The sequence below is a fragment of the Pseudomonas sp. genome (genome assembly GCF_040514055.1).
Lineage (GTDB): Bacteria > Pseudomonadota > Gammaproteobacteria > Pseudomonadales > Pseudomonadaceae > Aquipseudomonas.
Window position 1 is genome coordinate 55,181 of the sequence record NZ_JBEVDL010000059.1, and the last position, 53,367, is coordinate 108,547.

A 53,367-nucleotide genomic window follows, 5' to 3' on the forward strand; every position below is an offset into this window, starting at 1 on the left:
GCCCGCCTGGAACGCTGGCGCCAAGGACCGACCGGGCGCAGCGCCCTGCTCGAGTTCCTCTCGTTTGGCTCTTTCAACAAGGCCCTCAAACCGACCCGCACCGCGTTCGACTGGTTGAGCCGGGACCCGGCGGAAGTCGACAAGTACGTGCAGGATCCGCTGTGCGGCTTTCGTTGCACCAATCAGCTGTGGCTCGACCTGCTGGGCGGCCTGCAGCAGATCACCCCGGTGCAACAGCTGGCGCAAATCGACACCGCGTTACCCCTGCTGGTGATCGGCGGCAGCTGTGACCCGGTCAGTGATGGCAAACGTCTTGAAGACCTGGCCTCGGCACTGCGCCAGGCCGGCAACCGCAGCGTCGAACTAAAGGTGTACCCCGACGCCCGCCACGAGCTGCTCAACGAGAGCAATCGCGAGCAGGTGACCCTCGATCTGATCCATTGGCTGGATGCCCAGCTGGCCCACAGCCGGCAGTGCCCAGCCCCCGCCCAGGAGCGCCCATGAGCCAGAGCACCAACACTCCCTACGACGACCTCGTCGTCGGCCAGACCGCCCAGTACAGCAAGACCGTGGAGGAACGCGATATCCAGTTGTTCGCCGCCGTCTCGGGCGACCATAACCCGGTGCACCTGGACGCCGAATACGCCGCCGGCACCCTGTTCAAGGAGCGCATCGCCCACGGCATGTTCAGCGGCGCCCTGATCAGCGCCGCGGTGGCCTGCGAGCTCCCGGGACCGGGCACTATCTACCTCGGTCAGACCATGCGCTTCACCCTGCCGGTGAAGCTCGGCGACACCCTGACCGTGCGCCTGGAAATCCTGGAAAAACTGCCGAAGTACCGCGTGCGCATCGCCACCCGGGTCTTCAACCAGCGCGACGAGCTGGTGGTCGACGGCGAGGCGGAAATCCTCGCCCCGCGCAAGCTGCAAACGGTCGAGCTGACCGAACTGCCCCCTATCCGGATCGGCTAAGCGCCGCAGTCGGCGCCGCCTCGCGGCGCCAGATCCCGGCGACTCAGGGCGCGGCCGGTTCCTCGACCCGCACGCTGGCGGTCATGCCGGCACTGAGCACCAGTCCCGCGGGAAGCGGATCCAGGCGAATGCGCACCGGAATGCGCTGGGCCAGCCGCACCCAGTTGAAGGTCGGCTCGACATCGGCCAACAGCTGCCCGTCCGGGCTGGCATTGCGGTCGGTGATACCACGACTGATGCTTTCCACCTGGCCACGCAAGGGTTCGCCCTGGCTCATCAGCCAGACCTGTACTGGCGCCCCCGGCTGAATGCGCGGCAGCTTGGTTTCCTCGAAATACGCCTGGATATAAAACGAACGGTCATCCACCAGCGCCATCACCGCCTGGCCGGCAGTGACGTAGTTACCCTCGGCCAGGCGCAGGTTGGTGATATAGCCGCCACGCGGGGCCCGCACTTCGCTGCGGGCCAGATTCAGCTCGGCCAGCTTGACCTGGGCCTGGGCCTCACGGAATTCGCCACGGGCGATAGCGGCGTTGATCTGGGCGTTTTCCTGCAGCTCGGCGCTGATGGCCTGGGGCCCCAGGTGCGCGCGGCGCGCGGCCTCGTGCTCACGCAGGCGCAGCTGCTGTTGGCGCGTCGCGGCCACCGCCTGGGCCCGCTCCAGGGCGGCCTGGTAGCGCGCCCGGTCGACGCTCAGGAGCAGGTCGCCGGCCTGCACCGACTGGTTATCCTGCACCTTCAGCGCCAGCACCCAGCCGGACACGTCCGGGGCGATGCTCACCACCTCGGCGCGTACCCGCGCGTCGCGGGTCCAGGGCGACTGCAGGTAGTACTGCCACAACCAGTGGCCGGCCAGCAGCGCCAGTACCAGTAGGCCCAGGGTGATCGTCAGCCGAACGGTCAAGCGCATAAATCTCTCCTTCAGATGGACAGGCTGTAGACCAGAGCGGCCAGCACGCAGATATACAGCGCGCAATCGAACAGGGCCGGGTGCCAGATCCAGCGGGTCAGGCCGGTCCGCTGCAGGCCCAGGCGCAGCAGCCCGGTCACCAGCAACGCCAGTACGGCATACAGCAGCAGCGGGCTGAGCAGCACGCCGCCCAACGCCCATTCACGCAATGCCATGGGGGTTCTCCTGGGCGGCGCACCAGTGCCGCCAGCTGTGATTCAACTGCAACAGCGCCGCTTCGGCCAACCGCCAGCGGGCCGTGACCGGCAGAACCCGCAGGCACTCGAGCAGCGCCTCGACGGGCGCCTGCAGGGCCTCGCTCCGGGCCGTCCCAGGGCCTGCCGCCAGCACCGGACGCAGCTGTCGCCAGAAGCGCACCTGCGCCTCGTGCAATGGCGCCGGGGCTTCGGCCAGGCAGACCCGTAGGTGCAGCAGCTCATCGCCCAGGTCCAGGCTGGCGAGACCATCGTCCCAGCGGCTGCGGGTCTCGCTCGGCAGTCGCGGGTAATGCCGTGCCAGCTGCAACAGGCGATCGGCGATGCGCCCGCCAAACCAGGTTTCGGCCCCGGCCAACGGCCGCGAAGTCAGCCGGCGAAGGTCCTCCAGGGTGGCGCGCAGCAAGCGCCGCGCATGCCAGCCCGGGTGATGCAGCACCACCAGACGCAGCGCCAGCACCGCACAGCCCACCCCGATCAACAGGGCCAGCGCCTGGTTGAAAAACAGCGCGACGTCGTAGTGCACGGCCTGCTGTGGCGCGCACAGGACGATGAAATGCAGGCAAAAGGAGGTGGCGGTGGCCGTCAGCGCCGGCTGGGCCATGGCCAGGCTGCCGAGGAACAGCGGCACCCCCAGGCCCAGGCAGAGCAGGACGAAGCCACTCCACTGCGGCAACAGCAACTGCCCCACCAGGAACGCCACCGGCAGCGCATAGAGGATCCCGCGCAAAAAGCTGAGACCGATCCGATCGGCATTGTCGCGGCTGGCGAACAGGCTGCTGACCACGCTGGCCAGCAGCAGCGCGGAGCCCGCCGACGGCCAGGCACTGTAGCGCCAGAACAGCGCCAGTACGCCGAAGGTCAGGGTGCTGCGCGTGCCGTAGACCAACGCGGTCTGCAGGTCGCGGTGCCAGGACAAGGAGGCCGGCGCAGCGACGGGCGCGCGGCCCAGACGCACCGCCTGCAGGGCCTGCTCGGCCTGCAGGTACTGGTGCAACAGCAGCGCCAACCGCTCCAGGCAAAACGACCAGGCGGGCGCACCCGCGGGGTCTTGAGCCGCCTGGCGCAGGCGCGTGCGCAAGGCTTGCACCGCCTCGGACGACACCCCGGTCAGGGCCGCGCGCACTTCCTCCAGCCAGGGCGCCAAGGCCATTACCTCGGTACTGGACAGGTGCTCACGCTGGCGCGCCACGCCACGCGCCAGGCGCAACAGCCCGAGCAGGTCGGCGGTGAGCTGGCGCAACGCGCCCGACCGCTGGCGGCCCTGCTCGCCTTCGAACAAGGCATGTTCCCGCTGGACCTCGACAGCCAGCAGCCGCCCGAGCACCTCGAGCAGTCCTGCTCGGCCGGCAGGCGCCGCACCCAGCGCGGCCTGCACCGCGGCCAGCCCGGCGCGCCAGGCGAGTTGGGCCTGGGCCGCCAGTTGCCGCTGCACCGGCTGCGGCCACAGCAGGGCACTGCTGGCCGTGGCGCAGAGAATGCCAAGGGAAATTTCCGTGCAGCGCGCCACCGCCTGGTCGAACACACTCAGGGGTTGCGCCAGCGCCGGCAGGCCGATGATCGCCACCGTGTAGCCAGCCAGCACAAAGGCATAGGCCCAGGCGCTGCGCCAGAGGGTCGAGGCCGCGGTGCACAGCCCCAGCCACAGCGCCACGCTGAGCAAAAACAGCTCTGGTGCCTGGGCGAACAGGCCCATCAACAGGACGGCCATCAGGGTGCCCACCAGGGTTCCCAGCAGCCGGGCCAGGCCCTTCTGCAACACCATCCCGGACAGCGGCTGGGCGATGATAAAGGCTGTCATCAATGCCCACTGGGGCTGCTCCAACCCCAGGCGCAACGCCAACCAGAGCGCCAAGCCAGCCCCCAATAGGGTCTTGACGGCGAACTGCACGGCGCTGAGGTCGGGGGCGAATACTGCCTGCAAGGTGGCGCGCACGGATAAACCCGGTGAAACAGAAAGAGGGAAAAGCAGCGACTTAACATTCAAGCTAATAATTAGCCAGCTAATGATAAAGCATCGATCTCCCGTGCGCTACCAGCTCAGGACGCCAGGAAACGCCGCAAACAACGGTCCTCGTCTTCCCGGGTCTGGCAGTGGTAGGTCTGGCCGATCATGCTGCGCAGAGTCTCGCCATCCGGCCCCACGGCCTGTTCGGCCAGGCCCAGGTCGACCGCCTGTAGCTGTTCGTCGCGCAGCCCGCCGCGCGGCATGGGATTGATGCTCCAGATGTCTTCGAGACTGACCACCTGCCCGTTGGACAGGCGGATGCGCGCGAGCATCAGGGTCAACTGGATGGTGTCCACGCCGCGCTGCAGCGCGGCGAACAGCTGCGGGTCGATGCGCACATCGAGGATCGGCTTGCGCTTGAAGAAGGTCAGGTCACAGGGTTGGCCGGTCCTGGACAACTGGACGACCTGTTGCCCGAGCAGCCCCATTCTCGAACCGAACTCCTGCCTGACCTGCTCTCTCGAGTCGTCCATCGGACACGCTCCATGTTGCAACGGGTGGGTGCAGCTCGGAACCCGCCCCTCCATGAGCAGACTCCTTTGGCGAACACCACGGGTGGAGCGCCAGAGGGCGACTCGCAGCGCCCATCATACCCGCCGGATTTCTTTGGCGTCAGAATATTGCCATAGGCCCGGTGTGATCGCCTGGGAGCAGTATCGACCGTTGCCATGCGCCCCGGCAAGCTAGCCCTTAGGACAGGCCAAGCCAGACGGGTTGGGGGCGAAGAAACGCCCAAAAAAATGGGCAACCGAAGTTGCCCAAATGCCTTGCGTGCTCGTGCCAGCGCCGCCCGGCGGCGCGCGACTTGCTCCCTCAAACAGGCCGGTCAGCCCTGCTTGCGTTTGTGCGAGTCTTTCCAGATGAAATAGGTAAAGCCCCCGAAAAAAGCGAACATCAGGCAGACGGTGCCGACTCCGGCGAGTACCACGGTATCGATGAACATGCCTGACTCCTTTTTGCGATCCGGTAGGGAATGGCGCCAAGGTAGCCGGGGGCCGGCTGGCCTATATTGACCGGGATCAATAACCACCGCGGGGCCGCGGCAAAGGGTGGAGTTCCCTGATCCAGGTCAATTAACGAGGGGGTTGCTCAGGACTTCTTCGGCTTCTTGCCTTTGGATTTTTTGCTCGGCTTGGCCAATGGCAGCGCCTGCTCGAACGCCTCGCGCACCTGGTTCAGGCGTTTGTCCTTGAGGTCGTGAACGCGCTTGTCGCGTTCGGCCGCGAAATCGATCAACTTGTCGTCGTCACTCATGATTGCCCACTACGCAGAAAACGGAAGGTCAGGTTCAGACGCGGCGCGCAGTGCTTGCGGGTTCTGGCCACCTGGTGTTGCCAATGATGCTGGGTCGCGCCGGCCATGACCAGCAAAGATCCATGGGTCAGCGCCACTGAATGCTCGATCCGGCTGACACCCTTGCGGCGCAGGTCGAACCGCCGCTCACCGCCCAGGCTCACCGAGGCGATCAGCGGATTGCGCCCCAGGATCGCCTCGTCGTCGCTGTGCCAGCCCATGGCATCCTGGCCGTCCCGGTAGAGGTTGAGCAGCACCCCGTTGAGCCGCTGCCCGGCTGTCGCCTCCACCCGCTGGCGAATCCCGTTCAGCAGGGGCGTCCAGGGCAAGGGGGCATGACTGATACCGGAATAGCGGTAGTGGCAACCGGCATCGCCATACCAAGCCAACAGTCGCGGCACCGGATGGCGGCGGCCATACAGCCGCACCTCCGGCTGCTGCCAGGCCGTATCGGCCAGCAACTGCGCCAGCCAGTCATCGGCCAGGGCGGCGTCGACCCAGCCGGGCACCAGGCGCAACTCGGTATCGGGCAAGGACAAACAGGCATCGGCGAACAGCTGCATGGGCGTCTCAGGGCGGCGGCAGGCCGCCAGCGCGACCAGAGGGGTGGATTCTAAACCAGCCATCGCGGCCGCGGCTCACCTACCCTAGGCAAAACGCTTCGCTGAAGCCTGCAGGTCAGGCGGGGCGCTTTGGTAGGGCGGGTGGAACCCGCGCGTTTTTGCGCAGTTTCGGCTCTGTCTCGTGGGCCTAGGCGCCCAACGGTCAGTTGCAAACCCAGCCAGCCCCCGTCACACCTCGACATCCACCCAGAGCCCCTGACGCGGCAGCTCCTCGAGCAGGGCTTCGTCGCCCTTGTCCACCTCGCCCTCGGCCAGTGCCTCGGCGCTGTAGCCACGGCGTCGCTGACGCCGGCGCTGCTCATCGCGCCATTGCTCGACGGCGTCCTGGGGATGGCGCTTGTCCAGGGCCACGGCGCTTTCATTGGCCCCCGGCTGGGGCGGCGCCACCGGGGGAATGTCCGGCGTGGGCTTGATCACATCCTGCTGCACCGTCACTGGTGCCAGGCTGTGGGGAATGGGCAGTAACATGGTGGGTATCCCTCCTACCCGGGATGTCGGCCGCCGCCGGCCAGGCTTTAGCCCTGTCATCGGGTCGACCCGCCGTGCAGCAGGCAGGCTCGCTACACTTTCGACCCATATCGGCACAACTAGTGTCATCGCACCTTTGGCCTGGACGCCAGGTTCCGTTACCATAGTCGGCTTTTTCACCGCGGGAGACAGGCATGGCGCAGTACGAACCGGGGCAACGCTGGATCAGTGACAGCGAAGCGGAGTTGGGTCTGGGGACCGTTCTGGTACAGGACGGACGCATGCTCACCATGCTCTACCCGGCCACCGGCGAAACCCGCCAATACGCCACGCGCAACGCGCCGCTGACCCGGGTGCGGTTCTCCCCGGGTGACGAGATCACCCACTTCGAAGGGTGGAAACTCACGGTCCAGGAAGTCGACGACGTCGACGGCCTGCTGATCTATCACGGCCTGAACGCCCAGCACCAGGCGGTGACGCTGCCGGAAACCCAACTGTCCAACTTTATCCAGTTTCGCTTGGCCAGCGACCGCCTGTTCGCCGGCCAGATCGACCCGCTGCCCTGGTTCGCCCTGCGCTACCACACCCTCGAACACAGCAGCCGCTTGCTGCAATCCTCGCTCTGGGGCCTGGGCGGCGCTCGCGCGCAGCCCATCCCGCACCAACTGCATATCGCCCGCGAAGTGGCCGACCGCATCGCCCCACGGGTGCTGCTGGCGGACGAAGTGGGTCTGGGCAAAACCATCGAGGCCGGCCTGGTGATCCACCGCCAGCTGCTTTCCGGCCGCGCCAACCGGGTGCTGATCCTGGTCCCGGAAAACCTCCAGCACCAATGGCTGGTGGAGATGCGCCGGCGCTTCAACCTGGAAGTCGCCCTGTTCGATGCCGAGCGTTTTATCGAAAGTGATGCCGGCAACCCGTTCGAGGATGCCCAGCTGGCGCTGGTCGCGCTGGAGTGGCTGTGCGAGGACGACAAGGCCCAGGGCGCGCTGTTCGCCGCCGACTGGGACCTGCTGGTGGTCGACGAAGCCCATCACCTGGTCTGGCACCCCGAGCAGGTCAGCCCCCAGTACGCGCTGGTCGAGCAACTGGCCGAAGTGATTCCCGGCGTACTGCTGCTGACCGCCACCCCTGAACAACTGGGCCAGGACAGCCACTTCGCGCGCCTGCGCCTGCTCGACCCGCATCGTTTCCACGACCTGGCAGCCTTCCGCGCCGAAAGCGCGCACTACCGCCCGGTGGCCGAGGCCGTCCAGGAATTGCTCGACCAGGGACGCCTGTCGCCCAAGGCGCACCAGACCATCCACGATTTCCTCGGCGCCAGCGGCGAGGCCTTGCTGGCCGCCGTGGCCGACGGCGACATCGACGCCTCCGCGCGCCTGGTGCGTGAGCTGCTCGACCGCCATGGCACCGGGCGCCTGCTGTTTCGCAACACCCGCGCCGCGGTCCAGGGTTTTCCCCAGCGCCAGCTGCACCCCTATCCGCTGACGTGCCCGGATGCCTACCTGGAGCTGCCGTTGGGCGAGCACGCCGACCTCTACCCGGAAGTCAGCTACCAGGCGCAGCCGGAGGCCAGTGAGGAGGAACGCTGGTGGCGCTTCGACCCGCGGGTCGACTGGCTGATCGATACCCTGAAGATGCTCAAGCGGGTCAAGGTCCTGGTGATCTGCGCCCATGCCGAAACGGCCATGGACCTGGAGGACGCGCTGCGTGTGCGCAAGGGCATCGCCGCCACCGTGTTCCATGAAGGCATGAACATCCTCGAGCGCGACCGCGCCGCGGCCTATTTTGCCGACGAAGAGTTCGGCGCCCAGGTGCTGATCTGTTCCGAGATCGGCAGCGAAGGCCGCAACTTCCAGTTCGCCCACCACCTGGTGCTGTTCGACCTGCCGGCCCATCCGGACCTGCTGGAACAACGCATCGGCCGTCTGGACCGTATCGGCCAGAAAAACACCATCGAACTGCACGTGCCGTACCTGGAAAGCAGCCCGCAGGAACGCCTGTTCCAGTGGTACCACCAGGCCCTCAACGCCTTCCTCAACACCTGCCCGACCGGCAATGCCCTGCAGCATCAGTTCGGCCCGCGCCTGCTGCCGTTGCTGGAAAGTGGCGATGACGGTGAGTGGCAAAGCCTGGTCGACGAAGCCAAGGCTGAACGCCTGCGTCTGGAAGGCGAATTGCACGCCGGGCGCGACCGCCTGCTGGAGCTCAACTCCGGCGGTGCCGGCGAAGGCGAGCAACTGGCCGAGGCGATCTTCGAACAGGACGACGAATTCGCCCTGCCGATCTACATGGAGGAGTTGTTCGAGGCCTTTGGCATCGACAGCGAAGACCACTCGGAAAACGCCCTGATCCTGCGCCCTAGCGAGAAGATGCTGGACGCCAGTTTCCCCCTGGGCGACGACGAGGGGGTGACCATCACCTATGACCGCAACCAGGCCCTGGCCCGCGAGGACATGCAGTTCCTGACCTGGGAGCACCCCATGGTGCAGGGCGGCATGGACCTGGTGCGCTCCGGTTCGATGGGCAACACTGCGGTGGCGCTGATCAAGAACAAGGCGCTCAAGCCCGGTACCGTGCTGCTCGAACTGCTGTATGTCAGCGAAGTGGTGGCACCACGCGCCTTGCAGCTGGGACGCTACCTGCCGCCCGCCGCGCTGCGCTGCCTGCTCGATGCCAACGGCAACGACCTGGCGGCCAAGGTCTCGTTCGAGAAGCTCAACGACCAACTGGAACCGGTGCCACGCGCCAGCGCCAACAAGTTCGTCCAGGCCCAGCGCGACGCCCTCAACCCGCTGATCAATGCCGGTGAGGCCAGGATCAGCCCCCGCCACGCCGAGCGGGTGGCCGACGCCCAACGCCGCCTGGCCGCCGACACCGACGAAGAACTGGCCCGCCTGACCGCCTTGCAGGCGGTCAATCCCAGCGTGCGCGACAGTGAACTGGCGACCCTGCGCCGCCAGCGCGAGCAGGGCCTGGCCATGCTCGACAAGGCCGCGTTGCGCCTGGAGGCCATTCGCGTGCTGGTCGCCGGCTGACCGCCCCCCGGCAACGACAAAGGCGCTCTTCGGAGCGCCTTTTTTATTCTCCAGACCAACGGCGCGGTCCCCGCGCGGGCTTCAGCGCAGCGCTGCCGGGCGGAGCACGCCCGCGGCCAGCCGCACCCCGCCCGGGCGGACGATGACGCTGGCGTGGCTCTGCTACATTCAATTCAGTCCGTGACCGGCATCGCCCCCCCCCATCGCGTCGTAGGGGTTCCCATGCAGCGTCTGCACCCGCCCGTCCGCAGTTTCCGCGTGATCCTGTGGACCTTGTGCCTGGCGGCACTGCTGCTGCAGGCCGCCCTGCACCACTGGCCGCTGGTGGAGGGTTGGAGCCACGTCCAGCTGGATTGGCTGATTCGCCAACGTGCCCAACATCACACGGCCAACCCTGACCTGGTGGTGGTCGATATCGACGACATCAGCCTGCAGGCCCTCTCCCACGAAGCCGGCCAGTGGCCCTGGCCACGTTCGCTGCATGCCGAACTGCTGGAGTACCTGCTCGCGCAACAGCCCAAGGCGGTGGTCTTCGACCTGCTGTTCAGCGAACCGGATCGCTTTCGTCCGGATGCCGATGCCTACCTGGCCGAGGTGCTCGGTCGTTCCGAACGCGTCTACCTGGCCGCCCTGGAGCAGCAACCCAGCGACCCGGCGCTGGCCCCCTTGCTGAGCAGCTATCCAGTGCAAACCGGCCTGGAGCGTTCGGCGGGGGCCGACCCCGGGCAGCGGGGCCTGCTGCTCCTGCCGGCGGCATTGCCCGCCGCGTCCTGGCGCCTGGGCAGTATCAATTTTCGCGCCGACCGCGATGGTGTTGGCCGCCGCTATGACCTGTACCGCGCCTTCGGCCAATGGCGCCTGCCCTCGCTGCCAGCCAGAGTCGCCCGTGACCTGGGCGCAGCGCTACCCGAGGGGCAGAATTTCCTGCTGGACTGGCCCAGCGCATCGCGCTTGCCCTACCCACGCATCGCCTATGCCGCCGTGCTCGCCCAGGCCCGCGGCCAGGCGCAGCCCCTGGCCGCGGACTATTTCGCCGGAAAGCTGGTGATCATCGGCACCACCGCGTCTGGCTTGCACGACTTGCGCCGGACCCCGCTGGACGATCGTTACCCGGGGGTCTTTATTCTCGGCACGGCCTTGGACAACCTCTTGCATGGCCAGTTTTTGCAGCAACTGCCCACGACCGCCACCTGGCTGATCGGCCTGCCGATGCTGCTGGCCCTGTCCGCCCTGCTGTTGCGCGAACGGTTGCTGGCGGCTCTGCTGCTGAGCCTGGGCGCCAGCCTGGCGCTGGTTGCGGGCAGCTATGGGTTGGCCCTGCGCGCCTACCTGCTGCCCATAGTGCCCACCTTACTGAGCCTGTGGGCACTGCTCGGGCTGGCCCTGGTGCTCTTCTATCGACGTCGCCGCCAGCAATTACAGAACACCATCAGCCTGTTCAGCCGCTTTCTCGACCCCATAGTGGTCGCCCAATTGGTGGCCCGTGAAGACCCCAGCGCCCTGCTGGAAAGCCGCGAGTGCCAGATCACCGTGCTGTTTTCCGATATCCGCAACTTCACCAGCCTCTCCGAACGCCACAGTGCGCCGCAGATCATGCAGTTGCTGGAGCACTACTTCAGCCAGCAGGTCCAGGTGTTGTTCCAGTACCGGGCGACCCTGGACAAATTCATCGGCGATGCGGTGATGGCGTTCTGGGGTGCCCCGCTGGCCAATCCCCAGCAAGCCGCCGACGCCGTCCAGGCAGCGCTGGACATGCTGGACAACGTCGAACGATTCCGCCAGGAGTTCGGCCACCCGGATTTCGACATCGGCATCGGTATCCATACCGGCAGTGCGGTGGTCGGCATGGTCGGTGCGAGTCAACGCTACGACTACACCGCCATCGGCGACACCGTGAACCTGGCCAGTCGCATCGAAGGCCTGACCAAAGGGCGCGCCCGGGTGCTGGTCTCCGCTGCCACGATGCGCGCCTGCGCCAGCCAGTTCGACTTCGTGCCTCACGGCGATTTCCAGGTCAAAGGTCGCGAGGAAGCCGTCACCCTTTTCGAGCCCAAGAGGAAAAGCTGATGAACAGAACCCTGCTGGCCCTGGCGCTGCTGGTCGGCGCCGCTCCGGTGTTCGGTCTCCAGGCCGCCGAACAAAGCGCCATCACGCTGCAGGCCACGGCCTTGCGCGAAACCGCCAGCGCCAACGGCAACAGCCTGGCGCAGGTCGAAGCGCAAACCCGGGTGACCATTCTGCAGCGCCAGGGCGGCTGGTACCGGGTGCGAACCGCGACGGGACAACAAGGCTGGTTGACGCTGCTGAGCGTACGATTCGACAAGCACGTCGCGGCGAAATCCAGCGACCTCGGCGGCCTGCTGAGCAACAGCACCGAGGTGGCACCCGCCGGGGAAGTCGCCACCGGGGTGCGCGGCATCAGTGACGAAGAATTGGCCGAGGCCGCCAACGCCTCGCCCGAGTTGCAGTCCATGGACCGGCAGGCCGTGTCGGCCGGGGACGCCAAGGCGTTCGCCCGTGACGGCGAACTGAGTAGCCAGAACATTGACTATGCGCCCTAGGGCCCCTCCAGGCACTGCCGTTGAACATTTCGAGGAGAACGCCATGAACCGAACCTGCTTGCGCGGCATCCTGCTGGCGCTGCTCGGCGCCCTCAGCGCCTGCGCCGCGCTGGACAGCCTGGAGGGCGTGAATATCCAGGGCATCGACCTGGGGCGCCTGGCCAGCGCCGGCAAGCACGTGGCGGCGTTTCGCGAAAAAACCCTCGACGAGGAGCAACTGATCGGCCAGGACACCGCGGTGCTACTGCTGCAGCAAGCCCCGCTACTGAACAGACCCGCGGTACAAACCTACGTCAACCGGGTCGGCACCTGGCTGGCCTTGCACAGCGAACGGCCCGACCTCGCCTGGCGTTTCGCGGTGCTCGACAACAGCGCCGTCGGCGCCTACGCGGCGCCCGGCGGCTATGTCTTCATTACCCGCGGCATGCTGGCGCAATTGCACAACGAGGCCGAATTGGCCGGCGTACTGGCCCACGAGATCGCCCACTGCGTGCGCAAGCACCACTTGCAGGCCATTCAGAGCCAGGCCCAGGTCGGGCTGCTCGGCGACCTTACCCAGGTCGCCCTGCAGGCCAGCCAGGCGAACAGTTCCGGCAGCACGTCGAAGGCCAACCAGGTACTGGCCAAGGAAAAATTCGAGGGCTTGGTCGGCAACCTGTACAGCCGCGGCCTGGACCGAGGCGACGAATACGAAGCCGACGCCATGGGCGTGGTCATCGCCGCGCGCGCCGGGTATGACCCCTACGGCCTGGCCAGCGTGCTGCAGGGGTTGGCCGTCAGTCGGCAGGAAGACCCGATGCTGGTGAGCTTCCTCAAGGTGCACCCGAACATCGGTGATCGCCTGAGCGAGCTGGAGCCGGTCTACCTGTACCTCGACCAGGCCCTGCTGGCGCACCCCGCCATACCTAAAAGCCTGGAGCAACGTTACCTCAGGCAGGTCTCCAGCCGCTGAGCGTCACCCGTGCGCCGGGCGATCAGCCGTGCTTATGCTCACTCGGCTCGAAGTCGCAGACATGCCGATGGAACGAGCCTGTCGGTGCCAACGCCAGCAATTGCGGCTGCAGATAACAGCGCGACTGGATAAAGACCTGTACCAGGTCGCCATCGAGCAAACCGGTCTTGACCTCGGCTTGCAGGATATCCAGGGCTTTTTCCTGGGGCACCGCCGCCTTGTACGGGCGATCGGCCGCCGTCAAGGCGTCATAGATATCGCAGATGGTCATGATCCGCGCGGCATAGGGGATCGCCTCGCCGACCAGCCCCTTGGGATAGCCGCTGCCATCGAGCTTCTCGTGGTGGGCCCCGGCGATATCCGGTATCCGTTGCAAAGCCGGGGTCCAGGGGATCAATCGCAGGAAATCCCGGGTGTGCACCACATGCCGCTCGATTTCGCTGCGCTCCTCCGCCGTCAGACTGCCGCGGCGCACGGCCAGGGCGCAGAACTCGCCTTCGGATAGCAGGCTGGTCAAGCTGTCGTCATGGGACTTGACCAGTTCGCTCTGGATTTCCTGCAAGTGATGGAACTCGCCCTCGCTGAGAATGGTCGGTTCGTTCGCCAGCAGGATCTGTCGCAGATAGCCGTCCAGCCGATGGCACTCGCGCGCCAACTCGGCCTCCAGTTGCAGGCGCTGCGCTTCGTCCAGGGCACCCTGCTGGCGGTACGCCTGGAGCATGCGCTTGAGCATCTGGCTCTGCAGGCTCTCCTTGGCCAAGGCGACCCGGTAGCGCAGGTTGTCGATCACCGTTTCAGGGAGTTTCTTTGCCTTGGTCAACACATGCTCGCGGACCCCGACCTTGCCGAAATCGTGCAGCAGGGCCGCGTAGCGCAACTCGCGCAAGCCTTCCTCATTCAAGGCGTGGCAGCTTACCTGCGGCAAGGGAGCCAGCGGCAACTGCCGCGCCAGCGCGATGCACAGGTCGGCGACCCGGAACGAATGACCGCTGGAGGTGGGATCGCGCTGTTCGATGGCAAAAACCGAAGCCTGGACGAAGCCATCGAAAAGGCCGCTGATTTCATCCAGCAACTGGCGGTTCTCGATCGCCACCGCGGCCTGGCTGGCCAGGGCCCGCAGCGATGCGGCCATCACGTCGTCGAAGGCAATGACCTCAGGTTCACCCGAAGTCGCCGACACCCCCTGGCAGTTGATGAACTCCAACACCCCGACCACTTCATGACGGTGGTTGAGCATGGGAATGGCCAGCAGCGACAGGGTTCGATAGCCCATCTGCAAGTCGAAGGAGCGGTTGAACCGGTAGGGCGCCTCGCTGGCGATGGCATAGGCATCGGCGATGTTCAGTTCGGTACTGGTCAGGGCCACGTACCCGGCAATCGAGGACTTGGTCAGGGGCATGCGCTGCTCCTGGAAACGGGTGGCGATCGAGCTGTTCTGGGTAAGCTTGAAGATCAGCTGGGCCTGAGCCGCCTGGCGGCGATCGACCAGGAACAGCGAGGCCGCGTCGCAGTGCGACAAGCGCCGTCCCTCGGTGAGTATCTTGCCGAGCAGGCGTTCCAGGTCCTTCTCCGCGGAGAGCGCCAGGCCAACATCCACCAAGCGTTGCAGGTCGCCCTGCTTGCTGTGCAGGGCCTGGGCCAACTGACGGGTCTTGTCGCGCAGATGGCTCTGCTCGGCGGCGAAGGCCAACAGCGTCTGCAACTCCTGCAGGGTACCCGCCACCGGCAGGGGCAGCGCCGTGGACAGCGCCTCGAAGCTCACCAGGGTGGTCTGCAGCGCTTGCCATTCACCCAGGGGCGCGGCCTGCAACAGCGAACCGTCCAGCAGCAGCACCTCGACCCCGTCGGGGCGCAGATCGTCGGGGTGGACGACGCACCGCAGCACCAGACTCCCGTCATCCAGCTGCGGATACAACGGGTGTTCTGCAAAGGCCGGGCTATGTCCCAGGCTGAAACGGGCAGTCATCACAGCTCCCTCGGCAAGGCCACGACGGGAAGGTCGCTCCAGAGTATTGCACAGCCCCCGTCGCCTCGCCGCGCAGTGCAAGACCGCCCTTGAACTGGCCCCGCCAGCCAGTTCAAATGGCGCCCTCGGGCGCCCTGCCGGACGCGGATGCGCCCCCTACTCGAGAACCTGCATGCCGCGCTTACTGACTACCCTGCTGCTGGGCTGCTGCCTGGCCGCCCCTGTCGCCTTGGCGGCGGACCTGATGACGTTCTGGGAACAGCCGCAACGCGGCGGTAACAGTTTCAACCGACTCCCGCCGGACAGGGCCTACTTCGCAGCGTTGCACGGCTACGGCGCAACCTGGGTACGCTTGGCCTACGACAAATGGCGGCCGGCACAGCGGGATTTCCTGCTCGGCACTGCCGACCACTACCAGGGTTTGGTGCAAAGCGACCTGGACACCCTCAAGGCAACCCTGGATCACGCGGCCCAGGCCGGGCTGAAAGTGGTGATCAGCCCGCTGTCACTGCCCGGCGCCCGCTGGCGGCAAAACAATGGCGATCAGTTTGACGATCGCCTGTGGCAGGACCGCCGCTACTGGACCCAGGCCGCCGCCTTTTGGCGCGACCTCGCTCGGGTGCTCAAGGATCACCCGGGCGTGGCGGCCTACAACCTGATCAACGAACCCGCCCCGGAGCGCAGCGCCGGGCTGGCCGAACATGCCGACGCCGACACCCAGCGCGCCTGGTACCCGCGCGTCAGCGGCAGTACGCACGACCTGCCGGCCTTCTATCGCCAGGTGATCGCGGCCATTCGCGAGGTCGATCCGCACACGCCCATCATGCTCGACGCCGGCTGGTACGCGGCCGCAGACAGTTTCGTGTATTGGCCCACGGCGCTGGAGGATGCCCGGCTGCTGTACAGCGTGCATATGTACGAGCCCTACGCCGCCACCAGCGCGCCGAACCTCAAGCGCGCCACGCCTTACCCCTATCCGGGCACCGTGCCCTTTGCCGAGCGCGAGGAACAGTGGGACGCCCAACGCGTCGGCCATTACCTGCAGCAACCGCTGGACTGGGCCCACACCCGCGGCATCCCCCGGAGCCGCCTGGTGGTCGGTGAATTCGGCTGCATCCGTCAACTGACCGGCTGCAAGCAGTACCTCGAGGACGTGCTCGGCACGCTCGAGGAACAAGGCCTGCATTGGGCCTTCTATGCCTTTCGCGAGGACAGCTGGGATGCCATGGATTACGAGTTGGGCACCGCCAAGGTGCCCTGGAGCTATTGGCAAGCCATCGAGCAGCTCCTGCCGGATCCGCTCAAACGCCAGGCCACACCCGAGTTCGAGCCAATCCGCCGGCGCCTGCAACAGCCCTGAGCAAGACCCTACGCGGGTACTGCGTCGTGCAGGCCCTGGCGCATCTTCGCCGCGTCCGTGCTGAAGCAGCGGGCCGCCAGCAGCAGCGAGAGCATGGTCAGAAACAGCGCCACCGGAATCAGCAGCATGGCGCTGTGCAGGCCCACGGCCTTGAAGGCTTCGGTCATCTGTGTGGCGCCCTCGGCGAGCATCGCCGCCTGGGCGAAGTGGTCCGATAGCCAGCCGACCACCACCGGGCCCAGGCCGCCACCGAGCAAGTACAGGCCAGCGAAGAACAGCGCCATGGCAGTGGCCCGCAGGCGCGGCTCCACCACGTCCTGAATCGAGGTGTAGACGCAGGTGTAGAAGTTGTAGGAGAACAGCCAACCGAGGCTGAATACCGCGACGAATACACCGATCTCGATCCGCCCCAGCAGCAGGGCCGTGCCCGTGGCCAGCGAGGCGATCAGCATCGAGGCCGCGCCGAACAACAGCCGTCCGCGCTCGGAACGCTGATGCAGGCGGTCGGCGATCCAGCCGCCCAGGGTCAGGCCCACCAGACCGGTCAGGCCGACGATGACCCCGGTGGCCGTGGCGGCCTGGACCATGGGCAGCTGGAAGTAACGCTGCAGCATCGGCACCATAAAGGAGTTGCAGGCGTAGGTGGCGAAGTTGAAGGTCAGCCCGGCCAGTACCAGCCAGCCGAAGGTCGGGATCGCCAGGACCTTGCGCAGCGGCTTGTCCACCGGCACGGCGGCCACCTGCACGGTTTCGGCGGCGCCCCGTTGCGGCTCCTTGATAAAGAACATAAACAGCGCCAGCAACACACCCGGCACCGCCGCGATAAAAAATGGCGCGCGCCAACTGCCGAACGCCTGCACCATGGCCCCTATGGTAAAAAACGCCAGCAGCAGGCCCAGCGGCAGCCCGAGCATGAAAATACCCATGGCCCGTGCCCGCTTGTGCGCCGGGAACAGGTCGCCGATCAGCGAGTTGGCCGCTGGCGCATAACTGGCTTCGCCGATGCCGACGCCCATGCGAATCAGCAGGAAGCTCCAGAAATTCCAGGCCAGGCCGTTGACCGCGGTCAAGCCGCTCCAGGCCAGCAAGCCCCAGCCCATGATCTTGCGCCGCGCGCCGGTATCGGCCATGCGCCCCAGGGGCAGGCCGGCAATGGCGTAGACGATGGTGAACGCCGTGCCGATCAGGCCGATCTGCAGATCGCTGAGGTTCCACTCCAGGCGGATCGGCTCGATGATGATGGCCGGAATGGTGCGATCGAAGAAATTGAACAGATTGGCGAGAAACAGCAGGAACAGGATGCGCCAGGCATTGCCTGCAAGCGGAGCGTGCTGCATGGGGTCAGGCTCTCTTGTTGTTATTGGACAGGATGCAGGCAATCTAGAGCCTTATTCCAGGCCTGTCTGCGACCATTCGTAGGCCTTATGTAAGGGAATGTAGGGGCTGGCACGCCCGTGCCGCGCACCGGTCGGCCTGGCCGCGCATTGACGAACCGGCGATGCCTGTCCATGTTCATAGCATTGCCGCGAGGTCCCTACGGACAGGGACCGGCCCATCAGGCTGCACCGCGACCGCTACCCAGGGACAGGGACACCATGCCAAGCACATCCGCTTATCCATCCAGGAGCACCCCGGCTGGCCTCGCCGCCTTTGTCAGGAGGCTGACACTGCTGGCCTGCCTGGTACTGGCCGCGTCGGTCCCCACCACATTCGGCGCCGCATCCGCGGCCACGCCCAGCAACGTCCTCGCCGCTCCCGGGCCTGCGCCGGTAAGGCCTGCGACCACCGCACACGGCCTCGCCGCTCTCCCGCAGGCGGATACACGGCTGGTCGCGGCAGCTACGCCGGACGCCGCCCTGCCGCTGTTGCCCTTGGCCATCGCCCTGTTGCTGGCGACCGTCCTGGCGGCGGTACTGGCGCTGCAGTGCCGCCGCCTGGCCCGGCGTCTGCGCCAGCAGGCCCAGCAGCGCGAAGCGTTGGAGAAAAAACTGCTGGCCAGCACCGCCCGCCTGGAACGCCTGGGCGACACCGACCTGCTCACCGGCTTGTCCAATCGACTGAAGTTCGAGACGCTGGCGCGCCAGGAAATCGCCCGCAGCGAACGCTATGCGCAACCCCTCGCGCTGGCCCTGCTCGACATCGACCGCTTCAAGAAGATCAATGACAACCATGGCCACCAGGTGGGCGACGGGGTGCTCTGCAGCATTGCGCGATTGCTGCGCAATAACCTGCGCCAGTCCGACCAGCTGTGTCGCTGGAGCGGCGAAGCCTTTGTCATCCTGATGCCGCACACCGACCTGGTCCACGCCAGCACCCTGGCGGAAAAACTGCGCGGCCTGGTGGCCGGCAACCGTTTCCTGGTTGACAGCAAGATCACCGCCAGCCTGGGGGTCGCCTGCCTGCAGCCAGGCAAGGCGCTGGACGATTTGCTCAGCGACGCCGACGTGGCGCTGTACCAGGCCAAGCGCCAGGGCCGTAATCGTGTCGAGTGCGCCAAACCTTGAGCCAGACGTTTGATCGGCGTCAGGCCTGCCAGTCCGGCAACCAGCCCAGGCTGGCGGCGGCTCCCTGCTGACCCGGCAGGTACTCCGCCCCCAGCCAGCCGGCATAGCCCTGGGCCACCAGGGCGCGCCGCGCCGCGGCGAAATCCAGCTGTCCACTGCCAGGGGCGCCGCGTCCCGGGTAATCGGCAAACTGCACATGGCCAATGCGACCGGCCAGGCTGTCGATGGCCGTCACCAGGTCCAGCCCTTGGCGCGCCATATGGAACAGGTCGAGTTGCGCCGCGCAATTGGGGTGATCGACAGCCGCCAGTAACGTCAGCAACTGGGCCGGCGTGCTGATCAGGAAACCCGGCATATCCAATGGATTGATCGCCTCGCACAGGACCCGGATGCCCAGCGGTTCGAACGCCCTGGCCGCCTGCCGCAGGTTGGCGACCAGGGTCTCCCACGCCTGCGCGGAATCGAGCCCCTCAGCCAGACGGCCCGGCAGTACATTGACGCTGGCCGGTCGCACCACGGCCGCATAAGTCAGGGCCTGTTGCAGCGCGGCATCGAATTCGTCCTGCCGGTCCGGCACCGCCGCCAACCCCGGCCCACCCGCCAGCAGATCAGCGGCTGGCAAGTTGATCAGCACCAGTGGCAGGCCAGCCGCCTGCAGCGCTGCGTTTAGCGCAACCGCCGGCACGTCATAGGGAAACTGGATTTCCACCCCCGCGAAACCCGCCGCCCGAGCCGCCAGCACCCGCTCGCACAAGGGCAACTCGGTAAACAGCAACGACAGGTTGGCGGCGATCTTCATGACGGGTCCTCCCGGTACAGCTGCACCAAGGTGGCCGGGTCACTGGCCAGGAAGCCGCGCGCGCCGTGCTGGCGCATCAATTGCGCGGCCAGTCCGGTCAAGGGCGCCGCGGCGCCGTGCTGGCGCGACAGGCCCACCGCCGTGTCGAGGTCCTTGAGCAGGGTCCGCACGTGCCACTGGACGGGTTCGTAGCATCGTTCGGCCATCCTCGGCGCGAGGATCTGCAAGGGTTTCGAATCGGCGAACCCCCCTGCCAGGGCCGCGGCCAGGCACTCGCTGGCGACACCCGCACGCTCGGCCAGCGCCACCACCTCGGCAATCACCAGGGCATTACAGGCAACGATCATCTGGTTGCAGACCTTGGTCACCTGCCCCGCGCCCACCTCGCCCATACGGGTCAGCCGCTGCCCGAGGTTCAGCAGGATGGGCCGCACCCGCTCGATATCGACCGCAGTGCCGCCGGCCATGATCACCAGGCTGCCGGCCTCGGCACCGGGCGTGCCGCCGGACACCGGCGCATCGACCCACCCCGCGCCGGTCAGGCGCGCCCATTCGGCCGCCATCTCGCGGGTGGCGGCGGGCTCCACGCTGGACAGGTCCACCAGCACCTGGCCAGGCTGGGCGCCCTGGGCGACTCCATCGGTACCGAACACCACCTCGCGCACCACCGCGGTATCGGCCAGGCACAACAGCACCAGGTCAGCCTGGGCGCACAACTCGGACGGCGTCGCCACTTGGCGGGCCCCGGCGGCGACCAGGGGCGCGCACTTGTCCGGCGAGCGGTTCCACACCGCCAGCGGATAACCGGCAGCGAGTAAACGCCGGCACATGGGCAAGCCCATCAGGCCGATGCCGGCGAACGCCAGCGCGGGCAGGGAATCGGTCATGGCGGTCGCCCTCCTGGGGGAAGAAGTGCGCATCTTAACGATCCGGCGCCCCAATGAAACCCCAATCAAACGACCCAGCCTGGAGGCATGCCTTTATACTGCCCCCACGTCCCGCCCCCGCACCGGAGAAGCCCATGCTCAAACGTACCCTGACCCTCGCCGCCAGCCTCGTGCTCGCCCTGTCGGCCAGCCTGACCCACGCCGCCGAGGTGCTGCGGGTATCGGCCATTCCCGACGAGGCGCCCACCGAACTGCTGCGCAAGTTCAAACCCCTGGGTGCTTACCTGGAGCAGCAACTGGGCATGAAGGTCGAGTTCGTGCCGGTGTCCGACTACGCTGCCGTGGTCGAAGCCCTCGCCGCGGATCGCTTGGACCTGGCCTGGCTGGGCGGTTTCACCTTCGTCCAGGCTCGCCTGAAAACCGGCAACGCTATCCCCCTGGTGCAGCGCGAGCAGGACGAGAAATTCACCAGCAAATTCATCAGCGCCGATCCCGCGGTCAAGTCGCTGCAGGACCTCAAGGGCAAGACGTTCGCCTTCGGCTCGGTCTCTTCGACCTCCGGCAGCCTGATGCCACGCTACTTTATGCTCAAGGACGGCATCACCCCCGAGCAGTTCTTCAGTCGCGTGGCCTTCTCCGGCGCCCATGACGCCACCGTCGCCTGGGTCCAGGCCGGCAAGGTCGATGGCGGCGTGCTGAACGCCTCGGTGTGGGACAAGCTGGTCGCTGCCGGCAAGGTCGATACCGACAAGGTCAAGGTCTTTGCGACCACGCCCAGCTACTACGACTACAACTGGACCGTGCGCGGCAGTCTCGACCCCGCCCTGAGCGCCAAGCTCAAGGCGGCCTTTCTTGCCCTTGACCCGGCCAATCCCGAGCACAAGGCGATCCTGGACCTGCAGGCGGCCAGCCGCTTTATCGAGACACGCCCGGAAAACTACCTGGGCATCGAGGAAGCGGCGCGCGCCGCGGGCCTGCTCAAGTGACAGGCGCCGGCCTGCGCCTGAGCGGCGCGGGCCTGGTCCAGGCCAACGGCCAGGTGGCGCTCGCCGGCATCGACCTGCGGATCGAGCCTGGCGAACGCGTGGCCATCATCGGCCCCTCGGGGGCCGGCAAGACCAGCTTGCTGCGCCTGCTGGCCACGGCCGTGCCGCCCAGCAGCGGCGAAGTCGAGGTGCTCGGTAGCGCGCCTTGGCGCCTGTCCGCCGGCCAGCGCCAACGGCTGCGCGCGCGCATCGGCCTGATCCACCAGGCGCCACCGCTGCCGCCCCGGCAGCGGGTGGTGACCGCCGTGCTGGCCGGACGCATCGGGCAGTGGTCGCTGGGTAAGAGCCTGCTGAGCCTGCTCTATCCATTGGACCGTCTTGGCGCGACCGCCGCCCTGGCGCGCCTGGACTTGGCGGACAAGCTGTTCGAACGCTGCGACCAGTTGTCGGGGGGCCAGCTGCAACGGGTCGGTATCGCCCGGGTGCTGTACCAGGCGCCGCCACTGCTGCTGGCCGACGAACCGGTGTCAGCCATGGATCCGGTGCTGTCGGCCCACACCCTGGAGCTGCTGAACCAGGAGGCCCTGGACCGCGGCGCCACCCTGCTGGCCAGCCTGCACGCGGTGGACCTGGCACTGGCGCATTTTCCGCGCATCATCGGCCTGCGCGAGGGGCGTATCCTCTTCGACCAGGCGGCCAGCAGCGTCGGTCCGGCCGAGCTGGAGCGGCTGTACGCCAATCAGCAGTTGCACTCAGCGCCACTACCCGAACACTCCTCGCCCAGGCTACAAGCGCCCCGATGCTGAAGGCCGTGACCAGGGACCCCGCCGCACTGCCGCGGCTGCTGATCGGCCTGCTGGCCGTGGCGCTGCTGTGGCCGGGGCTGCGCTTCAGCGAGCTCGATCTCGGAGTGCTACTGGACGAACGCAACCGCGCCAATATGGGCAACTTCGTGGCGAGTTTCTGGCCGCCGGCCCATCAGGCGGATTTTCTCGACCTGCTGCTGCGCGCCACGCTGGAAACCCTGGCCATCGCCACGGCGGGCATGGCACTGGCGTTGCTGATCGCCCTGCCGGCCTCGTTGCTGGCCAGCCGCGCGCTGTCCTTGTCCGCCGTGCTGCGCGACGGCCGCCCGGCGGCCTGGACCGCGGCCCTGCGCTGGCCCGTGCGCGGCCTGCTGATCGTGCTGCGCAGCGTGCCCGAGCTGGTCTGGGCCCTGTTGTTCGTCCGGGCGGTGGGGCTGGGACCCACCGCCGGGGTGCTGGCCATCGCCATCACCTACAGCGGCATGCTCGGCAAGGTTTACGCGGAAATCTACGAGTCGGTCGACCTGCGTCCCTCCCGGGCCTTGCTGGTGTCAGGCAGTCCCCGTCTGGCCGCCTTCTGTTACGGGGTGCTGCCCAATGCCGCTGCCGAGATGCTGTCCTATGGGGTCTACCGCTGGGAATGCGCGATCCGTGCGTCGGTGATCATGGGCTTTGTCGGCGCCGGTGGCCTCGGCCAGCAGATGGACCTGTCGATGCGCATGTTCGCCGGGGGCGAAGTGGCCAGTATGTTGCTGACCTTCCTGCTGCTGGTGCTGCTGGCCGATCGCCTCAGCCGCCTGCTGCGCGAGCAGCTGACATGAGCCGGAGCCCCCTTGCCGGCCCCGTGATCGTCCTGCTGGCCCTGGCCGCGGTGGTGGCGTCCTTTGTCTACCTCGGCCTCGACCTGGGCGCCTTGCTCGAAGGCGACAGCCTGCAACAGATGGCCGGCTATGCCAGCCGGTTTGCCCAACCCGACCTGTCGCCCACGCACCTGCGCACGATTGGCCAGGGCGCGCTGGAAACCCTGGCCATGTCCGCGCTCGGCACGCTGTTGGCGGCCATCCTGGGCCTGGCGCTGGCGTTGCCCGCGGCCGGCCGTTGGGGGTGGCCCGCACGCGCGGTGGCTCGCCTGCTGCTCAATGCCCTGCGCGCGGTGCCGGAGCTGGTCTGGGCGGCGTTGATGGTGCTGGCCGCCGGCCTCGGACCGAATGCCGGTACCCTGGCGTTGGCGCTGCACACCAGCGGGGTCCTGGGCCGGCTGTTCGCCGAGGCCCTGGAAAATACCCCAGCCGCACCAGCCGAAGCGCTGCGGCTGGCTGGCAGCGGCCAGATAGCCGCGTTCTGCTACGGCACCCTGCCGAACCTGGTGCCGCAGCTGATCGCCTATACCCTGTACCGCTGGGAGAACAATATCCGCATGGCCAGTGTGCTCGGCTTTGTCGGCGCCGGCGGGCTCGGCCAGTTGCTATACGTCAACCTCAGCCTGTTCCAGGAGGCCCAGGCGGCGAGCGTGATCCTGGCCATGCTGGCGTTGGTGCTGGCGGTCGACACCCTGAGCGCCTGGGCGCGTCAGCGTTGGGTCAGGGCGTAGAACGCCGGCAGATCCCAACGAGGCGTGCGAAAAAGCGGACTGGGCCGCCGAGGCCATGCTATGGAAGCGTGCCTCCTCTGGACCACTGGCGTCGCCAGCACTGGATACCCGCCTGCGCGGGTATGACGGCGGGTGGGCGGCGGACCATCACTGTGTACGTTGGCCCACGCCAGGCAGTCGTAGGGCTCGCGCCGCCCGCCCCGGCTCAGTGCAAGGCCGGCGCCACGCGCTCCTGGACCAGCACCCAAGGCGACACCACCACCGCCCACAAGGTCGGATCGCGTGCCAGCAGGTCTTCGGCCAGGGGCGCCTCGACCTTGCTCAGTTGGCCGGCCGCCAGCCAGGCTGCGACGCGCTGCTGGTCGTTCTCGGCGACGGCTTCAGCCACGGCGATCAAGTCCTGGTGAGCGTCGACCCACAGCAGGGCCCCGCGGGCAAAAAATGGTTGCAGCTCGATCCAGGAGATGGCGGCAGTTTCCCCGAGCAGTTTGGCATAGAGGGTGCTAGGTTGTGTCATGGGTTCCACCGGTGAGGTCAGCGACGGCATGATATCGCGCCTCCCGGAACAGCCCAAGGCGCTGCCGCAAGGCACTGAGCAAACGCCGTTTTTCTATACGTTACTTACACTTAAGCGACACCAAGGCGTTCCGCCGTCGGTACTGGCTTTTCAACGCCCAAAGCCCCGCTCTACACTCAGCCGGTAAAGTTGCAGGGGTTAGACCGGGGTGAGTCCAACCGGTTCTGCCGCTCTGGCCGTAAGAACCACACCAATGACAAAACACACAAAAAAAACCATTAAGAGTGGAGCTCTATGAACAAGGCTACTAAGCAGATTTCCAAACTGTTTGCCGCCATGGCCATGGCCGGCGTTGCCAGCTACTCGGTAGCGGCTGACACCATCAAGATCGCCCTCGCCGGCCCGGTGACCGGTGCGGTCGCCCAGTACGGCGAGATGCAGTTCGTGGGCGCCAAGATGGCCATCGAGCAGATCAACAAGGCCGGCGGGGTCAACGGTTCGATGCTCGAAGGCGTGGTCTATGACGACGCCTGCGATCCGAAACAAGCCGTGGCGGTCGCCAACAAGATCGTCAACGATGATGTGAAATTCGTCGTCGGCCACCTGTGCTCCAGCTCCACTCAACCGGCTTCGGACATCTACGAAGACGAAGGCATCATCATGGTGACCGCGGCGTCCACCAGCCCGGAAATCACCACCCGTGGTTACAAGCTGATCTTCCGCACCATTGGTCTGGACAGCCTGCAAGGTCCGACCGCCGGTAACTTCATCGCCGACCATATCAAACCCAAAACCGTTGCCGTGATTCACGACAAGGGCCAATACGGCGAAGGTATTGCCACCGCGGTCAAGCAAGTGCTGGACGCCAAGGGCATCAAAGTGGTGATGTTCGAAGGCATCAACACCGGCGACAAGGACTTCTCCTCGATGCTGGCCAAGCTCAAGCAAGCCGGTGTGGACTTCGTCTACTACGGCGGCTACCACCCGGAGCTGGGCCTGCTGCTGCGTCAGTCGGTTGAGAAAGGCCTGAAAGTCCGCTTCATGGGCCCTGAAGGCGTGGGCAACAAGGAAATCTCGGCCATCGCTGGCCCGGCTTCCGAAGGCATGCTGGTGACCCTGCCGAAGTCCTTCGACCAGGATCCGAAGAACCAGGCGCTGGTCGCGGCCTTCAAGGAAAAGAACGAAGACCCGAGCGGTCCGTTCGTCTTCCCGGCCTACGCCGCAGTGCAAGTGATCGCCGAAGGCATCAAGAAAGCCGGCGACACCGACACCGCCAAGGTAGCGGCCGCCCTGCGCGCCAACACCTTCTCTACCCCGACTGGCGAACTGGCGTTCGACGAGAAGGGCGACCTGAAGGACTTCAGCTTCGTCGTCTACGAATGGCATGCCGACGGCACCAAGACCGAAGCCAAGTAAGCGTCCCGCCTGAACCCAAAACCCACTGCCTTGGCAGTGGGTTTTGTCTATTTGCTATTTCGGACATCCGTCGCGCCACGAGCGCAGTTGTCGTGATGCCCGAGGAGTTAGGTAATGCCTGATCTCTATCACTACTTACAACAGCTGGTTAACGGCCTGACCGTTGGCAGCACCTATGCCCTGATCGCCATCGGCTACACCATGGTCTATGGGATCATCGGCATGATCAACTTCGCCCACGGCGAGGTGTACATGATCGGCTCCTACGTGGCCTTTATCGCCATTGCCGGGCTGACCATGCTGGGCCTGGACAGTTTGCCGCTGCTGATGACCGCCGCCTTCCTGGGCAGCATCGTGGTCACCAGCGCCTACGGTTACAGCATCGAACGCATCGCCTACCGCCCGCTGCGCGGTAGCAACCGGCTGATCCCGCTAATCTCGGCGATCGGCATGTCGATCTTCCTGCAAAACACCGTGCTGCTGTCCCAGGACTCCAAGGACAAGTCGATCCCCAACCTGATCCCGGGCAACTTCGTGTTCGGCGAGAACGCCACCAACGAGGTGGTGATCTCCTACATGCAGATCCTGATCTTCGCCGTGACCCTGGTGACCATGCTGGCGCTGACCTGGTTTATCGCCCGCTCGCGCCTGGGCCGTGCCTGCCGGGCCTGCGCCGAAGACATCAAGATGGCCAACCTGCTGGGCATCAACACCAACAACATCATCGCCCTGACCTTTGTCATCGGCGCCGCCCTGGCGGCCGTCGCGGCGGTGCTGCTGAGCATGCAGTACGGTGTGATCAACCCCAACGCCGGCTTCCTGGTGGGCATCAAGGCCTTTACCGCGGCCGTGCTCGGCGGCATCGGCAGCATCCCGGGTGCCATGCTCGGCGGCCTGGTGCTGGGCGTCGCCGAAGCCTTCGGCGCCGACATCTTCGGCGATCAGTACAAAGACGTTGTGGCCTTTGGCCTGCTGGTATTGGTGCTGCTGTTCCGCCCGACCGGTATCCTCGGCCGTCCGGAGGTTGAAAAAGTATGAGTAAGTCACTCAAAACGGCGTTTTTCAGCGCCCTGCTGGTGCTGGCCGTGGCCTACCCGGTGCTCGGCCTGAAACTGACCACCGTCGGCATTACCCTGCAAGTGCATGGCGCGTCGCCGGCCATGTTGTGGACCATCGCCGCCTGCGCGGTGCTGATGTTCGTCTGGCAGCTGCTGCGTGGACGCATTTCGGCCGCCTGGACCTCGGCGCCCAAGCTGCCACTGCTGCCGAGCCAGGCCAGCAACTTCCTGACCCTGCCCTCGACCCAACGCTGGATCATCCTCGGCCTGGTCATGATGGCCCTGGTCTGGCCGTTTTTCGGCTCCCGTGGCGCGGTGGACATCGCCACCCTGATCCTGATCTACGTGATGCTTGGCCTTGGCCTGAACATCGTGGTCGGCCTGGCCGGCCTGCTGGACCTGGGGTATGTGGGGTTCTACGCGGTCGGTGCTTACAGCTATGCGCTGTTGTCGCACTATTTCGGCCTGGGCTTCTGGATCTGCCTGCCGATTGCCGGCCTGATGGCGGCGTTCTTCGGCTTTATCCTCGGTTTCCCGGTGCTGCGCCTGCGCGGTGACTACCTGGCCATCGTGACCCTGGGGTTCGGCGAGATCATCCGTATCCTGCTGCGCAACATGACCGAACTGACCGGTGGCCCCAACGGCATCAGCAATATCGAAAAGCCCACGCTGTTCGGCCTGAGCTTCGAGCGTAAAGCCGCCGAAGGCATGCAGACCTTCCACGAGTATTTCGGCATCGCCTACAACTCGGTGAACAAGGTGGTGTTCCTCTACCTGATCGCCCTGCTGCTGGTGCTGCTGACCCTGTTCGTGATCAATCGCCTGTTGCGCATGCCGATCGGCCGCGCCTGGGAAGCCCTGCGCGAAGACGAAATCGCCTGCCGCGCGCTGGGCATGAACCCCACCGTGATCAAGCTCTCGGCCTTCACCCTGGGCGCGACCTTCGCCGGTTTCGCCGGTAGTTTCTTCGCCGCCCGCCAAGGCCTGGTCACCCCCGAGTCCTTCACCTTTATCGAATCGGCGATCATCCTCGCCATCGTGGTGCTCGGTGGCATGGGCTCGCAGCTGGGCATCATCCTGGCCGCCGTGGTGATGATCCTGTTGCCGGAGCTGATGCGCGAGTTCAGCGAATACCGCATGTTGATGTTCGGCGCCCTGATGGTGCTGATGATGATCTGGCGCCCACAAGGTCTGCTGCCCATGCAGCGCCCGCACCTGGAGCTGAAGTCATGAGCCGCCCTATCCTGGAAGTCAGCGGCCTGTGCATGCGTTTCGGCGGCTTGCTGGCCGTCAACAACGTGGCCCTCAGCGTGCAGGAACGGCAAGTGGTGTCGATGATCGGCCCGAACGGCGCCGGCAAGACCACCGTGTTCAACTGCCTGACCGGCTTTTACCAACCGTCGTCCGGCAGCATCCTGCTCGACGGCGAAGCGATCCAGGGCCTGCCCGGTCACCAGATTGCCCGCCGGGGCGTGGTGCGGACTTTCCAGAACGTTCGCCTGTTCAAGGACATGACCGCCATCGAGAACCTGCTGGTGGCCCAGCATCGCCACCTCAACACCAATTTCCTCGCTGGGCTGTTCAAGACCCCGGCCTTTCGCAAGAGCGAACGCGAAGCCATGGATTTCGCCGCGCACTGGCTGGAGCAGGTCAACCTGACCGAATTCGCCAACCGCACGGCCGGCACCCTGGCCTACGGCCAGCAACGCCGCCTGGAAATCGCCCGCTGCATGATGACCCGGCCACGCATCCTGATGCTCGACGAACCGGCGGCCGGCCTCAACCCCCGGGAAACCGACGACCTCAAGGCGCTGATCGGCGTGCTGCGTGACCAGCACAACGTCACCGTGCTGTTGATCGAACACGACATGAAACTGGTCATGAGCATCTCCGACCATATCTTTGTGATCAACCAGGGCACCCCCCTGGCCAACGGCACGCCGGAGCAGATCCGCGACAATCCGGACGTGATCAAAGCCTATCTGGGGGAAGCGTAAGCCATGTTGTACTTCGAAAACGTATCCACCTTTTACGGCAAGATCCAGGCGCTGCACGGCATCAATGTCGAAGTGCAGAAAGGCGAGATCGTCACCCTGATCGGCGCCAACGGCGCCGGCAAGTCGACCTTGCTGATGACCCTCTGCGGCTCGCCGCGGGCGGCCAGCGGCAGCATCCGCTACCAGGGCGAGGAACTGGTGGGCCTGGACTCCTGCGACATCATGCGCCGCAGCATCGCGGTGGTGCCTGAAGGCCGGCGGGTGTTCGCCCGCCTGACCGTGGAGGAGAACCTGGCCATGGGCGGGTTCTTCGGCACCAAGGCCGATAACCAGGAACAGATGGACAAGGTCCTGCACCTGTTCCCGCGCCTGAAGGAACGCTTCGCCCAGCGCGCCGGTACCATGTCCGGCGGCGAGCAGCAGATGCTCGCCATCGGCCGCGCGCTGATGAGCAAACCCAAGCTGCTGTTGCTTGACGAGCCGTCGCTGGGCCTGGCACCGATCATCATCCAGCAGATCTTCGACATCATCGAGCAACTGCGCAAGGATGGGGTCACGGTGTTTTTGGTCGAGCAGAACGCCAACCAGGCGCTCAAGCTGGCCGACCGCGCCTATGTGCTGGAGAACGGCCGGATCGTCATGCAGGGCACCGGCGAGGCCCTGCTGGTCGACCCTAAAGTGCGCGACGCCTACCTCGGCGGCTAAGCCAGCGCCGCTTAAAAAAGCCCCGTCGGGTTGTGCCCGACGGGGTTTTTTTTAGGTTTTTTTAAAACCCTGACGAGTCCTCGGTATCGAGGACCTACAGCAAGTTGGGCACCCCGCGGCTGCTACGCCGGTGCGCTTTCCGTAGGGTGGCGTTAGCCGTGCGCAACGCGACTCCGACACATCACGCCGCGGCTGCCGCGCGGCGTAACCCACCAAGGCGGAGTCGAGCCCCACTCGCTGGCTGACAGGTTTTTCGTGGAAATGCTCTAGAACCCGCCGCGGCTTTCCACACCCGCCGCGGTCAGCACCTGGTTGTTGGCGCCCGGCTGCCAGCGCCTGACCTGGACCGGATTGGCTTCGCTGCGCACGATGCATTTCCACTCCACTGCCTGGCCCGCCGGTAGGCCGATGCGGCCTTGCCAGGTCGGGTAGGCGCTGATGTCGCTCAGGCGCACCGCGTTGGCCGGATTCCAACTGCCCAGCGCGGCCAGGTTGCCGACCGCGTAGACGCTGTCGCCGGGCTGGGTCACGCCGTTATCGCAGCGAAACCGCAGGCTGACCAGGCTGCCACCGTCGTCGCCCGGGTCCTGGGCCCAGATGCGCAGCTGGCCTTGGTCCTCGGCGAGAACCGGAGTAAAGCTGCCGTTGGCGACCTGGGCCGGACTGCCCAGGTCGGAGCCCAGGGCAATCAGCAGGGTCTGGCGGGTGCCGGTCACGCTGGCCACCAGGCCGGAAGAACCGTCGTGGAAGCGGATCGGCGAATCGGCGCGCACGCCGGCGGCGCGGCGGATCTGGATCAGCTGACGGATCAGCGCGCCGTGCCCCCAGTCGTACAGGTGCGACCAATAGACCACCGGTGTGCCGGGGCTGGCGAGGATATAGGCATAGGCCTGGCGCACCCGGGCGTCAGGCAGCGGCCAGTGATGCTGGCCGCCGTTAGGCCCCGGCGAATAACCGGTGTCATGGTTATCGACGAAGGTCACCGCCACTTCGCGCCAGCGCGGGTCGGGGTTGCCGTTCAGGCCATGGCGCCAGTCGGCGAGGCTACCATTCTGCATGCGCTCCTTGAGGGCGAAATCGAACACCGTGCACTTGGCGCGATCGGACCAGTCCTTCAGCGCCTGCTGCCAGCTCGCGCCATGCCGCCAATCACCGCTTGGGTATTCGCCAGGGGCTTTCCACAGCTCGCCGACGCAGAAGCCATTGTCCAGGGCGGCGCCCATCCAGCTGTCGACCCGTTCAGCGGCATAACCCCGGGCGAAGTCGAAGCGCAGGCCGCCGCCCCGGTAGTTGTCCTTAAGGTTGCGAAATTCCTCGGCGAAACGTTCGAAATTCTGCCCGTGGCCGGTATTGAGGTCGGCATCGCCGCCCATAAAACGGTCGCCGTCGTCGCAGTCGTTGGCCCCGTTGCCGGGGTCGATGCAGTCGTCGCGCCACAGGCCCTGACCGGCCGGCAGGTTGATCTCCTTGCTCGGGAAACCACGGTTCATATGGTTGGGCACCACGTCGTAGAGGACCTTGACGCCGGCCTCGTGCAGCGCGTTGGCGGCCTGCTTGAGCTGGTCGTCGCTGCCGTAGCGCCCGTTCTTGTTGAAGTCGTGCCAGAAATACCCCTCGCCGCCGCCAGAGACGCTGCCGTCGCGCCAGCTGGAAAAATCGCGCCAGGGCACCGGCATCCAGATCGTCGTGAAACCGTCGGCGGCGATGCTCCGTGCCCGTTCGGCGAGGCTGGCGTACCAGCCGTTCGGGGACGTACGGATGCTGTTCCAGTGAAACCCCTGGAGGATGATGTCGTCGCCGCCGTGGTAACGCACGGCGTTGGGACTCTTGCCGTCGACGTCCGCCGCTTCCAGCAGGCGGCCATAGGGGCAGGCCAGCGGGGTCAGGGCCACAACCAGACCGGCGATGTACAGGTATCGATTCATCGTAAAGCTCCCTTGTTGTCATTGTGGTGAGCTGTTCGGGGCACGCCCGGATGCAAAGGCCGGCATGGGCCGGCCCCAGCAGAATGGCGCGACGCCAGGGTCGGCCCCACCTCCTCCAGAGGTTTTTCCACGGCGTAGGCAGCCGGCGTAGCGGCTCAGGATTCGGGCGGCCCTACGCCCTGGCGTTGTTGCGGACAGCCAACGGAATCCTGGCGAACGCCAGGCAGCACAAAACGGCAGGCCCGCCCGGGCGGGCGGGTATGGATGCGCACGGCTACCGGTCAGCCCTGCCGCGCGTCACCGCCGGCGTGCTCGACGAAGGCGGTAGCCACAGGGGATGCGCGGGCGTTGCCCGCCCTACGAAACGCGCTCGGCATAGCCGGATCGTGGCGGGAGGGCTGGGCCGGGCGCGGCGATAGCGTCCACGCGCTGCCCGGGGTCCCCCGCGCACTATCGCCAGGATGCGCGGGCGTTGCCCGCCCTACAAATGCGCGGCGCGAAGTCCTTAGGCAGAATGCGCCCGAAGACGTACCGACAGCGGTCAGCCGTGGAGCGCCGGCTCCCGGTAGTGCCGCGCGCAGGCCTGGCCGTCGGCGCGGAACAGGTGGCATTTATTGGCCATCAGCCCGGCGGCATAAACCTGGCCCACCGCGACCCGGCCGTTAGCGTCGCTGCGCAGATTGACCAGGGACTCGACCCCTTCGAGGCTCAGGTACAACAGGTTGTGGTCGCCCAGGCGCTCGGCCACCGCGATTTCGCCATGGAAGGCGAAATCCGCCTGGGCGGCGTCGACGAAGTGTTCCGGGCGAATGCCCAGGGTCAGCGGATCGCCGGCCTGCACCGCGCTGCCGTCCACCGGCAGACACAGGCTGGAGCCGCCCGGCAGCTCGACCTCCACCGTCGCGGCGCTGGCCCTGAGCGCCCGCACCGGCAGAAAATTCATCTGCGGCGAACCGATAAAACCGGCGACGAAACGGTCGCACGGGTAGTGGTACAGCTCCAACGGCGGCCCCACCTGGGCGATCCGTCCGGCGTTGAGCACCACGATCTTGTCGGCCATGGTCATGGCTTCGACTTGATCGTGGGTCACGTAGATCATGGTCGCCTGCAGGCGCTGGTGCAGCCGGGAGATCTCGATGCGCATCTGCACCCGCAGGGCGGCGTCCAGGTTGGACAGCGGCTCGTCGAACAGAAACACCTTGGGTTCGCGCACCAGGGTTCGGCCAATCGCCACCCGCTGGCGCTGCCCACCGGACAGATCCTTGGGCTTGCGCTCGAGCAGCGCGTCCAATTGCAGGATCCGCGAGACCTCCTCGACCTTGCGCCGGATCTCGGCCTTGCCGACCTTGGCCAGGGTCAGGCCGAATGCCATGTTCTGCGCCACGCTCATATGCGGGTAGAGCGCATAGGACTGGAACACCATGCCCACCGAACGCTCCATGGGCGGTTTGTCGTTGACCCGCTGGCCGTCGATCAGCAGGTCGCCGCGGGTGATGTCCTCCAGGCCGGCGATCAGCCGCAGCAGGGTGGACTTGCCGCAACCGGACGGCCCGACAAAGACCACGAACTCGCCATCCTCGATCTCCAGGTCGATGCCGCGGGTGATGGGAATGTCGCCGTAACTCTTGCAGATATTGCGCAGGCTCACGCTGGCCATTGTGGCGGTTCTCCTGAGGCGGGCGGTGGTGCTGCCACCCGCTGGCGATAGGCGCGCCGAATCCGTCGGCGCGACGGTCTAGCCAGCCCGTTTAGCCGAGCAGGCGGGCAAAGCCGAAGCCATGGGCCGGCAAGTGTACCCCGGAGCCCTCGAAGACCGCGTTGCTGGCAGGCGCCGGTAGGGCTTCGACGGGGTTCGGGAGGCTGAAGTGCCGCGCTTCGGCGCCGAGGTTGAACAGGCACAGCCAGGCCTCCTCACCCAGGCGGCGCTCGAACACCAGCAAGGCGTCGTCGTGGTGCACCACGCGCAGGCGGCCTTCGATCAGCAGCGGCTGCTGCCGGCGCCAGGCGAGAAAGCGCCGGTAGGTAGCGAGCATGGACGCCTCGTCCGCCTCCTGGGCGGCCACCGACAGCGGCAGGTGCCCGGCCGACACCGGCAACCAGGGCTGCTCGGCGCTGAAACCGCCGTGCGGGTCCTGGGCATGCCAGGGCATGGGCGTACGGCAGCCGTCGCGGCCCTTGAACTCCGGCCAGAAGCGAATGCCATAGGGGTCCACCAGTTGCTCGTACTGCAGCTCAGCCTCGTCCAGCCCCAGCTCCTCGCCCTGGTACAGGCAGACGCTGCCACGCAAGGACAGCAGCAAGGCCATAAAGAGTCGGCCACGACCGCAGTCCGGCTGGCCATTGAGTGCCCAGCGGCTCATCACCCGTACCACGTCATGGTTGCCGATGGACCAGCAGGGCCAGCCGTCGACCAGCTCGGCCTCGACCGACTCGATGGTGCTGCGCAAAAAGGCCGGGCTGCACTGCTCGGTCAGCAGGTCGAAGGAATAGGCCATGTGCAGGGTGTCGCCGCCGCCGGTGTAGGCCGCCATGGTGCGCAGCGAGTGGTCGCAGCCGATCTCCGCCACCGCGGCAGTGCCCGGATAGCGCTCCAGCAACTGGCGGATGCGCCGCAGGAACAGCAGGTTCTCCGGCTGGGTCTTGTCGTAAATATGCTGCTGGTAGGCGTAGGGGTTGTCGCTGCGTACGCCGATGCTGCCCTCGCGAAGCGCGTGGTTGGCCGGGTTGCTGCGCAGCTGGCGGTCGTGGAAGTAGAAGTTCGCCGCATCCAGGCGAAAGCCATCGACACCCAGCGCCAGCCAGAACGTCATGTCGTCGAGCAGTTGCTGCTGCACCGCCTCGCAGTGGAAATTCAGGTCCGGCTGGCTGGCCAGGAAGTTGTGCAGGTAGTACTGCCGGCGCCGGCTGTCCCAGGTCCAGGCCGGCCCGCCGAACACCGACAGCCAGTTGTTCGGCGGCGTGCCGTCGTCCCGGGGCTCGGCCCAGACATACCAGTCGGCCTTGGGGTTGTCGCGGCTGGAGCGGCTTTCCTCGAACCAGGCGTGCTGGTCCGAGGAATGATTGAGCACCTGGTCGATCAGCACGCGAATGCCGCGCGCATGGGCCGCCCGCACCAGTTGGCTGAAGTCGGCCAGCGTGCCGAACAGCGGATCAACGCCGCGGTAGTCGGACACGTCGTAGCCGAAATCCTTCATCGGCGAGGTAAAGAAAGGCGACAGCCAGATGGCATCGACCTGCAGGCTGGCGATGTAGTCGATCTTCTCCAGCACGCCGAGCAGGTCGCCGACGCCGTCGCCGTTGCTGTCGAAAAAACTGCGCGGGTAGACCTGGTAAATGACGCCACCGCGCCACCAGTCATTGCGATTCATAAGCCACCTTCGTCGTGAGGGGAAAAGACCGGCTCACTCTAGGGGTGGGCACCTTCGCCCACATCCTCCCACGGGCATATTTCACAGGAGGATAGACACGCCCGGGCGGCGGGCGTAGAGGGGGGATGAGCACCTCGGGCGGGGCGTGCGCGGCGCAGCGCGTGCGCCCCGCCCTACTCGCCCTGGATCTTGCTCAGCAGGCTGCGGGCCAGCTGCACGGCTTCGTTGCGATGACTGATATTGAGCTTCTGGTAGAGGCTGCGGATATGGGTCTTGATGGTGGTCGGCGCCACGTTCAGTTGCTCGGCGATCTGCTCGTTGGACAGCCCGGCGTGGATCAGGCTCAGCACCTGCCACTCACGCCGGGTCAGCGGGGAATGGCGGATCAGTTCGGGCACGTCCGGTCGGTTGATGATGTCCTGGATCACCGCCTCGTCCAGGCTGATGCGAATCGCCCGGCTGAAATCGCGCTGCTGCTGCGCCAGCTGGATCAACCGATTGGCGCGCTGATGCTCCAGCTCGTCCAGGCGCCGCTCATGCTGCAGGGTCTTGAGCATGACGATCAGCAGCTTGCCGGTGCGCAGGAAGCTGCCCAGGGCACCGGTGTTGCTGGCCAGGGTCAGGGCCTGGTGCAGGTGGTCGAGGGCCCGCGGTTGTTCGCCGCGCTGCCAGTGCAACTGGGCCAGCAGTATCAGGTTGCGGTTGATGTCCATCACCAGCCGGTGCGACTCGGCCTCGACCTGCAGTTGGCGCAGGATCGGCAGGGCCTTGTCCGGCTGCTTGAGCGACAGGTGGGCACGGGCATGGTTGCGCCCGTTGCACTGGTTGAAATGATTGAGGCCCGGCTGCAGGGGCGGCGCGCAGCACAGCCAGCGCTGGATGGCGTCGATGTCCTGGGTCGATTCCCAGTAGGTCAGCATCACCCCGTGGGCATTGGCCTGCCAGTCGAGGTGGTAACTGTCGTCGGCCAGCATGCTCTGCAACTTGCCGATATAGTCCGCGCAGGCGCTTTGCTGGCCGCGCGCATGGGCGACGCAGGCCAGCAGCACGTAGCACTGCAGGAACCAGTGGTCGCCCACCGCGTCGAGGATGGCGATGCCCTGCAGGGCCGACTGCTCGGCCGCGTCCAGGTGATGCCACTCCCACAGCACCTGCCCACGCACCCGGTGGATAAACTCCATGATCGGGGTGACCGGCAACTGCTCCTGTTCGATGTACTGCAGGGCCCGCTCCTGCAAGCTGTAGGCCCGTTGCAGATGCCCCTGGGCGATGGCGATTTCCGACAGCTGACCCAGGCTCCAGAGCACCGGGTGCGAGGCATGGATTTCCCGCGCGCGCCGCTCCGCCGCCTCGTGCTGTTGCTGCGCCTGGGGCAGGTTGCCCAACACGAAATGCGCTTCCGCCAGCACCGACATGGCCGCCACCCGCGAGGTGCGCATCAGCAGCGGCTCGCACTGCAGCGCCTGCTGGGCCAGGTGCATGGCCTGTTGCTGGTCGCCACGATTCATCGCCACCTGGGCGCGCACCGCCTGGAAGTCGGCATGAATACGGCCCTGTTCCTCGGCCGAAGTGCGGCCCTGCAGGCCCAGCTCGGCGGCCTGCAGCCAGCGTTCGATCTGGTCGAACTGGTACTGGTTCTGCGACACCCAGGCCTGCAGCAGGGTGAAGAAGGGCGACTCGGCGATACGCGCCTCCGGCAAGGCCTCCAGGCAGTGCTGCAACAGCGTCAGGCGCCCCTGGCGGTAGAACGACCGGCCATGGCTGTCCAGGACCTGGCTGACCCGCAGCGGATCCCGCGCCAGCACCGCGTGCCGCGCCGCTTCCTGGGGCATCTGTTCCTCGAGCAGGGCCTCGGCGGCGCGCAGGTGCAGCTCGGCGATGCGCTGGGGTTGCTGGGTGCTCAGTTCACCCTGGAGAAAACAGGCGAACAGCGGGTGATAGGCGAACCACTGGCGCAGGTTGTCCACCGGCTGGATAAACAGCCCCATGCGTTCCAGTTGCTCGAGCCGCTCGCGACCGCTGCCGCTGTCGGTCAGGCGATCGGCCAGAGCCGCGCTAAAACGCTCCAGCAGGCAGGTGGAGCGCAGAAACTCCAGGGTCTCGGCGCTGAGGCCCTCGAGCACCTGCTCGCGCAGGTAATCGCGCACAAACGGATGGCCGCGTTGCAGGCTGTCCAGGAACAGGTCCATGCCGCGCCCGGTCTGCACCTCCTGCACGGCCAACTGCAGGGCACAGGGCCAGCCGCCGATACGCCGGTTAAGGCGCTCGACCTGCTCGCGGTTGATGGCGATGGGCAAGGCCTGGGCCAGCAGGGCCTGCACTTCGTCATGCTCGAAGGCCAGCAGGCTGGCATCCAGGGCCAACAGCTGCTGCTTGACCCGCCACTCGGCCACGCCCAGCTCAGGCAGGCCGCGACTGCACACCAGCAAGGTGATCCAGGCCGGCAGGTTGCGCAGCAGCAGGCGCAGGGCCAGGATCGCCTCGCGGTTGTGCAGCACCTCGAACGCGTCGAGCACCAGCAGCAACGGCTCATGGCTGGCCGGCAGCTCGGCCAGCAGGCGGGTCAGCACGCTGTCCAGGGCATCCTCGCTCGATTCGGCCCGCGCCAGGCTCTGGGCACAACCACCCTCCAGCTGCGGGTGCAGGGCATTGAGCAGGTAGCGCCCGAGCTGGCGCGGCAGGTTGTCGTTGCCATCCAGGGTCAGCCAGGCCACCGCGCCGTCGAAGGCCGCGGCCCACTGGCTGGCCAGCACGGTCTTGCCGAAACCGCTGGGCGCCTGCAGCACCACCAGGCGCGCCTGGAGCACGCGCTGCAGCCACTCGTCCAGGCGCGGCCGCGCCAGCAGGTTGGGCGGCAGCGGCGGCGCGCGCAACTTGGCCGGAATCAGGGGCAGAGGGGGACGGACCGCCGCATTCATAAACCTTTCCCTGTCGATGAACTCATTATTCTTATGTGGGGTCAGTGCTGAATCTTCGCTGGATCGATCTTAGAGAAGGGCCTGGCGCCGCGCCGCGCTCCGTTCCCGGACAAACGTGACCCAGCGCATAAATCCGCCACTGCAGTGCCTCAGCCTTTGACCCCGCCGGCGGTCAGCCCACCGACTATCCATCTTTGGCAGTAGAGAAACACCAGGGTGATCGGCAAGCCGGAGAGTACCGCGGCGGCGGCGAAATCGCCCCACAGGTAGTTCTGGTCGTAGAGGTACTGCTGCGCGCCGACCGACAGGGTCAACTTGTCCACGTCCATCAGCAGCACCGAGGCGATGGGGTATTCGGTGACGGTGGTGATAAAGGCCAGGATAAACACCACCGCCAGTATGGGTACGCTCATGGGCAGCAGGATATGCACAAAGGCCTGCCAGGTGGTGGCGCCGTCGACGATGGCGGCCTCCTCCAGGGAGGCGTCGATGCTGTCGAAATAACCCTTGATGGTCCAGATATGCAGGGTCATGCAGCCCAGCGAAGCCACGATCACCGCACCATGGGTATTCACCCCCAGCCAGCCGACATGCTGGCCCAGCTGGTCGAACAGGCCATAGAGCGCCACCAGGCTCAGCACCGGCGGAAACATCTGGAAAATCAGCATGCCCTTGAGCAGCGGCGCCTTGCCGATAAAACGCAGCCGGGCGAAGGCATAGGCGCTGGTGGTGGACAGCAGCAGGATCAGCAGCGAGCTGATCAGGGCGATCTTCAGCGAATTCCACAGCCAGGTCAGCACCGGGAACGGCGGCTGGCTGACCTGGCCATTGGCGTCGGTATAGGGAATGCCCAGGGCCAGGAACCAGTGTTCCAGGGTCGGCGGGTCGGGCAGCAGGCTGCCGCTGGCGAAGTTGCCCTCGCGAAAACTGATGGACAGCACCATCAGCAGCGGGAACAGGATCAGCGCGACAAACCCCAGCAACCCGGCGTGGGTCAGCCAGAGGCGGTACCGCACGGATTTGGCGTGAACAATGGCCATCGATGTTGCCCTCTGTGCTCAGACGTGCACCTTGCTCAGTTTCAGGTTCAACCAGGCCAGGCTGCCGACCAGGATAAAGATCAGCGTGGCGACGGCGGCGGCCAGGGCGAAGTTCTGCCCCGCGTCCTGGAAGGCGATGCGGTAGGTGTAGCTGACCAGCAGGTCGGTGGTACCGGCCGGCGTGGTGCTGCCGAGAATGTCCGGGCCGCCGCGGGTCAGCAGGCTGATCAGCACGAAATTGTTGAAGTTGAAGGCAAAGCTGGCGATCAGCAGCGGCGCCAGCGGCTTGATCAGCAGCGGCAAGGTGATCTTCAGCAGGTTGTCCAGTGGGCTGGCGCCATCGATCGCCGAGGCCTCGTAAAGGTCCCGCGGTATGGCTTGCAGCAGGCCCATGCACAGCAGCAGCATATAGGGGTAGCCGAGCCAGGTATTGACGATCAGCAGCATGCCGCGCGCCAGGCCCGGCTCGCTGAACCAGGCCGGGCGCATGCCGAACAGGCTCTCGAGCATCAGGTTGATCTCGCCGAAGTTCTGGTTGAACAGGCCCTTGAACACCAGGATGGAGATAAAGGCCGGCACCGCATACGGCAGGATCAGCATCATCCGGTAGAAGGCCTTGCCCCGTACCAGCTCCCATTGCAGCAGGCTGGCCAGCACCAGGCCCACGGCCAGGGTAAAGACCACGGTGAGGCCGGCAAAGGCCAGGGTCCAGGCGAAGATCTGGATAAAGGGGTCGCGGATCTTCGGGTCGCTGAGCACCCGGGCGAAGTTGCGCCAACCGGCATACACGGTGAACCCCGGCATCAGCTGCCGGCCCTGGGCATCGACGTAGAAACCGCTGCCGTGGTCGGCAGTCAGGCGCTCGCCGGTCTGCAGGTTGTGCAAGGCCCCGTCGTCCGTCAGGCGGTACAGCGGGGTCACCGCCGCCACCTCGCGCAGTCCGTAGAGGCGCAGCAGCTCGCCCTGGCGACTGCGCAGCACCCAACGTTCCAGTTCGGCGCGGCGCTGGATCACCTCGCGCAGCGGCAAGGCCGCCCCCAGTTCAGCGGCCTCGGACACCGCCTGCAGGGGCAACGGCTCGGCGCCCAGCGGGTCGCCCGTCAGCGCGGCGGAAACGAACAACCCCTGGGCTCCCTTGTCCACCCGCAGGCGCAAGGCGCCGTTCGCGTCCCGGTGCAGGCTGAAGGGATAACGCTGGCCCGCCAGGGTGGTTTGCTGCAGGTGGTAGCGCTGCACCTGCTCGAAGCTGAGCAGGTTGCTGCCGCTGTAGTTGGTAAAGCCGATGCCCACCGTGTACAGCAACGGAAAGATCACCAACACCAGCATGCCGGCCACCGCCGGAAAGATATAACGGTGGGCATAGGCACGGCGGTTGATAAAGACAAAGCTGGCCAACCCGCACACCACCACCCCGAGCAGGGCGAATACCGTCTGCCCCTGGGCATAGAGCGCCACCACCAGGTACAGCGCGAACGCGTTGCACGCCAGCCAGACGGCCCAGCGTAGGCCGGCGGACCAGGGCATGACAGAGCGGGACTGCAACCGGCCAGGGCCGGGCAGTTCGGCAGAGAGATCGACGGCGGACATCGGATAGGGAGCCTCATGGCGCACGACCGGCGACGCGCGGCGTCACCGGTCGCGGGCGTTACTGGACGATGCGCTTGGCCGCGTCATCGAGGGCGGCGTCCACGGGCTGGCGACCCGAGGAGATATTGTTCAGCGCCGGCTCCAGGGCCGACCAGAACAGGCTCATTTCCGGCACATTGGGCATCGGCCGGCCCTGCCGGGCGCTGTCGAAGGTGGCCTTGATCAGCGGGTCGTGGGCCAACTCCTCCATATAGGCCTTGTTCGCCACGGCGCCGAGCGGTACGTCGGCACCCATGGTCTTCAGGCCCTCGACCTGCAACAGGTAGTTCTCCAGGAACTCCACCGCCAGCGCCTGGTTGGGACTGGCCGCGTTGAGGGTCGCCGCCATCACCCCGGAATAGGGCTTGCTGCTGCCCTCGCCCACCGCTGGAATGGGCGCCACGCCGAAGTCGATGCCGCTCTTGCGCGCGTTCGCCCAGGCCCAGGGGCCGCTGATAAACATCGCCGACTCGCCCTTGTTGAACGCCGCCTCGGCGGCGCTGTAATCGGTGCCCTTGGGCATCACGCCTTCGTCGATCAGGCGCTTGAGCATGGCCGCGCCCTGTTTGGCACCGGCGCTATTGATCCCGGTGCGGCTCACGTCGTAACCGCCGCCGGCCTGGTCGAACGCATAACCGCCGTTGGCGGCCAGCAGTGGCCAGCTGAAGTACGGCGTGTTGTACGCCCAGAGAATGGCGCGCTTGCCGCCCTTGGCCAGCTCCGCGTGCAGGGCGAAGACCTCGTCGAAGTTTGCCGGCGGGGTTTTTACCAGCGCCTTGTTGTAGATCAGCGCGGGCGCCTCGATGGCCATGGGATAGCCCCAGAGCTTGCCCTGGTAGGTGACCGCGTCCCAGGCCAGATCGACGATGGCGTCCTTGCTCTTGGCGCTGGGGGTCACCGGGGCGATCAGCCCGCTCTGGGCCCATTCGCCGAAGCGATCATGGGCCCAGATAAAGATGTCCGGGCCATTGCCGGTGGCCGCGGCCTGCTGGAACTTGTCGGTGACGCTGTCGGGATGGGCGACCTCCACCGGGATGCCGGTGTCGGCGGTGAAGCGTTCGCCCACCTCGGCCAGGCCCTTATAGCCCTTGTCGCCATTGATCCAGATGACCAGCTTGCCTTCCTCAATCGCAGCCTGGGCTGCGTGCGGCAGGCTCAGGGTGGCGGACAGGCCGATGGCGGCCGCGGCAATCAGCTTTATGTTCATGGGTCTTCCCTCGTGGCTTCTTATTGTTGATCCACAGCGCCCCGCGTGCCGCCGGGCGGTCTCGCAGTGCCGCCATACTCGACCAGCGTTCCTTGCCGCACATCCTCCCTGTTCCACGGGAAAAGGGGCGTAGAAGCGGGGCGTAGTCTGCCAGCCACGGACGTCCGATGGCTATTTTTCGGCCTCGTCTACGCCTGCCCAGCCGCGGCGAATCGGGGTTTACTGGCACCGTCAGTATCGGCGGCGCCCGCCACGGGCAGCGCTCGAGCCGGGCCAGCGCCTTCGTCCACGCGCCGGGTGTGGCCTATCCACGTGCAGGAGCCCTGAATATGAATGCCGAGCAACAACGTCGCCGCCAGCAACTGGCCTTTGCCGCCAGCGGCGCCGAACTGCAAGTGGGCAGCGCCGACGATTGCCCCTTGCCAGTGGAGCAGTTGGCCGCCACCGACGGCAGCCAGCCCTATGTGCGCCAGTGCCTGGAGAACGGCTTGACCGCCCATGTCTACCGCATCGAGGCCGGCGGACGGCACTGGACCCTGAAGCGCGCGCGCAGCCCCTGCCGGGTGCAGAACCCCGACGGCCAGACCAGTTTCCTCAACGAGGTGCAGCGCCGCGCCGAGCTGCAGGCGCTCAAGCAACGAGCGGAACTCGCCGAGCCGCTGGGTGCGATCGTCGAGACCCGCTACGCCAGTTTTCGCCGTGGCCTGTTGTTGTCGCCCTGGATCGAGGGCGAACCAGTGCAGGACTGGAACGAAGCCAGGCTGCTCGACCTGTTCGATACCCTCGAGGTGCTGCTGCGCCATGGCCTGTTCGAGTGGGACCTGTGCCCAGGCAACCTGCTGGACGACGGTCGGATCCGTCTGTTCGACTTCGGTTACATGTACCGCTTCGACCCACTGCGCGACTTCAACAGCAACGGCACCGCGACCCCGCAGCGCCATGGCGTCGAACGCTTCGAGACCCGCTGCTACTTCGCCCACCTGCTGCAGCTGGAGCAGCGCGCCGGTCTCGACGCCAGCCTCGAGGCCTTGCGCCTGGAAAAGCAGGTGGCCCTGCAGACCTACCAGCGCTTGCGCTGCCACCTGACCGCGGCGGGGGCCAGTGCCCAGGTACAGGACTGGTTGACGGGCATCATCCGCGGCTGGCAAGGCGCGTTGCGCGACGACCTGGAGGGGCTGTACCTGCGCGAAGCCTGGCGTTCGCACCAAAGCGACCTGATGGACGACCTGGACGGCCAGACCTGCACTGCCCTGACCCTGCAGCGCATCGACTGGCTGCAACGCACCCTGCAGGAGCAATCCGCCGAGTTACGTCGCCGGGGTCTGGTCTCAGGCGACCCGCAGCGACTCCTGGCAACGCTGTACCAGGCGCGGGAACAGGCGCAACGCTGGCAGCTCGGCATTCCCCTGTAGGCGGGCCGGCGCGAACCGCGCTGCCGCACGGTTGCACGCCCGCGGGCAAATAAGCCCGCGCCAAGCGCCGCGCAACCTCCTAAAATGGCGACCATTCCGATTCCCGCTGCCCCCAGGGCAGCCGCTCGAGGCCTCGTCCATGTCCGTCGATTCCCTGCCCACCCGCGCCACCGATCAGCGCGCGCAGTTCCTGGCGCAGCTGGAGACCAGCCTGCAGCAAAACACCCTGGTCAAGTTGGTGCTGTCCAAGTACCGCGGCGACGAGCCCGAGTTGCAGCGCGTGGTGGCGCGCCTGGTCAGCGTCAAGGCGCAGCCCTGCCTGTCCTTCGTCTACAGCTACAAGACCCGCGACATCACCAAGAACCTGCCCCTGGACCAGGCGCTGGCGCGCGTCGCCGAACTGCTGCCCGGCGCCTTCAAGAACGCCCACCTGCTGTCGCTGACCGAGGAACTGCAGCTGACGTTCGGCAAGCAGGCCAAGAGCCAGCTGTTCGTCGGCAAGGCGGTGCAGCGCGAGACCCCGACCGCCGAGCACAACCGCGAGAAAAAACGCTACCTGGCCCTGGACCGCCCCTTCCTCACCGACCTGGGCGTCACCGATGCGCGGCAGGTGCTGGTGCCGGCCATGGCGCGCAAGTGGAAGCAGATCAACAAGTTTATCGAGGTCTTCGCCCACGCCCTGAACGGCTCGACGCTGGACCCGCAGCAACCGCTGCACGCGGTGGATTTCGGCTCGGGCAAGGGTTACCTGACCTTCGCCCTGCACGACTACCTGAGCCACAGCCTGGGCCGCCAGGCCGAAGTGCGGGGCGTGGAGCTGCGCGAGGACATGGTCGCGCTGTGCAATGCCGCTGCCGCCCGCCTGGAACACCCCGGCCTGCTGTTCCAGCACGGCGACGTGCGCAGCTACACGCCCGCGCGGATCGACGTGATGATCGCCCTGCACGCCTGCGATGTGGCGACCGACTACGCCCTGCACCTGGGCATTCGATCGGAAGCGGCGATCATCCTGTGCTCACCCTGCTGCCACAAGCAGATTCGTCCACAGATGCACAGCCCGGCCATGCTGCGGCCGATGCTGCAATACGGCGTGCACCTGGGCCAGGAAGCGGAGATGGTCACCGACAGCCTGCGGGCCCTGCTGCTGGAGGCCTGCGGTTACGAGACCAAGGTGTTCGAGTTCGTCTCGCTGGAGCACACCAACAAAAACAAGATGATCCTCGCGGTCAAACGCGCCACCCCGGTGGAGCCGGCCGAGCTGCTGGCGAAGATCGAAGGCATCAAGGCCTTCTACGGCATCCAGGAACACTGCCTGGAAACCCTGCTGCGCGCCGACCGCCGCTTCGGGTGAGCCCTTCGTGGGTGGGTTGAACCTCGGTGGGCTGGCGCGGCACAACGGGCCGAGGCCAGCCTACGCACTGCCGGGCGCGCCCGCTTTTTGCTCCAGCTGTTGCAACTCGTGGGAGCGGCGCTGAAACCACTGCAGCAGGAAATCCGCCAGCGCCTGGGTTCGCCTGGGCAGCCCACCCTGGTAGGGGTGCACCAGGAAGACCGGGGTGATCCGGGTGCGAAAGTCCCGCAGCAGCCACACCAAGCGCCCTTCGCTGAGGTCGGCCTGCAGCATATAGGACGGCAGCCGGACGATGCCGGCACCGGCCAGCGCGGCCTTTTTCAGCAAGGTGTAATGATTGCTCGCCAGGGGGCCGGCGACCTTGACCCGATAGAGTTCATGCTGGCGGTGGTAGAGCCATTCCTCGGGGCCCTGGTAATGGCTGTTGAGCAGGCAGGTATGGCCGCTCAGGTCCTCCGGCAGCCGCGGCGTGCCGTGCCGCCGCAGGTAGTCCGGGCTGGCGCAGGTCAGCTCCTGCAAGGCATACAGCGGTTGCGCCAGCAGGCGCTCGTCGTGCTCCAGGCCCGAACGGATCGCCAGATCGAAGCCGTCGGCCACCAGGTCGCGCACACCGTTGTTCAGCTCCAACTCGATACGCACCTGCGGGTAACGCTGGCTGAACTCCAGCAACAGCGCGTCGAAAAATGTCTCGCCCAGGGACACCGGAACGGTCAGGCGCACGTTGCCGCTGAGGTCGTCCTGCAGCCGGGCCAGGGTCTGGCGGGCCCGCTGGGCTTGCACCACCAGGGCCTGGGCCTCCGGCAACAGCACACTGCCGGCCGGGGTCAGGCTCAGGCGCCGGGTGGTGCGGTGCAGCAGGGCGACGCCCAAGCCCTCCTCAAGGCCGCGGATACGCTTGGACAACTGCCCCTTGCTGCAGCCCAGGCGCACCGCCGCGCGGGTAAAACTGCCCACTTCGACCAGCAGGGCAAAGGCCGCCAGGTCATCCAGTTCACTCATATTGTTTCCCATTGGAAACCAAAGGTTTCCAATTAAGCGGATTATCTCCACCAATCATGGGCCTAGACTGAGCACTCGACAACTCACGGAGCAGCAGCATGAAAATTCTTTTGATCGGCGCCAGCGGTACCCTGGGCCAGGCGGTGGACCGCGAATTGGCGCCCCGCCATGAGATCGTGCGCATCGGCCACAGCAGCGGCGAATTCCAGGTGGACATCGGCGACAGCGCATCCATCCGCGCCCTGTTCGAGCGCACCGGACGCTTCGATGCGCTGGTCAGCGCCACCGGCAGCGTGCACTTCGGTGCCCTGGCCGAGATGAACGAAGAGCACTACGCGATCGGCTTGAACAACAAGCTGATGGGCCAGGTCAACCTGCTGCTGATCGGCCGCGAGTACGCCAACGACGGCGCCTCGTTCACCCTGACCTCGGGGGTACTGAGCCATGATCCGATCCGCTTCGGCAGTTCGGCGAGCATGGTCAACGCCGCGCTGGAAGGCTTCGCCCGCAGCGCCGCCCTGGAGTTGCCGCGCGGCCTGCGCATCAACGTGGTCAGCCCGACCGTGCTGCAAGAGTCCATGGGCACCTACGCGCCCTACTTCCGGGGCTTCAAGCCGGTCTCGGCCGCCGAGGCCGCCCTGGCCTACGCACGCAGCGTCGAGGGCGCGCAGACCGGCCAGACCTACCAGGTACCCTGAAGCGCGCGGCTCAGTCTGGCCGCTCACCGGCATAACACACCGGCGAGCTGCCAGGCTGCTGGCGGTCCAATGCATCCTCGAGCCACTCCGCCAGGACCTGGGCATGGTTGCAGCGGCTATCGCGCGCGGCGTAGAGCAGCGTCAGTCGGCCCTGGCGGGCCTTGTCCAGCAGCCCCACCCAGTGCTCAGGGCGGGCCGCCAGCTCGGCCCGATAGGCCTGGCGGAAGGCCTCGAAGCGTTCGGCGCGATGGCCAAAGGCCTGGCGCACAGCGGTCGAGGGCGCCACCTCCGGCAGCCAGGCGTGCAAGGCCAGGCGGTCCTTGCGCAGGCCCCGCGGCCACAGGCGATCGACCAGTATCCGGCAGCCATCGGCCTCGCTCGCCGCCTCGTAGACCCGCTTGCACTGGATCATGTCCGTCCTCCTGAATCGCCCTTGTGCTTGCCGGCGGGCCTGGGTACCGTGGCCGCACTTGCCTGGAGACCCTCGAATGCCCCTCGCCCGCCCGTTGTTGTACGCCTCGATCGCACTGCTTGCCGGCTGCCAGCTGTTCACTGAACAACCGCAGCAGCCGTCCGTCAAGACCGTGCGCCTGCAAGGCGAGCTGTCCTTGCAGGACGGCCAGTGGCTGTTTCGTCCGTGCCAGGAGCAGCGCCGTTTTATCATCGAGGACGGCGCCCGCACCGGCCTCAGCGAGGATGCCAGCGAGCTGGCGGCCAGCGCCAGCACCGCGCTGTACGCCGACCTGCGCGGCCATCTGCAGGCCAGTGCCGAGCCCGGCACCGACGGGCGTTTCGAGCTGACCCAGCGTTACCGCGTGCAGGCCCAGGGCGCCGGTTGCGAAGACCCCAACTTCAAACGCCTGACCCTGCACGCCGACGGCGCCGACTGGAGCCTGAACGTCGGCGGCCAAGGTTTGGTACTCGACCGCCCTGGCCAACCGTCCCTGGCACTGCCCTATATGGAAGAGCAGCTGCCGGATGGCCGCTTCAACCTGACCAGCGAAGCCAACAACCAGCGCCTGGAACTCTGGGTCGCCCCGCAACGTTGTGCCAGCGATAGCCGGGGCAGCGTGCAACACCTGCGCGCCGAACTGCGCCTGAATGGCCAGGTACAGAACGGCTGCGCCTACTATGGCGGCGCCCGCCGCGAATAGACCAGCGAGAGGTAGGGTGGGTTAGCCGCGTACACCGCCGGCCGGGCAAACCCTGCCGGCCTGCCGCGCGGCGTAACCCGCCAAACTGTAGTCTCGCTCCTGGCCACTCCGCGCTGCTCCGGTCTGCATGGGAGCGCCTCGTTCAACGTGCACATCAACCCAGTGCTGTTCGAGACCTTTTGCCACAGTTCCCTGCGCGGGGCCGACCCCAGCCACCTAAGCTGAAAGCAAAGCCGCTGGCCGGAGAGTCTTATGCTACGTATCGCAATCAACGGTTATGGCCGCATCGGCCGGGTGCTGGTTCGCGCGCTGTTCGAGCGCGGCCTGCAGGACCGCATCCGCCTCGAGGCGATCAACGACCTGGGCGACCCCGCCATGCTGGCCCATCTCACTCGCTTCGACTCGACCTTCGGCCGTTTTCCCGGCCAGGTCGAGGTGAGCGAGGATCAGCTGCGGGTCAACGACCATCCCATCCGCCTGCTCAATGAGCGCGATCCGGTCAACCTGCCGTGGGCGCAATTGGGCGTGGAGCTGGTGCTGGAATGCACCGGCCGCCTGAAAACCCGCGAGCAGGTCGAGCACCACCTGACCGCCGGTGCCTCCCGCGTGCTGCTCTCCCACCCCCTGGAAAGCGCCGACCTGACCGTGGTTTACGGGGTCAACCATGAACTGCTGGGCAGCCAGCAGATCGTCTCCAACGCGTCCTGTACCACCAATTGCCTGGCGCCGCTGGCGATGGTGCTGCACCGTGTGGTGGGCATCCGCCAGGGCCTGATCAATACCGTGCACGCCTACACCAATGACCAGAACCTGCTGGACAAGGTCCACAGCGATCCGTACCGCGCACGGGCGGCGGCGCTGTCGATGATACCCACCAGCACCGGGGCGGCCAAAACCATCGGCCTGGTGCTGCCCGAACTGGCCGGCCGGCTCGATGGTCTGTCCGTGCGGGTGCCGACACCGAATGTCTCGCTGCTGGACCTGACCTTTATCGCCGAACGCCCGGCCAACGCCGAAGCAATCAATGCCGCCTTGGAACTGAGCGCGGGACAGTTGCCCGACGGCGTCATGGAATGCAACCAGGTACCACTGGTCTCCAGCGATTTCAGCGGCTACCCGGTGTCCTGCGTGGTCGACCTCAACCACACGCGGGTGCAGGGCGAGCTGGTCAAGGTATTGGCCTGGTACGACAACGAATGGGCCTTCGCCAACCGCATGCTCGACGTGATGCTGGCCTGGTTCAAACCCTGATAGCGCGCTGCGCCCTGTGGCAGCCGCGATCCGCGGCGACTGTCGGGTGCAGCTTCAAGCAAAAACCTCGGCCCGGGGGCGGGTCTCCCACAAACGCGGCTGCCAGGTAAAAGGTTTATAATCGACGCCGTGCGAAACACTGCCGGGTTGCCACCGGCCACCACTCTGGATTGCCCCATGCTGCGTATTACCGAATTCAAGTTGCCCATCGATCACGTCGAAGAGGCCTTGCGCCCTGCCCTGTTGCAGCGCCTGGGTATCCCTGAGCAAGACCTGCTGGACGTTACCCTGTTCAAGCGCAGCTACGACGCGCGCAAGAAATCCGCCGAGCTCTGTTTTATCTACACGCTGGACTTCAACGTGCGCGACGAAGCGGCGCTGCTGGCGCGCTTCCCCGACGACCGCCACCTGGGCGTGGCGCCCGACACCCGCTACTACCCCGTGGGCCAGGCGCCCGCCGAACTGAGCGAGCGCCCGCTGGTGGTGGGCTTTGGCCCCTGCGGCATCTTCGCCGCCTTGCTGCTGGCGCAGATGGGCTTCAAACCCATAGTGCTCGAGCGCGGCACCGAGGTGCGACAGCGCACCAAGGACACCTGGGGCCTGTGGCGCAAGAATGTACTCAACCCGGAATCCAACGTGCAGTTCGGCGAGGGCGGCGCCGGCACCTTTTCCGATGGCAAGCTCTACAGCCAGATCAAGGACCCCAAGCACCTGGGCCGCAAGGTGCTGCACGAGTTCGTCAAGGCGGGCGCGCCGGACGAGATCCTCTACGTCAACAAACCGCATATCGGCACCTTCCGCCTGACCGGGGTGGTCGAGCATATGCGCCACCAGATCGAAGCCCTGGGTGGCGAAATCCGCTTTCAACAGAAGGTCACCGACCTGCTGATCGAGGACGGCCAGCTGCGCGGCCTGACCCTGGCCAGCGGCGAACAGCTGCACAGCCGCCACGTGGTGCTCGCCCTCGGCCACAGTGCCCGCGACACCTTCCGCATGCTGCATGCCCGTGGCGTCTACCTGGAAGCCAAACCTTTTTCCGTGGGCTTTCGCATCGAACACCCACAGTCGCTGATCGACCGGGCGCGCCTGGGCAAGTTCGCCGGCCACCCCAAGCTGGGCGCCGCCGACTACAAGCTGGTGCACCACGCCAAGAACGGCCGCGCGGTCTACAGCTTCTGCATGTGCCCGGGCGGCACCGTGGTCGCCGCCACCTCGGAGCCCAATCGCGTGGTGACCAACGGCATGAGCCAATACTCGCGCAACGAACGCAACGCCAACGCCGGTATCGTGGTCGGCATCACCCCGGAGGTGGATTACCCGGGCGGCCCGCTGGCCGGCGTCGAGTTGCAGGAACGCCTGGAGTCCCACGCCTTTGTATTGGGCGGCAGCACCTACGAGGCGCCGGGGCAACTGGTCGGCGATTTTATCGCCGGCAAGGCCTCCACCGCCCTGGGCAGCGTCGAGCCGTCCTACAAACCCGGGGTGCACCTGGTCGACCTGGCCAGCGCCCTGCCGGCCTTCGCCATCGAAGCCATACGTGAAGCGCTGCCGGCCTTCGACAAGCAGATCAAGGGTTTTGCCCTGCATGACGCGGTGCTGACCGGCATCGAAACGCGCACCTCCTCGCCGCTGCGCATCACCCGCGGCGAGAACCTGCAAAGCCTCAACACCAAGGGCCTGTACCCGGCCGGTGAAGGCGCCGGTTACGCCGGTGGCATTCTTTCGGCGGGTGTGGATGGCGTGCGCATCGCCGAAGCGGTGGCGCGGGATATGCTCGGGCTCCCAGCCTAAAGTCGATCATTCCGCGTTGGCGGCGTTTGCCCAAAGGCCTGGATGCCCGCCCTCAGCAACGCGAGGCCGGATGCTCGCCGAAGTCGGCTGTCTTCCCGTCATTCCCGCGCAGACGGGAATCCAGGTGCGCTGAACGCTCTGGAGACTCGCCGGCGCGGGCATTACGAACGTCGGCGAGCATCTGGACACAAGCACGCTGGACATGCGCGAACCATAAATGCCCAGCACAAAAAAAGGCCCATCAATCGATGGGCCTTTTTCTATCGCCAGTTACCGCCTAAAGCTTATTGCCAGTTGGCTGCGATCACCACATTCAACTGCTCCCGCTGGCTGGCCGTAAGGTTACCCTCACCACCGGCCGGCACACCGAACGCCGCCATAGCGTTCACCAGGTTTTGCACCTGGCTGTCGAGCAGGGTTTTGCCATCCGCACTCTTGAACTGGTCCAACTGATACTCGCTACCTGAGTACCAGTTGCTGATGCTGACCTTGTCGCCAGTGCCTATGACACTGACGTCCAGGCTATTACCGTTTTTACGGAACCACAACTGCTCGGCCGTCAGACCGTCGGAGAGCTGCAGGGTATCGCGGCTATCTATACCGCCATCCTTGTTGTCGATGCGGTCCTTGCCGGCGCCAAATCCAAGGGTATAGGTATCGCTCCCCAGACCGCCGATCAAGGTATCGTTGCCGAACCCGCCTTCCAATAGATCGTCGCCGTCACCGCCCTCGAGGCGGTCGTTGCCCTCACCGCCACCCAGGAAGTTGTTGGCGCTATTGCCCTTGATCACGTTGTCCTGAAGGTTGCCATGCCCCATGAGAGCCGTGCTGCCGGTCAGCGTCAGGTGTTCAATGTTTTCGCCCAGCGTCACATCGACACTGGACTTGACCGAGTCGATGCCACTGTCAGCGTATTCATAAATCACATCGCCAGCGCTGTCGAGCGTATAGCTGTCGTTGCCGGTACCGCCCTCCAGGGTGTCGTCACCCACGCCGCCATCCAGCACATCATTGCCGTCATCGCCCCTCAGCACATCGTTACCGACGCCCCCCAAAAGGCTATCGTTGCCGATGTGACCATCCAGGCTATCGGCGCCTTCGCCACCTTCGAGTCGGTCGTTACCCTCACCGCCAAACAGGTCGTTGTTGGCGCTGTTGCCCTTGATCACGTTGTCCTGAACGTTGCCCCGCCCCATGATGGCCATACTGCCGGTCAGCGTCAGGTGTTCGATATATTCGCCCAGATTCACATCGGCACTGGACTTGACCGAATCGATGCCCCCGTCGGCGAATTCATAAATCACGTCGCCAGCACTGTCGAGCGTATAGCTGTCGTTACCGCTACCGCCCTCCAGGGTGTCGTTACCCACGCCGCCATCCAGCACATCGTTGCCGTCATCGCCCCTCAGCACATCGTTACCGGCGCCCCCCAAAAGGCTATCGTTACCGATGGAACCCTCCAGGTAATCGTCGCCATCACCGCCCTCGAGGCGGTCGTTGCCTTCACCGCCAGACAGTAAATTGCTGCCAGCATTACCTTTGATCACGTTGTCCTGACGGTTGCCACGCCCCGTGAGCGCCGTGCTGCCGGTCAGCGTCAGGTGTTCAATATTTTCGCCCAGCACCACGTCGACGCTGGATTTGACCAAGTCGATGCCTTCGTCGGCGTTTTCGTAAATCATGTCGCCGGCGCTGTCCAGGGTGTAACTGTCGTTACCGGCACCGCCCTGCATAAGGTCGTCACCCACACCGCCATCCAGCAGGTCGTTACCCTCGCCACCTTGCAGGGTATCGCTCCCCGCGCCCGCAAAAATTTGGTCGTTCTCAACGCCAGCAATCAACAGGTCGTCAGCCGCAGTTCCATTAATGCGCATTGCAATTCCCTATAAAGATTAATATCTAAAAACACCTAGCATTTGCCTTACTGCAGTTACCCGTCAATGTGAAGCTATTTCAACGCCCTCCTGACTTATCTAAATGGATCAAATTTTTAGGCTTCATATGGCCTTGGCGTGTTTGTATCGCCGATTCACTAACGCTTGCACCGAATTGCAATCCACTTCGCAATCCGAAACAAACGACATAAAAAAATAGCCTGGAGAAACTGTAATAACCAAAGTTTCTCGAACCCAAGGCCGCACCAGCGACCCAACACCCCGCATTAGCCTGCGCTGGGTAGATGGCCGCGCGCCCTCAAGAACTTACGCGTTTATTTTATCACTGGTGTTAGTTTAAAAGCTCGAACACCTAGCAAATCGACCTCTGGACTTTATCGCCAACACCTTTTAACAAAAAAGCCCCTCTTTCGAGGGGCTTCTTGACCAAGCTTCCAGGCTGTTACTGCCAGTTGGCCGCGATCACCACATTCAGCTGCTCACGCTGGCTGGCCGTGAGGTTGCCTTCGCCGCCCGCTGGCACGCCGAACGCCGCCATGGCGTTCACCAGGTTCTGCACTTGGCTGTCGAGCAGGGTTTTGCCGTCCGCGGTTTTGAACTGCTCCAAATGATAGTTGTTGTTTGAATACCAATCGTTGATGGTCACCTTGTCGCCGGTACCGATGACACTGACCTCCAGGCTGTTACCGGTCTTGCGCAACCACAGCTGCTGAGCCAGCGTACCTTCAGCCAGCTGCAGCGTGTCCTTGATACCGATGCCAGCATCGTTGTTGCTGATAACGTCTTGCCCAGAGCCTTTGCCAAACAGATAGGTGTCGCTACCGTCACCGCCATTCAGCGAATCCTTGCCAGCTCCGCCGTCAAGGGTATCGTTGCCTGCATCGCCTCTTAGACTGTCGTTACCCTCGCCGCCCAGCACGCGGTCATTACCAACTTCGGCAAATACCTGGTCGTCTCCCAGACCGCCTTCGATCAGGTCATGGCCGGCACGGCCGTAGAGCAGGTCGTTACCCTCTCCGCCGCTGACCGTGTCATCAGTGGCGTAGCCAACCAGGGTGTCGT

The 53,367-nt window shown here is 65.8% G+C and carries 47 protein-coding genes (1 of these 47 running past the window's edge); 23 read left to right on the forward strand and 24 right to left on the reverse strand.

Translation table 11 applies throughout. The features are described from left to right. Both ABWY06_RS13780 and ABWY06_RS13785 read left to right on the forward strand, forming a co-directional pair. Nucleotides 1-504: the 3' portion of an alpha/beta hydrolase gene (locus ABWY06_RS13780; protein WP_353926126.1), read on the forward strand. 456 nt of this gene lie to the left of the window's left edge; 504 of the gene's 960 nt are visible here — the last part of the coding sequence; its start codon lies off the left edge, out of view; its stop codon occupies nt 502-504. Beyond that, a complete protein-coding gene (locus ABWY06_RS13785; RefSeq protein WP_353926127.1) occupies nt 501-971 on the forward strand; it encodes a MaoC family dehydratase in 471 nt (156 codons plus the stop codon). Before ABWY06_RS13780 ends, ABWY06_RS13785 begins: the two co-directional genes overlap by 4 nt. A gap of 43 nt (nt 972-1,014) precedes the next feature. Here ABWY06_RS13785 and ABWY06_RS13790 read toward each other — a convergent pair whose 3' ends face one another. From ABWY06_RS13790 to ABWY06_RS13825, 8 genes are all read right to left on the reverse strand, one after another. Further along, nucleotides 1,015-1,881 carry an efflux RND transporter periplasmic adaptor subunit gene (locus ABWY06_RS13790; RefSeq protein ID WP_353926128.1) on the reverse strand — a complete coding sequence of 289 codons (867 nt, stop codon included), beginning with the start codon at nt 1,879-1,881 and terminating at the stop codon, nt 1,015-1,017. Between the two features lie 11 nt (nt 1,882-1,892). Further along, nucleotides 1,893-2,096 (reverse strand): DUF1656 domain-containing protein, encoded by a 204-nt coding sequence (locus ABWY06_RS13795; RefSeq protein WP_353926129.1) that lies wholly within the window; start codon nt 2,094-2,096, stop codon nt 1,893-1,895. Further along, a complete protein-coding gene (locus ABWY06_RS13800) occupies nt 2,083-4,071 on the reverse strand; it encodes an FUSC family protein (RefSeq protein ID WP_353926130.1) in 1,989 nt (662 codons plus the stop codon). Before ABWY06_RS13800 ends, ABWY06_RS13795 begins: the two co-directional genes overlap by 14 nt. A gap of 104 nt (nt 4,072-4,175) precedes the next feature. After that, entirely contained in the window at nt 4,176-4,616 is a 441-nt protein-coding gene (locus ABWY06_RS13805) for a hypothetical protein (RefSeq protein WP_353926131.1), read from the reverse strand. Nucleotides 4,617-4,969: 353 nt separating this feature from the next. After that, entirely contained in the window at nt 4,970-5,086 is a 117-nt protein-coding gene (ccoM, locus tag ABWY06_RS13810) for a cytochrome c oxidase subunit CcoM (RefSeq protein WP_353926132.1), read from the reverse strand. Between the two features lie 146 nt (nt 5,087-5,232). Then, on the reverse strand, nt 5,233-5,397 hold the full coding sequence (locus tag ABWY06_RS13815; RefSeq protein ID WP_353926133.1) for a hypothetical protein: 165 nt from the start codon (nt 5,395-5,397) through the stop codon (nt 5,233-5,235). Continuing rightward, entirely contained in the window at nt 5,394-5,999 is a 606-nt protein-coding gene (locus tag ABWY06_RS13820) for an alpha-ketoglutarate-dependent dioxygenase AlkB family protein (protein ID WP_353926134.1), read from the reverse strand. Before ABWY06_RS13820 ends, ABWY06_RS13815 begins: the two co-directional genes overlap by 4 nt. A gap of 228 nt (nt 6,000-6,227) precedes the next feature. Next, complete coding sequence (locus ABWY06_RS13825) at nt 6,228-6,527, reverse strand: aspartate-semialdehyde dehydrogenase (protein ID WP_353926135.1); 300 nt, start codon at nt 6,525-6,527, stop codon at nt 6,228-6,230. Between the two features lie 194 nt (nt 6,528-6,721). Here ABWY06_RS13825 and rapA point away from each other — a divergent pair, with 194 nt between their 5' ends. The 4 genes from rapA (at nt 6,722) to ABWY06_RS13845 (ending at nt 13,078) form a co-directional block, all read left to right on the forward strand. After that, nucleotides 6,722-9,565 (forward strand): RNA polymerase-associated protein RapA, encoded by a 2,844-nt coding sequence (rapA, locus tag ABWY06_RS13830; RefSeq protein ID WP_353926136.1) that lies wholly within the window; start codon nt 6,722-6,724, stop codon nt 9,563-9,565. Between the two features lie 222 nt (nt 9,566-9,787). After that, complete coding sequence (locus ABWY06_RS13835) at nt 9,788-11,632, forward strand: CHASE2 domain-containing protein (protein ID WP_353926137.1); 1,845 nt, start codon at nt 9,788-9,790, stop codon at nt 11,630-11,632. Beyond that, nucleotides 11,632-12,126 (forward strand): SH3 domain-containing protein, encoded by a 495-nt coding sequence (locus ABWY06_RS13840; RefSeq protein WP_353926138.1) that lies wholly within the window; start codon nt 11,632-11,634, stop codon nt 12,124-12,126. Before ABWY06_RS13835 ends, ABWY06_RS13840 begins: the two co-directional genes overlap by 1 nt. Before the next feature lie 43 nt (nt 12,127-12,169). Continuing rightward, nucleotides 12,170-13,078 carry a M48 family metalloprotease gene (locus ABWY06_RS13845; RefSeq protein ID WP_353926139.1) on the forward strand — a complete coding sequence of 303 codons (909 nt, stop codon included), beginning with the start codon at nt 12,170-12,172 and terminating at the stop codon, nt 13,076-13,078. 22 nt (nt 13,079-13,100) lie between these two features. Here the strand turns inward: ABWY06_RS13845 and ABWY06_RS13850 are convergent, their stop codons facing one another. Beyond that, nucleotides 13,101-15,044, reverse strand: coding sequence for an HD domain-containing phosphohydrolase (locus ABWY06_RS13850; protein ID WP_353926140.1), 1,944 nt, complete (start codon nt 15,042-15,044; stop codon nt 13,101-13,103). Nucleotides 15,045-15,288: 244 nt separating this feature from the next. Between ABWY06_RS13850 and ABWY06_RS13855 the strand changes: the two genes are divergently transcribed. Beyond that, entirely contained in the window at nt 15,289-16,404 is a 1,116-nt protein-coding gene (locus ABWY06_RS13855) for a glycoside hydrolase family 5 protein (RefSeq protein WP_353926174.1), read from the forward strand. Between the two features lie 8 nt (nt 16,405-16,412). On the opposite strand, the gene ABWY06_RS13860 is transcribed toward ABWY06_RS13855, so the two are convergent. After that, the gene (locus ABWY06_RS13860; protein WP_353926141.1) at nt 16,413-17,741 is read right to left on the reverse strand and encodes a spinster family MFS transporter; all 1,329 of its coding nucleotides are present in this window, start codon (nt 17,739-17,741) and stop codon (nt 16,413-16,415) included. A gap of 258 nt (nt 17,742-17,999) precedes the next feature. Between ABWY06_RS13860 and ABWY06_RS13865 the strand changes: the two genes are divergently transcribed. Further along, nucleotides 18,000-18,908, forward strand: coding sequence for a GGDEF domain-containing protein (locus tag ABWY06_RS13865; RefSeq protein WP_353926142.1), 909 nt, complete (start codon nt 18,000-18,002; stop codon nt 18,906-18,908). A 19-nt stretch (nt 18,909-18,927) separates the two neighbouring features. Here the strand turns inward: ABWY06_RS13865 and ABWY06_RS13870 are convergent, their stop codons facing one another. Both ABWY06_RS13870 and ABWY06_RS13875 read right to left on the reverse strand, forming a co-directional pair. After that, nucleotides 18,928-19,707, reverse strand: coding sequence for a hydroxypyruvate isomerase family protein (locus tag ABWY06_RS13870; RefSeq protein WP_353926143.1), 780 nt, complete (start codon nt 19,705-19,707; stop codon nt 18,928-18,930). Beyond that, nucleotides 19,704-20,594 (reverse strand): NAD(P)-dependent oxidoreductase, encoded by an 891-nt coding sequence (locus ABWY06_RS13875; protein WP_353926144.1) that lies wholly within the window; start codon nt 20,592-20,594, stop codon nt 19,704-19,706. Before ABWY06_RS13875 ends, ABWY06_RS13870 begins: the two co-directional genes overlap by 4 nt. A 134-nt stretch (nt 20,595-20,728) precedes the next feature. Here ABWY06_RS13875 and ABWY06_RS13880 point away from each other — a divergent pair, with 134 nt between their 5' ends. Genes ABWY06_RS13880 through phnE form a run of 4 tightly spaced genes read left to right on the forward strand, consistent with a single transcriptional unit; the run spans nt 20,729 to nt 23,977 of the window. Continuing rightward, nucleotides 20,729-21,580, forward strand: a complete 852-nt coding sequence (locus tag ABWY06_RS13880; RefSeq protein WP_353926145.1) for a putative selenate ABC transporter substrate-binding protein — start codon at nt 20,729-20,731, stop codon at nt 21,578-21,580. Further along, nucleotides 21,577-22,386, forward strand: a complete 810-nt coding sequence (locus tag ABWY06_RS13885; protein ID WP_353926146.1) for a phosphonate ABC transporter ATP-binding protein — start codon at nt 21,577-21,579, stop codon at nt 22,384-22,386. The genes ABWY06_RS13880 and ABWY06_RS13885 overlap by 4 nt, the downstream gene beginning before the upstream one ends. Then, nucleotides 22,380-23,207, forward strand: a complete 828-nt coding sequence (locus ABWY06_RS13890) for a PhnE/PtxC family ABC transporter permease (RefSeq protein WP_353926147.1) — start codon at nt 22,380-22,382, stop codon at nt 23,205-23,207. The genes ABWY06_RS13885 and ABWY06_RS13890 overlap by 7 nt, the downstream gene beginning before the upstream one ends. Further along, nucleotides 23,204-23,977, forward strand: coding sequence for a phosphonate ABC transporter, permease protein PhnE (gene phnE / locus ABWY06_RS13895; RefSeq protein WP_353926148.1), 774 nt, complete (start codon nt 23,204-23,206; stop codon nt 23,975-23,977). Before ABWY06_RS13890 ends, phnE begins: the two co-directional genes overlap by 4 nt. Before the next feature lie 205 nt (nt 23,978-24,182). Here phnE and ABWY06_RS13900 read toward each other — a convergent pair whose 3' ends face one another. Next, complete coding sequence (locus ABWY06_RS13900; RefSeq protein ID WP_353926149.1) at nt 24,183-24,494, reverse strand: DUF2288 domain-containing protein; 312 nt, start codon at nt 24,492-24,494, stop codon at nt 24,183-24,185. A 294-nt stretch (nt 24,495-24,788) separates the two neighbouring features. On the opposite strand from ABWY06_RS13900, the gene ABWY06_RS13905 reads away from it, so the two are divergent. The 5 genes from ABWY06_RS13905 (at nt 24,789) to ABWY06_RS13925 (ending at nt 29,670) form a co-directional block, all read left to right on the forward strand. After that, entirely contained in the window at nt 24,789-25,910 is a 1,122-nt protein-coding gene (locus ABWY06_RS13905; RefSeq protein ID WP_353926150.1) for a branched-chain amino acid ABC transporter substrate-binding protein, read from the forward strand. 114 nt (nt 25,911-26,024) lie between these two features. After that, nucleotides 26,025-26,948 (forward strand): high-affinity branched-chain amino acid ABC transporter permease LivH, encoded by a 924-nt coding sequence (gene livH, locus ABWY06_RS13910; RefSeq protein ID WP_353926151.1) that lies wholly within the window; start codon nt 26,025-26,027, stop codon nt 26,946-26,948. Continuing rightward, a complete protein-coding gene (locus ABWY06_RS13915) occupies nt 26,945-28,201 on the forward strand; it encodes a high-affinity branched-chain amino acid ABC transporter permease LivM (RefSeq protein ID WP_353926152.1) in 1,257 nt (418 codons plus the stop codon). Before livH ends, ABWY06_RS13915 begins: the two co-directional genes overlap by 4 nt. Continuing rightward, complete coding sequence (gene livG, locus ABWY06_RS13920) at nt 28,198-28,965, forward strand: high-affinity branched-chain amino acid ABC transporter ATP-binding protein LivG (protein WP_353926153.1); 768 nt, start codon at nt 28,198-28,200, stop codon at nt 28,963-28,965. Before ABWY06_RS13915 ends, livG begins: the two co-directional genes overlap by 4 nt. Nucleotides 28,966-28,968: 3 nt before the next feature. Beyond that, complete coding sequence (locus ABWY06_RS13925) at nt 28,969-29,670, forward strand: ABC transporter ATP-binding protein (RefSeq protein WP_353926154.1); 702 nt, start codon at nt 28,969-28,971, stop codon at nt 29,668-29,670. 266 nt (nt 29,671-29,936) lie between these two features. On the opposite strand, the gene ABWY06_RS13930 is transcribed toward ABWY06_RS13925, so the two are convergent. The 7 genes from ABWY06_RS13930 to malE form a co-directional block, all read right to left on the reverse strand. Further along, nucleotides 29,937-31,595 (reverse strand): glucan 1,4-alpha-maltotetraohydrolase domain-containing protein, encoded by a 1,659-nt coding sequence (locus ABWY06_RS13930; RefSeq protein ID WP_353926155.1) that lies wholly within the window; start codon nt 31,593-31,595, stop codon nt 29,937-29,939. 541 nt (nt 31,596-32,136) lie between these two features. Beyond that, nucleotides 32,137-33,252 (reverse strand): maltose/maltodextrin ABC transporter ATP-binding protein MalK, encoded by a 1,116-nt coding sequence (gene malK, locus ABWY06_RS13935; RefSeq protein ID WP_353926156.1) that lies wholly within the window; start codon nt 33,250-33,252, stop codon nt 32,137-32,139. Nucleotides 33,253-33,343: 91 nt separating this feature from the next. Further along, nucleotides 33,344-34,963 (reverse strand): alpha-glucosidase family protein, encoded by a 1,620-nt coding sequence (locus tag ABWY06_RS13940; protein ID WP_353926157.1) that lies wholly within the window; start codon nt 34,961-34,963, stop codon nt 33,344-33,346. A 173-nt stretch (nt 34,964-35,136) separates the two neighbouring features. Then, a complete protein-coding gene (gene malT, locus ABWY06_RS13945; protein ID WP_353926158.1) occupies nt 35,137-37,881 on the reverse strand; it encodes an HTH-type transcriptional regulator MalT in 2,745 nt (914 codons plus the stop codon). Nucleotides 37,882-38,030: 149 nt separating this feature from the next. Then, the gene (gene malG / locus ABWY06_RS13950; RefSeq protein WP_353926159.1) at nt 38,031-38,921 is read right to left on the reverse strand and encodes a maltose ABC transporter permease MalG; all 891 of its coding nucleotides are present in this window, start codon (nt 38,919-38,921) and stop codon (nt 38,031-38,033) included. A gap of 18 nt (nt 38,922-38,939) precedes the next feature. Further along, nucleotides 38,940-40,508: a maltose ABC transporter permease MalF gene (gene malF / locus ABWY06_RS13955; RefSeq protein ID WP_353926160.1), complete on the reverse strand. Its 1,569-nt coding sequence runs from the start codon at nt 40,506-40,508 to the stop codon at nt 38,940-38,942. A 58-nt stretch (nt 40,509-40,566) separates the two neighbouring features. After that, nucleotides 40,567-41,754: a maltose/maltodextrin ABC transporter substrate-binding protein MalE gene (gene malE / locus ABWY06_RS13960; protein WP_353926161.1), complete on the reverse strand. Its 1,188-nt coding sequence runs from the start codon at nt 41,752-41,754 to the stop codon at nt 40,567-40,569. A 329-nt stretch (nt 41,755-42,083) separates the two neighbouring features. Between malE and ABWY06_RS13965 the strand changes: the two genes are divergently transcribed. Together ABWY06_RS13965 and ABWY06_RS13970 are read left to right on the forward strand one after the other, a co-directional pair. Continuing rightward, entirely contained in the window at nt 42,084-43,166 is a 1,083-nt protein-coding gene (locus ABWY06_RS13965; RefSeq protein ID WP_353926175.1) for a protein kinase family protein, read from the forward strand. A 139-nt stretch (nt 43,167-43,305) separates the two neighbouring features. Further along, the gene (locus ABWY06_RS13970; RefSeq protein ID WP_353926162.1) at nt 43,306-44,517 is read left to right on the forward strand and encodes a class I SAM-dependent methyltransferase; all 1,212 of its coding nucleotides are present in this window, start codon (nt 43,306-43,308) and stop codon (nt 44,515-44,517) included. Nucleotides 44,518-44,577: 60 nt separating this feature from the next. On the opposite strand, the gene ABWY06_RS13975 is transcribed toward ABWY06_RS13970, so the two are convergent. Then, nucleotides 44,578-45,516, reverse strand: a complete 939-nt coding sequence (locus ABWY06_RS13975; protein ID WP_353926163.1) for a LysR family transcriptional regulator — start codon at nt 45,514-45,516, stop codon at nt 44,578-44,580. Between the two features lie 98 nt (nt 45,517-45,614). Between ABWY06_RS13975 and ABWY06_RS13980 the strand changes: the two genes are divergently transcribed. Next, nucleotides 45,615-46,214 (forward strand): short chain dehydrogenase, encoded by a 600-nt coding sequence (locus ABWY06_RS13980; protein ID WP_353926164.1) that lies wholly within the window; start codon nt 45,615-45,617, stop codon nt 46,212-46,214. Between the two features lie 10 nt (nt 46,215-46,224). Here the strand turns inward: ABWY06_RS13980 and ABWY06_RS13985 are convergent, their stop codons facing one another. Next, nucleotides 46,225-46,626, reverse strand: a complete 402-nt coding sequence (locus ABWY06_RS13985) for a DUF488 domain-containing protein (RefSeq protein WP_353926165.1) — start codon at nt 46,624-46,626, stop codon at nt 46,225-46,227. Between the two features lie 76 nt (nt 46,627-46,702). On the opposite strand from ABWY06_RS13985, the gene ABWY06_RS13990 reads away from it, so the two are divergent. The 3 genes from ABWY06_RS13990 to ABWY06_RS14000 all read left to right on the forward strand — a co-directional run bounded on the left by ABWY06_RS13990 (nt 46,703) and on the right by ABWY06_RS14000 (nt 50,410). After that, the gene (locus tag ABWY06_RS13990) at nt 46,703-47,368 is read left to right on the forward strand and encodes a hypothetical protein (protein WP_353926166.1); all 666 of its coding nucleotides are present in this window, start codon (nt 46,703-46,705) and stop codon (nt 47,366-47,368) included. Between the two features lie 252 nt (nt 47,369-47,620). After that, nucleotides 47,621-48,619 (forward strand): type I glyceraldehyde-3-phosphate dehydrogenase, encoded by a 999-nt coding sequence (gap, locus tag ABWY06_RS13995; RefSeq protein ID WP_353926167.1) that lies wholly within the window; start codon nt 47,621-47,623, stop codon nt 48,617-48,619. 177 nt (nt 48,620-48,796) lie between these two features. Then, on the forward strand, nt 48,797-50,410 hold the full coding sequence (locus ABWY06_RS14000; protein ID WP_353926168.1) for an NAD(P)/FAD-dependent oxidoreductase: 1,614 nt from the start codon (nt 48,797-48,799) through the stop codon (nt 50,408-50,410). 284 nt (nt 50,411-50,694) lie between these two features. On the opposite strand, the gene ABWY06_RS14005 is transcribed toward ABWY06_RS14000, so the two are convergent. Together ABWY06_RS14005 and ABWY06_RS14010 are read right to left on the reverse strand one after the other, a co-directional pair. Beyond that, the gene (locus ABWY06_RS14005; protein WP_353926169.1) at nt 50,695-52,284 is read right to left on the reverse strand and encodes a calcium-binding protein; all 1,590 of its coding nucleotides are present in this window, start codon (nt 52,282-52,284) and stop codon (nt 50,695-50,697) included. A 463-nt stretch (nt 52,285-52,747) separates the two neighbouring features. Next, nucleotides 52,748-53,367: calcium-binding protein (locus ABWY06_RS14010; RefSeq protein WP_353926170.1), on the reverse strand; the 620-nt coding region annotated here is incomplete at its 5' end.

Bases quoted from the DNA above. Each gene is read 5' to 3' on its own strand.
- ABWY06_RS13785 (WP_353926127.1), top strand. From the start codon at position 501: ATGAGCCAGAGCACCAACACTCCCTACGACGACCTCGTCGTCGGCCAG.
- ABWY06_RS13790 (WP_353926128.1), bottom strand. From the start codon at position 1,881: ATGCGCTTGACCGTTCGGCTGACGATCACCCTGGGCCTACTGGTACTG.
- ABWY06_RS13795 (WP_353926129.1), bottom strand. From the start codon at position 2,096: ATGGCATTGCGTGAATGGGCGTTGGGCGGCGTGCTGCTCAGCCCGCTG.
- ABWY06_RS13805 (WP_353926131.1), bottom strand. From the start codon at position 4,616: ATGGACGACTCGAGAGAGCAGGTCAGGCAGGAGTTCGGTTCGAGAATG.
- ccoM (WP_353926132.1), bottom strand. From the start codon at position 5,086: ATGTTCATCGATACCGTGGTACTCGCCGGAGTCGGCACCGTCTGCCTG.
- ABWY06_RS13815 (WP_353926133.1), bottom strand. From the start codon at position 5,397: ATGAGTGACGACGACAAGTTGATCGATTTCGCGGCCGAACGCGACAAG.
- ABWY06_RS13820 (WP_353926134.1), bottom strand. From the start codon at position 5,999: ATGCAGCTGTTCGCCGATGCCTGTTTGTCCTTGCCCGATACCGAGTTG.
- ABWY06_RS13825 (WP_353926135.1), bottom strand. From the start codon at position 6,527: ATGTTACTGCCCATTCCCCACAGCCTGGCACCAGTGACGGTGCAGCAG.
- rapA (WP_353926136.1), top strand. From the start codon at position 6,722: ATGGCGCAGTACGAACCGGGGCAACGCTGGATCAGTGACAGCGAAGCG.
- ABWY06_RS13835 (WP_353926137.1), top strand. From the start codon at position 9,788: ATGCAGCGTCTGCACCCGCCCGTCCGCAGTTTCCGCGTGATCCTGTGG.
- ABWY06_RS13840 (WP_353926138.1), top strand. From the start codon at position 11,632: ATGAACAGAACCCTGCTGGCCCTGGCGCTGCTGGTCGGCGCCGCTCCG.
- ABWY06_RS13845 (WP_353926139.1), top strand. From the start codon at position 12,170: ATGAACCGAACCTGCTTGCGCGGCATCCTGCTGGCGCTGCTCGGCGCC.
- ABWY06_RS13850 (WP_353926140.1), bottom strand. From the start codon at position 15,044: ATGACTGCCCGTTTCAGCCTGGGACATAGCCCGGCCTTTGCAGAACAC.
- ABWY06_RS13855 (WP_353926174.1), top strand. From the start codon at position 15,289: ATGACGTTCTGGGAACAGCCGCAACGCGGCGGTAACAGTTTCAACCGA.
- ABWY06_RS13860 (WP_353926141.1), bottom strand. From the start codon at position 17,741: ATGCAGCACGCTCCGCTTGCAGGCAATGCCTGGCGCATCCTGTTCCTG.
- ABWY06_RS13865 (WP_353926142.1), top strand. From the start codon at position 18,000: ATGCCAAGCACATCCGCTTATCCATCCAGGAGCACCCCGGCTGGCCTC.
- ABWY06_RS13870 (WP_353926143.1), bottom strand. From the start codon at position 19,707: ATGAAGATCGCCGCCAACCTGTCGTTGCTGTTTACCGAGTTGCCCTTG.
- ABWY06_RS13875 (WP_353926144.1), bottom strand. From the start codon at position 20,594: ATGACCGATTCCCTGCCCGCGCTGGCGTTCGCCGGCATCGGCCTGATG.
- ABWY06_RS13880 (WP_353926145.1), top strand. From the start codon at position 20,729: ATGCTCAAACGTACCCTGACCCTCGCCGCCAGCCTCGTGCTCGCCCTG.
- ABWY06_RS13890 (WP_353926147.1), top strand. From the start codon at position 22,380: ATGCTGAAGGCCGTGACCAGGGACCCCGCCGCACTGCCGCGGCTGCTG.
- phnE (WP_353926148.1), top strand. From the start codon at position 23,204: ATGAGCCGGAGCCCCCTTGCCGGCCCCGTGATCGTCCTGCTGGCCCTG.
- ABWY06_RS13900 (WP_353926149.1), bottom strand. From the start codon at position 24,494: ATGACACAACCTAGCACCCTCTATGCCAAACTGCTCGGGGAAACTGCC.
- ABWY06_RS13905 (WP_353926150.1), top strand. From the start codon at position 24,789: ATGAACAAGGCTACTAAGCAGATTTCCAAACTGTTTGCCGCCATGGCC.
- livH (WP_353926151.1), top strand. From the start codon at position 26,025: ATGCCTGATCTCTATCACTACTTACAACAGCTGGTTAACGGCCTGACC.
- ABWY06_RS13915 (WP_353926152.1), top strand. From the start codon at position 26,945: ATGAGTAAGTCACTCAAAACGGCGTTTTTCAGCGCCCTGCTGGTGCTG.
- livG (WP_353926153.1), top strand. From the start codon at position 28,198: ATGAGCCGCCCTATCCTGGAAGTCAGCGGCCTGTGCATGCGTTTCGGC.
- ABWY06_RS13925 (WP_353926154.1), top strand. From the start codon at position 28,969: ATGTTGTACTTCGAAAACGTATCCACCTTTTACGGCAAGATCCAGGCG.
- ABWY06_RS13930 (WP_353926155.1), bottom strand. From the start codon at position 31,595: ATGAATCGATACCTGTACATCGCCGGTCTGGTTGTGGCCCTGACCCCG.
- malK (WP_353926156.1), bottom strand. From the start codon at position 33,252: ATGGCCAGCGTGAGCCTGCGCAATATCTGCAAGAGTTACGGCGACATT.
- ABWY06_RS13940 (WP_353926157.1), bottom strand. From the start codon at position 34,963: ATGAATCGCAATGACTGGTGGCGCGGTGGCGTCATTTACCAGGTCTAC.
- malT (WP_353926158.1), bottom strand. From the start codon at position 37,881: ATGAATGCGGCGGTCCGTCCCCCTCTGCCCCTGATTCCGGCCAAGTTG.
- malG (WP_353926159.1), bottom strand. From the start codon at position 38,921: ATGGCCATTGTTCACGCCAAATCCGTGCGGTACCGCCTCTGGCTGACC.
- malF (WP_353926160.1), bottom strand. From the start codon at position 40,508: ATGTCCGCCGTCGATCTCTCTGCCGAACTGCCCGGCCCTGGCCGGTTG.
- malE (WP_353926161.1), bottom strand. From the start codon at position 41,754: ATGAACATAAAGCTGATTGCCGCGGCCGCCATCGGCCTGTCCGCCACC.
- ABWY06_RS13965 (WP_353926175.1), top strand. From the start codon at position 42,084: ATGAATGCCGAGCAACAACGTCGCCGCCAGCAACTGGCCTTTGCCGCC.
- ABWY06_RS13970 (WP_353926162.1), top strand. From the start codon at position 43,306: ATGTCCGTCGATTCCCTGCCCACCCGCGCCACCGATCAGCGCGCGCAG.
- ABWY06_RS13975 (WP_353926163.1), bottom strand. From the start codon at position 45,516: ATGAGTGAACTGGATGACCTGGCGGCCTTTGCCCTGCTGGTCGAAGTG.
- ABWY06_RS13980 (WP_353926164.1), top strand. From the start codon at position 45,615: ATGAAAATTCTTTTGATCGGCGCCAGCGGTACCCTGGGCCAGGCGGTG.
- ABWY06_RS13985 (WP_353926165.1), bottom strand. From the start codon at position 46,626: ATGATCCAGTGCAAGCGGGTCTACGAGGCGGCGAGCGAGGCCGATGGC.
- ABWY06_RS13990 (WP_353926166.1), top strand. From the start codon at position 46,703: ATGCCCCTCGCCCGCCCGTTGTTGTACGCCTCGATCGCACTGCTTGCC.
- gap (WP_353926167.1), top strand. From the start codon at position 47,621: ATGCTACGTATCGCAATCAACGGTTATGGCCGCATCGGCCGGGTGCTG.
- ABWY06_RS14000 (WP_353926168.1), top strand. From the start codon at position 48,797: ATGCTGCGTATTACCGAATTCAAGTTGCCCATCGATCACGTCGAAGAG.
- ABWY06_RS14005 (WP_353926169.1), bottom strand. From the start codon at position 52,284: ATGCGCATTAATGGAACTGCGGCTGACGACCTGTTGATTGCTGGCGTT.